Annotated in this window: 51 protein-coding genes (1 of these 51 running past the window's edge); 14 read left to right on the top strand and 37 right to left on the bottom strand. The window is 56.6% G+C overall.

All coding sequences use genetic code 11. The annotated features are described in order from the left end of the window. Nucleotides 1–3: 3 nt before the first annotated feature. From F3I15_RS15290 to fkpA, 9 genes are all read right to left on the bottom strand, one after another. On the bottom strand, nucleotides 4–1,272 hold the full coding sequence (locus F3I15_RS15290) for an elongation factor Tu (protein WP_150018495.1): 1,269 nt from the start codon (nucleotides 1,270–1,272) through the stop codon (nucleotides 4–6). Nucleotides 1,273–1,341: 69 nt separating this feature from the next. Then, nucleotides 1,342–3,456: an elongation factor G gene (gene fusA / locus F3I15_RS15285; protein WP_150018494.1), complete on the bottom strand. Its 2,115-nt coding sequence runs from the start codon at nucleotides 3,454–3,456 to the stop codon at nucleotides 1,342–1,344. 93 nt (nucleotides 3,457–3,549) lie between these two features. Then, on the bottom strand, nucleotides 3,550–4,020 hold the full coding sequence (gene rpsG / locus F3I15_RS15280) for a 30S ribosomal protein S7 (RefSeq protein ID WP_007886246.1): 471 nt from the start codon (nucleotides 4,018–4,020) through the stop codon (nucleotides 3,550–3,552). A gap of 96 nt (nucleotides 4,021–4,116) precedes the next feature. Beyond that, on the bottom strand, nucleotides 4,117–4,491 hold the full coding sequence (gene rpsL / locus F3I15_RS15275) for a 30S ribosomal protein S12 (RefSeq protein ID WP_010616440.1): 375 nt from the start codon (nucleotides 4,489–4,491) through the stop codon (nucleotides 4,117–4,119). A gap of 124 nt (nucleotides 4,492–4,615) precedes the next feature. After that, the gene (gene tusB, locus F3I15_RS15270; protein WP_150018493.1) at nucleotides 4,616–4,903 is read right to left on the bottom strand and encodes a sulfurtransferase complex subunit TusB; all 288 of its coding nucleotides are present in this window, start codon (nucleotides 4,901–4,903) and stop codon (nucleotides 4,616–4,618) included. 9 nt (nucleotides 4,904–4,912) lie between these two features. After that, nucleotides 4,913–5,272: a sulfurtransferase complex subunit TusC gene (gene tusC / locus F3I15_RS15265; protein ID WP_150018492.1), complete on the bottom strand. Its 360-nt coding sequence runs from the start codon at nucleotides 5,270–5,272 to the stop codon at nucleotides 4,913–4,915. After that, a complete protein-coding gene (gene tusD / locus F3I15_RS15260; RefSeq protein ID WP_150018491.1) occupies nucleotides 5,272–5,658 on the bottom strand; it encodes a sulfurtransferase complex subunit TusD in 387 nt (128 codons plus the stop codon). The genes tusC and tusD overlap by 1 nt, the downstream gene beginning before the upstream one ends. Continuing rightward, nucleotides 5,658–6,380 carry a transcriptional regulator gene (locus F3I15_RS15255; protein ID WP_065648594.1) on the bottom strand — a complete coding sequence of 241 codons (723 nt, stop codon included), beginning with the start codon at nucleotides 6,378–6,380 and terminating at the stop codon, nucleotides 5,658–5,660. The genes tusD and F3I15_RS15255 overlap by 1 nt, the downstream gene beginning before the upstream one ends. Nucleotides 6,381–6,572: 192 nt before the next feature. Then, nucleotides 6,573–7,403, bottom strand: coding sequence for an FKBP-type peptidyl-prolyl cis-trans isomerase (gene fkpA, locus F3I15_RS15250; RefSeq protein WP_039380847.1), 831 nt, complete (start codon nucleotides 7,401–7,403; stop codon nucleotides 6,573–6,575). A 279-nt stretch (nucleotides 7,404–7,682) separates the two neighbouring features. Here fkpA and F3I15_RS15245 point away from each other — a divergent pair, with 279 nt between their 5' ends. Further along, a complete protein-coding gene (locus F3I15_RS15245; protein WP_039380849.1) occupies nucleotides 7,683–7,901 on the top strand; it encodes a protein SlyX in 219 nt (72 codons plus the stop codon). A 61-nt stretch (nucleotides 7,902–7,962) separates the two neighbouring features. Here the strand turns inward: F3I15_RS15245 and slyD are convergent, their stop codons facing one another. The 4 genes from slyD to kefG form a co-directional block, all read right to left on the bottom strand. Continuing rightward, nucleotides 7,963–8,505 (bottom strand): peptidylprolyl isomerase, encoded by a 543-nt coding sequence (slyD, locus tag F3I15_RS15240; protein WP_150018490.1) that lies wholly within the window; start codon nucleotides 8,503–8,505, stop codon nucleotides 7,963–7,965. 195 nt (nucleotides 8,506–8,700) lie between these two features. Continuing rightward, nucleotides 8,701–8,895 carry a YheV family putative zinc ribbon protein gene (locus tag F3I15_RS15235; RefSeq protein WP_039380854.1) on the bottom strand — a complete coding sequence of 65 codons (195 nt, stop codon included), beginning with the start codon at nucleotides 8,893–8,895 and terminating at the stop codon, nucleotides 8,701–8,703. A 95-nt stretch (nucleotides 8,896–8,990) separates the two neighbouring features. Further along, entirely contained in the window at nucleotides 8,991–10,793 is a 1,803-nt protein-coding gene (gene kefB, locus F3I15_RS15230; RefSeq protein WP_150018489.1) for a glutathione-regulated potassium-efflux system protein KefB, read from the bottom strand. Further along, nucleotides 10,793–11,344, bottom strand: coding sequence for a glutathione-regulated potassium-efflux system ancillary protein KefG (kefG, locus tag F3I15_RS15225; protein ID WP_150018488.1), 552 nt, complete (start codon nucleotides 11,342–11,344; stop codon nucleotides 10,793–10,795). Before kefG ends, kefB begins: the two co-directional genes overlap by 1 nt. A 115-nt stretch (nucleotides 11,345–11,459) precedes the next feature. Between kefG and F3I15_RS15220 the strand changes: the two genes are divergently transcribed. Further along, nucleotides 11,460–13,364 carry an ABC transporter ATP-binding protein gene (locus F3I15_RS15220; RefSeq protein WP_150018487.1) on the top strand — a complete coding sequence of 635 codons (1,905 nt, stop codon included), beginning with the start codon at nucleotides 11,460–11,462 and terminating at the stop codon, nucleotides 13,362–13,364. Nucleotides 13,365–13,533: 169 nt separating this feature from the next. On the opposite strand, the gene tauD is transcribed toward F3I15_RS15220, so the two are convergent. From tauD to tauA, 4 genes are read right to left on the bottom strand one after another with little or no spacing between them, the layout of a single operon-like run. Beyond that, entirely contained in the window at nucleotides 13,534–14,373 is an 840-nt protein-coding gene (tauD, locus tag F3I15_RS15215) for a taurine dioxygenase (RefSeq protein WP_150018486.1), read from the bottom strand. Beyond that, nucleotides 14,370–15,200, bottom strand: coding sequence for a taurine ABC transporter permease TauC (tauC, locus tag F3I15_RS15210; RefSeq protein ID WP_150018485.1), 831 nt, complete (start codon nucleotides 15,198–15,200; stop codon nucleotides 14,370–14,372). Before tauC ends, tauD begins: the two co-directional genes overlap by 4 nt. Continuing rightward, a complete protein-coding gene (gene tauB / locus F3I15_RS15205) occupies nucleotides 15,197–15,964 on the bottom strand; it encodes a taurine ABC transporter ATP-binding subunit (protein WP_150018484.1) in 768 nt (255 codons plus the stop codon). Before tauB ends, tauC begins: the two co-directional genes overlap by 4 nt. Before the next feature lie 10 nt (nucleotides 15,965–15,974). After that, nucleotides 15,975–16,955, bottom strand: a complete 981-nt coding sequence (tauA, locus tag F3I15_RS15200; protein ID WP_150018483.1) for a taurine ABC transporter substrate-binding protein — start codon at nucleotides 16,953–16,955, stop codon at nucleotides 15,975–15,977. A 233-nt stretch (nucleotides 16,956–17,188) separates the two neighbouring features. Between tauA and F3I15_RS15195 the strand changes: the two genes are divergently transcribed. Next, complete coding sequence (locus tag F3I15_RS15195) at nucleotides 17,189–18,169, top strand: LacI family DNA-binding transcriptional regulator (protein ID WP_094111207.1); 981 nt, start codon at nucleotides 17,189–17,191, stop codon at nucleotides 18,167–18,169. 1 nt (nucleotide 18,170) lies between these two features. Here the strand turns inward: F3I15_RS15195 and F3I15_RS15190 are convergent, their stop codons facing one another. Further along, on the bottom strand, nucleotides 18,171–18,773 hold the full coding sequence (locus F3I15_RS15190; protein WP_039380881.1) for a LysE family translocator: 603 nt from the start codon (nucleotides 18,771–18,773) through the stop codon (nucleotides 18,171–18,173). 60 nt (nucleotides 18,774–18,833) lie between these two features. On the opposite strand from F3I15_RS15190, the gene F3I15_RS15185 reads away from it, so the two are divergent. The 3 genes from F3I15_RS15185 (at nucleotide 18,834) to F3I15_RS15175 (ending at nucleotide 21,002) form a co-directional block, all read left to right on the top strand. Then, entirely contained in the window at nucleotides 18,834–19,856 is a 1,023-nt protein-coding gene (locus tag F3I15_RS15185; protein WP_150018482.1) for a hydrolase, read from the top strand. Beyond that, entirely contained in the window at nucleotides 19,853–20,071 is a 219-nt protein-coding gene (locus tag F3I15_RS15180) for a YheU family protein (RefSeq protein WP_065648582.1), read from the top strand. Before F3I15_RS15185 ends, F3I15_RS15180 begins: the two co-directional genes overlap by 4 nt. Nucleotides 20,072–20,132: 61 nt before the next feature. Then, nucleotides 20,133–21,002 carry a phosphoribulokinase gene (locus tag F3I15_RS15175; protein ID WP_039380889.1) on the top strand — a complete coding sequence of 290 codons (870 nt, stop codon included), beginning with the start codon at nucleotides 20,133–20,135 and terminating at the stop codon, nucleotides 21,000–21,002. Nucleotides 21,003–21,129: 127 nt separating this feature from the next. Here the strand turns inward: F3I15_RS15175 and F3I15_RS15170 are convergent, their stop codons facing one another. Beyond that, nucleotides 21,130–21,534: an OsmC family protein gene (locus F3I15_RS15170; protein WP_108570290.1), complete on the bottom strand. Its 405-nt coding sequence runs from the start codon at nucleotides 21,532–21,534 to the stop codon at nucleotides 21,130–21,132. A gap of 290 nt (nucleotides 21,535–21,824) precedes the next feature. On the opposite strand from F3I15_RS15170, the gene crp reads away from it, so the two are divergent. After that, nucleotides 21,825–22,457, top strand: a complete 633-nt coding sequence (gene crp, locus F3I15_RS15165) for a cAMP-activated global transcriptional regulator CRP (protein WP_000242755.1) — start codon at nucleotides 21,825–21,827, stop codon at nucleotides 22,455–22,457. A gap of 60 nt (nucleotides 22,458–22,517) precedes the next feature. Further along, nucleotides 22,518–24,593 carry a YccS/YhfK family putative transporter gene (locus F3I15_RS15160; RefSeq protein WP_150018481.1) on the top strand — a complete coding sequence of 692 codons (2,076 nt, stop codon included), beginning with the start codon at nucleotides 22,518–22,520 and terminating at the stop codon, nucleotides 24,591–24,593. Here the strand turns inward: F3I15_RS15160 and F3I15_RS15155 are convergent, their stop codons facing one another. The 5 genes from F3I15_RS15155 to ppiA all read right to left on the bottom strand — a co-directional run bounded on the left by F3I15_RS15155 (nucleotide 24,594) and on the right by ppiA (nucleotide 27,946). Further along, nucleotides 24,594–25,814, bottom strand: a complete 1,221-nt coding sequence (locus tag F3I15_RS15155) for an aspartate aminotransferase family protein (protein ID WP_150018480.1) — start codon at nucleotides 25,812–25,814, stop codon at nucleotides 24,594–24,596. Between the two features lie 87 nt (nucleotides 25,815–25,901). Further along, nucleotides 25,902–26,477 carry an aminodeoxychorismate/anthranilate synthase component II gene (locus F3I15_RS15150; protein ID WP_150018499.1) on the bottom strand — a complete coding sequence of 192 codons (576 nt, stop codon included), beginning with the start codon at nucleotides 26,475–26,477 and terminating at the stop codon, nucleotides 25,902–25,904. Between the two features lie 41 nt (nucleotides 26,478–26,518). Continuing rightward, nucleotides 26,519–27,112, bottom strand: coding sequence for a putative adenosine monophosphate-protein transferase Fic (locus F3I15_RS15145; protein ID WP_150018479.1), 594 nt, complete (start codon nucleotides 27,110–27,112; stop codon nucleotides 26,519–26,521). After that, nucleotides 27,102–27,272, bottom strand: coding sequence for a YhfG family protein (locus F3I15_RS15140; protein ID WP_150018478.1), 171 nt, complete (start codon nucleotides 27,270–27,272; stop codon nucleotides 27,102–27,104). The genes F3I15_RS15145 and F3I15_RS15140 overlap by 11 nt, the downstream gene beginning before the upstream one ends. A 101-nt stretch (nucleotides 27,273–27,373) precedes the next feature. Next, on the bottom strand, nucleotides 27,374–27,946 hold the full coding sequence (ppiA, locus tag F3I15_RS15135; RefSeq protein ID WP_039380907.1) for a peptidylprolyl isomerase A: 573 nt from the start codon (nucleotides 27,944–27,946) through the stop codon (nucleotides 27,374–27,376). Between the two features lie 259 nt (nucleotides 27,947–28,205). On the opposite strand from ppiA, the gene tsgA reads away from it, so the two are divergent. After that, nucleotides 28,206–29,384 carry an MFS transporter TsgA gene (tsgA, locus tag F3I15_RS15130; RefSeq protein WP_104086023.1) on the top strand — a complete coding sequence of 393 codons (1,179 nt, stop codon included), beginning with the start codon at nucleotides 28,206–28,208 and terminating at the stop codon, nucleotides 29,382–29,384. Between the two features lie 90 nt (nucleotides 29,385–29,474). On the opposite strand, the gene trpS is transcribed toward tsgA, so the two are convergent. The 12 genes from trpS to pilM all read right to left on the bottom strand — a co-directional run bounded on the left by trpS (nucleotide 29,475) and on the right by pilM (nucleotide 39,497). Further along, nucleotides 29,475–30,479 (bottom strand): tryptophan--tRNA ligase, encoded by a 1,005-nt coding sequence (trpS, locus tag F3I15_RS15125; protein ID WP_094111202.1) that lies wholly within the window; start codon nucleotides 30,477–30,479, stop codon nucleotides 29,475–29,477. A 15-nt stretch (nucleotides 30,480–30,494) separates the two neighbouring features. Beyond that, nucleotides 30,495–31,172, bottom strand: coding sequence for a phosphoglycolate phosphatase (locus F3I15_RS15120; RefSeq protein WP_094111201.1), 678 nt, complete (start codon nucleotides 31,170–31,172; stop codon nucleotides 30,495–30,497). Beyond that, the gene (gene rpe / locus F3I15_RS15115; protein ID WP_039380919.1) at nucleotides 31,156–31,839 is read right to left on the bottom strand and encodes a ribulose-phosphate 3-epimerase; all 684 of its coding nucleotides are present in this window, start codon (nucleotides 31,837–31,839) and stop codon (nucleotides 31,156–31,158) included. Before rpe ends, F3I15_RS15120 begins: the two co-directional genes overlap by 17 nt. A 65-nt stretch (nucleotides 31,840–31,904) precedes the next feature. Next, a complete protein-coding gene (gene dam / locus F3I15_RS15110) occupies nucleotides 31,905–32,714 on the bottom strand; it encodes an adenine-specific DNA-methyltransferase (RefSeq protein WP_150018477.1) in 810 nt (269 codons plus the stop codon). A gap of 94 nt (nucleotides 32,715–32,808) precedes the next feature. Further along, complete coding sequence (locus F3I15_RS15105) at nucleotides 32,809–33,837, bottom strand: SPOR domain-containing protein (RefSeq protein WP_150018476.1); 1,029 nt, start codon at nucleotides 33,835–33,837, stop codon at nucleotides 32,809–32,811. Nucleotides 33,838–33,957: 120 nt separating this feature from the next. Further along, nucleotides 33,958–35,046 carry a 3-dehydroquinate synthase gene (gene aroB / locus F3I15_RS15100; protein ID WP_150018475.1) on the bottom strand — a complete coding sequence of 363 codons (1,089 nt, stop codon included), beginning with the start codon at nucleotides 35,044–35,046 and terminating at the stop codon, nucleotides 33,958–33,960. Nucleotides 35,047–35,085: 39 nt separating this feature from the next. Then, entirely contained in the window at nucleotides 35,086–35,607 is a 522-nt protein-coding gene (gene aroK / locus F3I15_RS15095) for a shikimate kinase AroK (protein ID WP_039380929.1), read from the bottom strand. A 483-nt stretch (nucleotides 35,608–36,090) separates the two neighbouring features. Continuing rightward, nucleotides 36,091–37,350 (bottom strand): DNA uptake porin HofQ, encoded by a 1,260-nt coding sequence (gene hofQ / locus F3I15_RS15090; protein ID WP_150018474.1) that lies wholly within the window; start codon nucleotides 37,348–37,350, stop codon nucleotides 36,091–36,093. Then, nucleotides 37,268–37,675 (bottom strand): HofP DNA utilization family protein, encoded by a 408-nt coding sequence (locus F3I15_RS15085; RefSeq protein ID WP_150018473.1) that lies wholly within the window; start codon nucleotides 37,673–37,675, stop codon nucleotides 37,268–37,270. Before F3I15_RS15085 ends, hofQ begins: the two co-directional genes overlap by 83 nt. Further along, nucleotides 37,665–38,153, bottom strand: a complete 489-nt coding sequence (locus F3I15_RS15080) for a hypothetical protein (RefSeq protein ID WP_223810721.1) — start codon at nucleotides 38,151–38,153, stop codon at nucleotides 37,665–37,667. Before F3I15_RS15080 ends, F3I15_RS15085 begins: the two co-directional genes overlap by 11 nt. Continuing rightward, nucleotides 38,146–38,688: a PilN domain-containing protein gene (locus F3I15_RS15075; RefSeq protein WP_150018472.1), complete on the bottom strand. Its 543-nt coding sequence runs from the start codon at nucleotides 38,686–38,688 to the stop codon at nucleotides 38,146–38,148. The genes F3I15_RS15080 and F3I15_RS15075 overlap by 8 nt, the downstream gene beginning before the upstream one ends. Continuing rightward, nucleotides 38,682–39,497 carry a pilus assembly protein PilM gene (gene pilM / locus F3I15_RS15070; RefSeq protein WP_150018471.1) on the bottom strand — a complete coding sequence of 272 codons (816 nt, stop codon included), beginning with the start codon at nucleotides 39,495–39,497 and terminating at the stop codon, nucleotides 38,682–38,684. The genes F3I15_RS15075 and pilM overlap by 7 nt, the downstream gene beginning before the upstream one ends. Nucleotides 39,498–39,650: 153 nt before the next feature. Here pilM and mrcA point away from each other — a divergent pair, with 153 nt between their 5' ends. Next, nucleotides 39,651–42,200: a peptidoglycan glycosyltransferase/peptidoglycan DD-transpeptidase MrcA gene (mrcA, locus tag F3I15_RS15065; protein WP_150018470.1), complete on the top strand. Its 2,550-nt coding sequence runs from the start codon at nucleotides 39,651–39,653 to the stop codon at nucleotides 42,198–42,200. Between the two features lie 30 nt (nucleotides 42,201–42,230). On the opposite strand, the gene nudE is transcribed toward mrcA, so the two are convergent. Next, nucleotides 42,231–42,797, bottom strand: a complete 567-nt coding sequence (nudE, locus tag F3I15_RS15060) for an ADP compounds hydrolase NudE (protein ID WP_039380943.1) — start codon at nucleotides 42,795–42,797, stop codon at nucleotides 42,231–42,233. A 387-nt stretch (nucleotides 42,798–43,184) separates the two neighbouring features. On the opposite strand from nudE, the gene F3I15_RS15055 reads away from it, so the two are divergent. The 4 genes from F3I15_RS15055 to pckA all read left to right on the top strand — a co-directional run. Then, nucleotides 43,185–45,320, top strand: a complete 2,136-nt coding sequence (locus F3I15_RS15055) for an intracellular growth attenuator family protein (protein ID WP_150018469.1) — start codon at nucleotides 43,185–43,187, stop codon at nucleotides 45,318–45,320. Nucleotides 45,321–45,656: 336 nt separating this feature from the next. After that, on the top strand, nucleotides 45,657–46,058 hold the full coding sequence (gene hslR / locus F3I15_RS15050; protein ID WP_150018468.1) for a ribosome-associated heat shock protein Hsp15: 402 nt from the start codon (nucleotides 45,657–45,659) through the stop codon (nucleotides 46,056–46,058). Nucleotides 46,059–46,083: 25 nt separating this feature from the next. Next, the gene (hslO, locus tag F3I15_RS15045; RefSeq protein WP_150018467.1) at nucleotides 46,084–46,956 is read left to right on the top strand and encodes an Hsp33 family molecular chaperone HslO; all 873 of its coding nucleotides are present in this window, start codon (nucleotides 46,084–46,086) and stop codon (nucleotides 46,954–46,956) included. A 268-nt stretch (nucleotides 46,957–47,224) separates the two neighbouring features. Next, nucleotides 47,225–47,680 carry the 5' portion of a phosphoenolpyruvate carboxykinase (ATP) gene (gene pckA / locus F3I15_RS15040; RefSeq protein WP_150018466.1) on the top strand. It continues 1,164 nt past the right edge of the window, so 456 of the gene's 1,620 nt are visible here — the first part of the coding sequence; its start codon is at nucleotides 47,225–47,227; the stop codon falls past the right edge of the window.

Below are 47,680 nucleotides of genomic sequence, written 5' to 3'. Positions count from 1 at the left end.
CAATTAAGCGATAACAGAAGCAACAACGCCCGCGCCAACGGTACGGCCGCCTTCGCGGATTGCGAAGCGCAGACCCTGGTCCATCGCGATTGGGTGGATCAGGGTAACAACCATCTTGATGTTGTCGCCCGGCATGACCATCTCAACGCCTTCTGGCAGCTCAACTGAACCGGTCACGTCAGTGGTACGGAAGTAGAACTGTGGACGGTAGCCTTTGAAGAACGGAGTATGACGGCCGCCTTCGTCTTTAGACAGAACGTAAACTTCTGACTCGAACTTGGTGTGTGGCTTGATTGAGCCCGGCTTCGCCAGAACCTGTCCACGCTGGATGTCTTCACGCTTGATACCGCGCAGCAGAACACCACAGTTCTCGCCCGCCTGACCCTGGTCCAGCAGCTTGCGGAACATCTCAACACCGGTACAGGTTGATTTCGCGGTATCTTTGATGCCCACGATTTCAACTTCGTCACCGACTTTAACGACGCCGCGCTCAACACGACCGGTNGCACGAACCGGATCCGGGATGTAGCTGTCCAGGTGGCCAGCCAGCTCGATGATTTTGCTTTCCCACTCAGCGTCGCCTTCCAGCGCTTTCAGCGCTGAACCGCGTACGATTGGGGTATCGTCGCCCGGGAAGTCGTACTGTGACAGCAGGTCACGTACTTCCATCTCAACCAGCTCCAGCAGCTCTTCATCATCAACCATGTCGCACTTGTTCAGGAACACGATGATGTAAGGAACGCCAACCTGACGACCCAGCAGGATGTGCTCACGGGTCTGTGGCATCGGGCCATCAGTCGCAGCAACAACCAGGATCGCGCCGTCCATCTGCGCAGCACCGGTGATCATGTTTTTCACGTAGTCGGCGTGTCCCGGGCAGTCAACGTGTGCATAGTGACGGCCTGCGGTTTCGTACTCTACGTGTGCGGTGTTGATGGTGATACCACGTGCTTTTTCTTCAGGGGTGCTGTCGATCTGGTCGAATGCACGTGCCTGGCCGCCGTTGGTTTTAGCCAGAACGGTGGTGATTGCTGCAGTCAGGGTGGTTTTACCGTGGTCAACGTGACCGATGGTGCCCACGTTTACGTGCAGTTTGTTACGCTGAAATTGCTCTTTNCTGTCGATCTGGTCGAATGCACGTGCCTGGCCGCCGTTGGTTTTAGCCAGAACGGTGGTGATTGCTGCAGTCAGGGTGGTTTTACCGTGGTCAACGTGACCGATGGTGCCCACGTTTACGTGCAGTTTGTTACGCTGAAATTGCTCTTTCGCCATGGCGATAATCCTTACGTTATGCCTTCATCATTGATGAAGGCATCAGTTAACAATTTTTAAACCGTAGCCTTATTTGCCACGAGCTTCAATAACGGCCTGAGCGACGTTGTTCGGCGCATCATCGTACTTCAGGAACTCCATGGAGTAAGAAGCACGGCCTTTTGTCAGTGAACGCAGCTGAGTTGCATAACCGAACATTTCGGAAAGCGGGACTTCAGCGTGAATCTGAACGCCGGTAGCGTTAGATTCCTGACCTTTAAGCATACCACGACGGCGGCTCAGGTCACCGATAACGTCACCGGTATTCTCTTCTGGCGTTTCTACTTCAACCTTCATGATTGGCTCAAGCAGAACCGGGGTTGCTTTCTTAAAGCCGTCTTTAAACGCAAGAGAAGCAGCCAGTTTAAACGCCAGCTCTGAGGAGTCAACGTCATGGTAAGAACCGAAGTGCAGACGCACGCCCAGATCAACTACCGGGTAACCCGCCAGTGGACCAGACTTCAGCTGCTCCTGGATACCTTTATCAACGGCAGGGATGTATTCGCCAGGAATCACACCACCTTTAATGTCGTTAATAAATTCGTAGCCTTTCGGGTTTGAACCCGGCTCCAGTGGGTACATGTCGATAACAACATGACCATACTGACCACGACCACCAGACTGCTTGGCGTGTTTACCTTCAATACCGGTAACTTTAGAGCGGATCGCTTCGCGATACGCAACCTGAGGTTTACCGATGTTCGCTTCAACGTTGAATTCACGCTTCATGCGGTCAACGATGATGTCGAGGTGCAGCTCACCCATACCAGCGATGATGGTCTGGTTAGACTCTTCATCAGTCCATACGCGGAATGATGGGTCTTCTTTCGCCAGACGACCCAGAGCAAGACCCATTTTTTCCTGGTCAGCTTTGGTTTTCGGCTCAACGGCGATAGAGATTACCGGCTCCGGGAACTCCATGCGCTCAAGGATGATGACGTTATCCGGGTCACACAGGGTGTCACCGGTGGTCACATCTTTCAGGCCGATCGCAGCAGCGATGTCGCCCGCACGAACTTCTTTGATCTCTTCACGCTTGTTAGCGTGCATCTGAACGATACGGCCCAGACGCTCACGGTTTGACTTGACCGGGTTGAACACGGTATCACCGGTGTTAACCACGCCAGAGTAAACGCGGAAGAAGGTCAGGTTACCAACAAACGGGTCGGTTGCGATTTTGAACGCCAGCGCAGCAAACGGCTCGTTGTCGTCAGAGTGACGCTCAGCCGGTGTGTCTTTACCGTCGTCCAGCATACCGTTGATCGCGGTAACGTCAGTCGGTGCTGGCAGGTATTCAACTACCGCATCCAGCATCGCCTGAACACCTTTGTTCTTAAATGCAGAACCACAGGTTACCAGGATGATTTCGTTGTTCAGAACGCGCTTACGCAGAGACGTTTTGATCTCTTCTTCAGTCAGCTCTTCGCCGCCGAAGAATTTCTCCATCAGCTCGTCAGAACCTTCAGCTGCAGATTCAACCAGCTTCGCACGCCATTCGTCAGCCAGATCCTGCATATCAGCCGGGATATCTTCGTAAACGAAGGTAACGCCCTGATCTTCATCGTTCCAGTTGATGGCTTTCATTTTCACCAGGTCAACAACACCGGTGAATTTCTCTTCTGCGCCGATTGCCAGCTGAAGTGGAACCGGGTTTGCACCCAGACGCACTTTCATCTGATCAACAACTTTCAGGAAGTTAGCACCCATGCGGTCCATTTTGTTAACGAACGCGATGCGTGGAACTTTATATTTGTTAGCCTGACGCCATACGGTTTCAGACTGTGGCTGAACACCACCAACCGCACAGTAAACCATAACTGCGCCATCAAGCACACGCATAGAGCGCTCTACTTCGATGGTGAAGTCAACGTGTCCCGGGGTGTCGATGATGTTGACGTGGTGTGGCTCAAACTGCTTAGCCATACCAGACCAGTAACAGGTGGTCGCAGCGGAAGTGATGGTAATACCACGTTCCTGTTCCTGCTCCATCCAGTCCATGGTTGCGGCGCCGTCATGTACTTCACCGATTTTATGGTTTACACCGGTGTAGAACAGAACACGTTCGGTAGTGGTAGTTTTACCGGCGTCGATGTGAGCACTGATACCGATATTACGATAGCGCTCAATGGGTGTTTTACGAGCCATTTGATTCCTCTGATTCTGAGACGTTCATAGTTAAAAAAGCCCAGCAGGTAAGCCACTGGGACGCCCGCTGGGTTAATAACGACTACCTTGCTGTTACCAGCGGTAGTGTGCGAACGCCTTGTTGGCTTCAGCCATACGGTGAACGTCTTCACGTTTCTTAACTGCAGTACCTTTGTTCTCTGCAGCGTCAGAAAGTTCGTTCGCCAGGCGAAGAGCCATTGATTTATCACCGCGTTTACGAGCAGCTTCAACGATCCAACGCATTGCCAGAGCATTACGACGAACCGGACGGACTTCAACTGGAACCTGGTAGGTTGAACCACCAACGCGACGTGACTTCACTTCGACAGTCGGACGTACGTTTTCGAGTGCAACTTCGAAAGCTTCCAGACCATCTTTACCAGCACGTTGAGCCAGGGTATCAAGTGCGGTATAGACGATTGATTCAGCAGTAGACTTTTTACCATCTACCATCAGGATATTTACAAATTTAGCCAGCAGCTCTGATCCGAACTTAGGATCCGGCAGAATTTTACGCTGACCAATGACGCGACGACGTGGCATGGAAATACTCCGTTGTTAATTCAGGATTGTCCAAAACTCTACGAGTTTATTTTGACATTAAAGTTAAAACGTTTGGCCTTACTTAACGGAGAACCATTAAGCCTTTGGCTTCTTCACGCCATACTTGGAGCGAGCCTGCTTACGGTCTTTAACACCTGAGCAGTCCAGCGCGCCACGAACGGTGTGGTAACGCACACCTGGCAGGTCTTTAACACGACCGCCACGGATCAGGATCACGGAGTGTTCCTGCAGGTTATGACCTTCACCACCGATGTAGGAGGTAACTTCAAAACCGTTAGTCAAACGCACACGGCAAACTTTACGCAGTGCTGAGTTTGGTTTTTTCGGGGTAGTGGTGTAGACACGAGTACAAACACCACGTTTTTGCGGGCAAGCTTCCAGCGCTGGCACGTTGCTTTTAGCAACCTGACGAACGCGTGGTTTGCGAACCAGCTGGTTAACTGTTGCCATTAAATAGCTCCTGGATTTAGCTTTTGCTTCGTAAACACGTAATAAATCACCTCGCATTTCTACGAGGAGGCAGAATTTTAGGGCTGTGCCTATAGGGTGTCAAGAAATAACCAGGTTTTCGCGTTTACCAGGCCACTTGCTGTTGATGCTTAATCGTCAGCGCAACGAATCCAGTATAGTCCAGACGGGCAATACTGGTTGAAATTTGAGCAGATAATCCGCGTGCGGCCACATCCTCTTCCAGCACCCATAGGGTGGCCGGTGCCGCGCTGAGCCGGGCCAGCATTGTGCTGCCCTGCAGCGCGCCGGTAACCCCATCCTGCAGCAGCAGCAGGTCATCTTCCGGGCGCAGCAGCAGCAGCAGCGTTTCGATATCACACTGCCAGGGGGAGTTCATCAGCGTATAAAGCATGGCAGTTTCTCAAAAACAGATAATGCGATCGAAAGAGGCAAGCGTCTGGCGTAGTGCGTCACTCTCCAGCACCTGGGCAGTTAACACGCGCTCTGCACTCAGGCTCACTCCGCGCGCCAGTAGCGAATGCTGACAGATATAGCACTGCTCAATATCATAGAGCGCCAGCACACCAAAGGTGGCGATATAGTTGCGCGCCAGTATGGTCTCCGGCTGCTGCTGCTCAGTCAACTGCAGCACACCGTCGCCGATAAAAAAGAGGCCAACATCTTCGCTCAGGGCGCCGGTAGCCAGAACGGCATCCAGCCCTTCCCTGCCGGCACTGCTGCCGTGTGGTGCGCGGGTAAAGAGGAACGCAACGCGGTTCATCAAAACTGCACCAGACGATCGCAGCTGAGCGCCGCTTCAGCCAGTGCGCCCAGACCGCTGAGTTCAAAACCCGGCTGCAGGTTGCTGCCCGCCAGCTGCAAACGCGCTGCCTCCTGCCGATTGGTAATGCCACGCCGTAGCGCGGCAGCCACGCAGACGTTAAGCGCGACACCACAGGCGTCGCGCAGCTGCTGCCAGCTGCGCACAATATCAGCTTCGTCACTGGCAGGCGCGCTCAGCTCGCTGGCGTTCAGCACACCTTCACGATAAAAAAATATGCTTTCCAGCTCGTGGCCTGCAGCAATCAGCGCGCGGGCAAACAGCAGCGCGCTGGTCGCATTCTGGGTGCCGTAAGCTGGCCCGGTCACCAGCAGGGTATAGCGCATCAGCGATCCTGCCCCTGAAAATCGCCGTTCTTAAACTGACGTATGTAGAGATAGACCGTATGCCTGGAGATATTCAGACGAGCAGCAACCTGATTGATGGCATCCTTGATATCAAAAATGCCTTTCTCATAGAGATTAAGCACGATCTGCCGGTTCTTGGCGTTGTTAGAGACGTTGCGATCCGCGCTGACCTCTTCAATGGTGAACTCCAGCGTCTGCATCACCAGATCTTCTACTGAACTGGCAAAGTTTACGCTTGAGTCGACCTGCTGCATCTCTGGCGGCATAAAGGTCGACATGATTTGCGAGAACGGTACATCCAGATTCATATTGATGCAGAGCAAACCAATGACGCGCTGCTGGCGATTACGAATAGCAATGGTGACCGATTTCATCAGAACACCGCTTTTGGCACGCGTAAAGTAGGCGCGGGAGACATTGCTGTCAGCGCCATGCATATCATGCAGCATGCGCAGCGCCAGATCGGTAATCGGCGATCCGACTTTACGCCCCGTATGTTCACCGTTAGCGATACGTACAGCTGAACATTTCAGATCTTCCAGCGAGTGCAGCACGATTTCGCAGTGCGAGCCAATCAGCATCGCCAGACCATCAACCACTGCCTCGTAAGATTTGAGAATATCGTAATCTGCTTGCTCAAAAGGGCGCTGCTCCAGTAAATCGAAGTCAGTCAGTTCACCGGGATTAAATGGATTAGACATCGAAGACATTACCCTACGTGGCTGGAGCCTGTCGCGACAGCATTGGGGCAGACTCATCTTATGATCATTATGCAGGCGATAGTCTGGCAAATGTCGCCCGCTTTAGCCAGAGCTTTGCACATATGCAGCAGGAATTGAACGTGCGGGGGAATGCAGAGGGAACTGCCGCCCGAAGGCGGCAGAACAGAGCAATTACTGCGCTTTTTTCTCAGCAGCGGCCGGAGCCTGTGCTTTTTCATCCGCTTTTGGTGCTGCTTTGATATCCAGCAGTTCTACATCAAACACCAGCGTGGAGTTGGCCGGAATACCCGGTACGCCGTTTTTGCCGTAAGCGAGGTTCGGCGGGATCACCAGTTTGATCTTGCCACCTTTTTTCACGTGCTTCAGGCCTTCAGTCCAGCCCGGGATGACGCCATCCAGACGGAAAGAGAGCGGTTCGCCACGGGTGTAAGAGTTATCAAATTCGGTGCCGTCGATCAGCGTACCTTTGTAGTTGACTACAACAGTGTCACTATCTTTAGGTGCGGCGCCGCTGCCCTCTTTCTCCACCTGATAGAGCAGGCCAGATTCGGTCTTCTTCACGCCCTTCTCTTTCGCGAATTTTTCAGCAAAAGCGTTGCCTTTGTCAGCATTCTCTTTTGCATCTTTTTCCAGCTTCGCCTGAGCAGCACCCTTCACGCGACCTTCAAAGGCCTGCAGGGTCTGTTCGATCTCCTGGTCAGAGAGTTTGCTTTTACCGCCAAACGCGTCCTGAACACCAGCAATCAGCTGATCTTTGTCCAGTTTGATGCCCAGTTTCTCCTGTTCCTTCAGAGAGTTGTCCATGTAGCGACCCAGCGAAGCACCCAGTGCATAGGCAGATTGCTGATCTTCGTTTTTGAAAGCAGCATTTTTTGGTGCCTGTGGCGCAGCCTGCGCCGCGTCAGCCGGAGCTGCAGCGGTTTCTGCTGCCATCGCCAGCGGTGCATTGAGTGCGACAGCCATAGTGGTAGCTAACAATGTGACTTTAAACAGTGATTTCATCCTTTCTCCAAAACCGAAGCTTCAAACCTCGGGAATCATTGCGGACAGTGGTCCACACTATAACTTTACGCGGCAGCAACGAACACTCCCGCAGTGTAATTACCCGGTTAACCTCCGACCTTTTTTGCTTCAGGAAGTTTCATCTGAGATGTAGGCGCTACGGGTAAATTCAATGGCAGGAGATAAACGCCGGGTAAATATCAGGTGATTCTGACCGCAAAGGCCGTAGAATCACGCCGGTTCATATCAATGCGCAGTACGATGACAGGAGGAGTAACGATGCAACAGACAGACTGGGATCGGCGCCTTGAAGCGCTGGAGAGCAAGCTGGCTTTTCAGGAAGACACCATTGAGCAGCTTAATCAGACGGTGGTCGAACATGAACTGGAGATGAGCAGACTGCGGGAACACGTCCGCTTGCTGGTCGACAAAGTTAAAGCGGCAGCGCCCTCAATGGTCGCTTCGCCGTCGGAAGAGACACCTCCGCCGCATTATTAATGCCTGCCGGCAGCGGAAACAGAAAGGCCACCCGCAGGTGGCCTTTTTATACCGGCAACGCTTAGTGGTTGCAGCCGCAACCGCCGCCGTGACCATGGTCGTGGTCATGACCGTGATCGTGGTCGTGATGATGACCATCTGCGCCATGCACGTGACCGTGCGCCAGCTCTTCTTCCGTGGCTTCGCGGATAGCAACCACTTCCACGTTGAAGTTCAGGTTCTGACCAGCCAGCATATGGTTACCATCAACCACAACGTGCTCATCTTCTACTTCAGTGATTTCAACCGGCACCGGGCCCTGGTCGGTTTCTGCCAGGAAGCGCATGCCAACCTGCAGCTCATCCACACCCATGAAGACATCTTTAGGTACGCGCTGTACCAGATTGTCATCATACTGGCCATAAGCATCGTTTGCCGGGATATGCACGTCAAACTTGTCGCCGACCGCGTGATTTTCCAGCGCTTTTTCCAGACCAGAAATCAGGGAACCATGACCGTGCAGATAGTCTAACGGTGCACTTACCGGTGACTCGTCAACCAACACGCCATCTTCGGTACGAACCTGATACGCCAGGCTCACCACCAGGTCTTTTGCTACTTTCATGATATCTCCTAACCGTTGAGAACTAAGGATCCCGTCTCATTGGTCTATTTTTGCGTGCAATAACCAACCAGAAAGGTTTAAAGCTGAACAGATTTACTCTGCAGAATATGCAGACCATTCAGCGTTAGTGGCGCCGATTGTAACGGAATTCAACACCACTGTAAGTCTAAGCGTAAAAAAAGCTGTGCCGGCACGCTACTCGGGATGAAAAATGCCGATCACCTGCTCATTACTGCGGATCTGATCGCGCGCCTGCTTATCGGCCTCGCGCATCTGATGCCCGCATTTTACGCATTCCACCACATCGACACTGTTTTCGCGCCACATGGCCAGGGTGTCTTTTTCCTGACAGTGCGGACAGACCGCACCGGCGATAAAACGTTTACGCATTTTTTCCTGCCCGCCTGTTGTTCACGGAAACTTTAAGTGTATACCCTGCACACCGCAAATTGCAGCGATGGCTCTGAATGGCTTACGCTGCCGGCTTACTCATCATCCCAGCCATTTATCTGCCGCTTTTCATGCTGCATCTCGCGCTGGAAGATATCCTCCAGTTCGCGTCGCGCTTCACGCACGCGGGAGACCTGCACGCTGTCATCATGGCCAGGCATCAGCTCACGCAGCATGCGCATATCCAGCCGGCGGAAATGCTGCTGCGCACGCTGCGCCTGATGAGGATGCATGCCGAGAGAAATGAGCGCCTTGCGGCCAAGCTCCAGCGCACTGGAGAACGTTTCACGGGAGAATAGCGTGACGCCCGCCTGCAGCAGTTCGTGCGCCTCAACGCGCCCGCGCGCCCGCGCCAGAATCTCCAGCTGCGGAAAATGGTGCTGGCAGAGGTGCACAATGGTCATGGCATCTTCGGGATCGCTGCAGGTAATAACAATAGACTGCGCATTCTCTGCGCCTGCGGCCCGCAACAGCTCCAGCTCGGTGGCGTCACCGTAGTAAACTTTATAGCCATACTTGCGCATCAGGCTGACCGCAGAGATATCCCGCTCCAGCACCGTGATGCGCTTGTTGTTAGCCATCAGCAGACGCCCTACCACCTGCCCGAAGCGGCCAAAACCCACTACAATAACCTGCGGCTGATCGTCCTCCACAAAGGGCTTCTCATCACTGTCATCTTTGTCATTAAAGCGACGGGCCAGAATCTTATCCACGCCCTGCATCAGCAGCGGGGTTGTCATCATCGAGAGGGTCACCGTGACCAGCAGCAGCGGCAGCTGATCGCCGCTGAACAGATGGGCGGATGACGCGGCGGAGAACAGGACAAACGCAAATTCACCGCCCTGGCTGAGCACACCCGCAAACTGCAGACGCTCTGAACTGCGCAGGCCGTAAATGCGCGCCAGCACGTAAAGCACCAGCGCTTTTATCGCCACCAGCACCAGTACGCCGATCAGAATAGCCACGATATGCGTATAGAGCACGCCAAGGTTCAGCGCCATACCAACAGAGATAAAGAACAGGCCCAGCAGCAGCCCTTTGAACGGCTCGATAGCCACTTCAAGTTCGTGCCGATACTCACTCTCCGCCAGCAGGATCCCGGCGATAAAGGTGCCCAGCGCCATCGACAGGCCCAGCGCATCCATAAACAGCGCCGAGCCCAGTACCAGCAGCAACGAGGCGGCGGTAAACACTTCTCTGACGCCGGAAGCGGCAATAAAGCGCAAAATGGGGCGCAGTAAATAACGGCCGCCCACCAGCATGCCGGCGAAGGCCAGCACTTTCATCGCAACTTTAAGCCAGTCAACGTGCCCGCTGTCGCCGCCGGACAGTAACGGCACCAGCGCCAGCGCCGGGATCACCGCCAGATCCTGAAACAGCAGCACCGAAAAGCCCAGCTGTCCTGATTCGCTGCGGTTCATTCCTTTATCGCGCATCAGCTGCAGCGCCATAGCCGTAGAGGACATAGCCAGACCGATGCCACCTATCACAGCCGCCTGCCAGCTGAAATCGCTCAGCCAGAGCAGCACGCCGAGGATCGCCGCAGAAAATATCACCTGCGCCGCGCCGACGCCGAAAATTGAGCGGCGCAGTGACCAGAGTTTGGCTGGATTCAGCTCCAGGCCAATGATAAACATCAGAAACACGACGCCCAGCTCGGAGAAGTGCAGGATCTCATCCACATCGCTGATAAAACCCAGCCCCCACGGGCCGATCGCAATACCGGCGAGCAGATAACCCAGCACGGCACCAATTCCCAGCCGGGCAGCAACAGGCACGACCAGCACCGCCGCCACCAGATAGATGACGCCCGCTGTCAGTAACGTTTCACCTTGCATTACACTCCTCCCTGCGGCAGTGGTGACGCGAGCCAGTCGCCGTAGGCGCGGGCAAAATGACGCAGCGTTTCAGGCGTCTGCCGCCGCGCCCAGTGGATCACCATCGGCGTCATCCAGTGCATACGGCACATCTGCGCCGTCAGCTCAAATGGCCGCATAATATCGCTCATCGGATAGCGGTTCAGGCCGTCGTGATGATAGGCCGTTTCAGGCTCACCGGTGGTCACTACGCTGCGCCAGTATTTCCCCTCCAGCGCATTCCCATCCACGCCGCTGGCAAAACCACGTGACAGTACGCGATCCAGCCACTCTTTCAGCAGGGCAGGACAGCTGTAGGTATAGAGCGGATGCTGAAACACGACGATCTCATGGTCGCGCAGCAGCTGCTGTTCATAATGAATATCTATAAAAAAATCCGGATAGTGCGCATATAAATCGTGCACGGTGACGTGTTCAAGTTCCCTGGCCGACTGCAGCAAAACCCGATTGGCGATCGAATCCTGTGACTCCGGATGGGCGTAAAGCAGCAAAACTTTTGGTGGCTGCGACATCCTTCCCCTCCAAAGCGTCGTCACCGCAGCGGAATTCCGCTACCATGCTCAACGCAACTAAACATTATCGAATTATGTTGCCGATAAATTACCATATTCTGACGACACGGCGCCTATGATTGTCTTTTCCGCACTACAGATACGACGCGGCACCACTGTGCTGCTGGACAACGCAACCGCAACCATTAACCCCGGCCAGAAAGTGGGCCTGGTGGGTAAAAACGGCTGCGGCAAATCCACCCTGCTGTCGCTGCTTAAAGGTGAAATCAGCAGCGATGCCGGCAGCGTCACCTTCCCCGGCAGCTGGGCGCTGGCGTGGGTCAACCAGGAGACGCCAGCGCTGAGTAAAGCCGCGCTGGAATATGTTATCGACGGCGACCGCGAATATCGTCAGCTTGAATCTGAATTAGCGGATGCCAACGCGCGCGATGACGGCAACGCGATTGCGCTGCTGCACGGCAAGCTGGATGCGATTCAGGCGTGGAGTATACATGCGCGCGCGGCCAGTCTGCTGCACGGTCTGGGCTTTAGCCAGGAGCAGCTGATGCGGCCGGTCAGCGACTTCTCCGGCGGCTGGCGCATGCGTCTCAACCTGGCGCAGGCGCTGGTGTGCCGCTCCGATTTACTGCTGCTGGATGAGCCGACTAACCACCTCGATCTTGACGCCGTGATCTGGCTGGAGCGCTGGCTGAAAAGCTATGAAGGCACGCTGATTCTGATCTCACACGACCGCGACTTTCTCGATCCGGTGGTGGATAAAATTATTCATATTGAGCAGCAGACGCTGATTGAATATACCGGCAACTACAGCTCTTTTGAGCGGCAGCGCGTCGCTAAACTGGCGCAGCAGCAGGCGCTCTATCAAAGCCAGCAGGAAAAAGTGGCGCACCTGCAGAAGTATATTGATCGCTTCCGCGCCCAGGCGACCAAAGCCAAACAGGCGCAGAGCCGCATTAAGATGCTGGAGCGCATGGAGCTGATTGCGCCAGCGCACGTGGATAACCCGTTCAGCTTCAGCTTCCGCGCGCCGGAAAGCCTGCCCAACCCGCTGCTGAAAATGGAAAAGGTCACGGCAGGTTATGGCGATCGTATTATTCTTGACGCGATCAAGCTCAATCTGGTGCCGGGATCGCGTATTGGTCTGCTGGGCCGAAACGGTGCGGGTAAATCTACGCTGATCAAGCTGCTGGCGGGAGAAATCGATCCGCTGGAGGGCAAAGTGGGTCTGGCGAAAGGCATTAAGCTCGGCTATTTCGCGCAGCACCAGCTTGAGTATCTGCGCGCTGAGGAGTCACCGCTGCAGCATCTGGCGCGTATCGCGCCAGCCGTACTGGAGCAGCAGCTGCGCGATTACCTGGGCGGTTTTGGCTTTCAGGGCGATAAAGTCAGCGAAGCCACCGCGCGTTTTTCCGGCGGCGAAAAAGCGCGCCTGGTGCTGGCGCTCATCGTCTGGCAGCGCCCCAACCTGCTGCTGCTGGATGAGCCAACTAACCATCTCGACCTCGACATGCGTCAGGCGCTGACCGAAGCGCTTATCGATTTTGAAGGCGCGCTGGTGGTGGTGTCGCATGACCGGCATCTGATGCGCTCCACCACTGACGATCTCTATCTGGTTCACGACCGCAAAGTGGACGTGTTTGCCGGCGATCTGGATGACTATCAGCAGTGGCTGAGCGACCTGCAAAAGCAGCAGGCGCAGCAGGATGCCGCACCAAAGCAGGATAATGCCAATAGCGCTCAGTCCCGCAAAGATCAGAAGCGTCGCGATGCTGAGCTGCGCGCGCAGACGCAGCCGCTGCGCAAAGAGATTGAGAAGCTGGAGAAGCAGATGACGAAATGGCAGAGTCAGCTGAGCGAGGCTGAAGCCCTGCTGGCCGACAGCGCGATTTACGATCAAAGCCGCAAAGCCGATTTAACCGCCGCCCTGCAGCGCCAGGCGGAGAGCAAATCGGCGCTGGAAGACGCCGAAATGGCGTGGCTGGATGCGCAGGAGCAGCTGGAGCAGATGCTGGCGAATTAACGGTCAGCATCTGTGCCAACCCTGCAGCTTTCATCTCTTCTGCAGGGGCGGCATTTATGCCCACCAGCCCACCACCGCAATAAACGCCTCCATGACGGATCCGTCTCTTACAGATTTATCTCTTTGTAGGGTCGGCATTTATGCCGACCTGGCTTACCACCGCAACGCGTTAAAACGGCACATCCCCTAACACCGTCGCTCGATGCATAATCCTGCGCGCCGGATAGTAATCGGCATTGGCGTAATGCTGCGTGACACGGTTATCCCAGATAGCGATGTCGTTCTCCTGCCAGCGCCAGCGCACCTGAAACTCCGGCTTCGTGGCGTGCGCAAACAGATAATTCAGCAGCGCGTCGCTCTCTTTTTCACTGACGCCCAGCAGACGCGTGGTAAACCCCTCGTTCACAAACAGCGCCTTACGCCCGCTGACCGGATGGGTGCGGATCGCCGGATGTCGGACCGGGGGATGCTTAGCCACCGCCTGCTGCCAGCGCTGATGCTCCTCCGGCGTGCGGCGATATTTATACTCCTGAAACGACTTTTTAAAATTGTGCTCCGCCTGCAACCCGCTCAGCAGCTGCTTAACCGGCTCAGAAAGGGTTTCATAAGCGGCAATCCCGCTGCTCCAGAGCGTATCGCCCCCGCTTTCCGGCAGCAGTTTCGCGGCCAGCAGGGCAATGGCCGGCGGTGTTTCAATAAAGGTGACATCGGTATGCCAGTTGTCGTTATCCGGCGGATTATCCTGATGGGTATCCAGCTCGATGATCTCTTCCACGCCAGCCGCATGCGGATAGACCGGATGAATATGCAGATCGCCAAAACGCACCGCCAGCGCCCGCTGCTGCTGCGGCGTAATCACCTGGTTGCGTAAAAACAGCACCTGATGACGCAGCAGGCCGTGATAGAGCTGTTCAAACTGCGCATCGCTCAGCGGACGGCTGAGATCAACATCGCTGACCTGCGCGCCGATCCAGGGGCCCAGCGCGGTAAAAGTAAGACGTTCGTTCATTGCTGCTCTCCATACCAGGGCGTCAGGCGGCGTTGCAGCGCGCGCAGACCCACTTCTAAACTAAATGCGATAACGGCAATGACGCCGATACCCGCCAGCACCACATCCGTAGCAAGAAACTCTCCTGCCGACTGCACCATAAACCCCAGGCCCCGCGTGGCGGCGATAAGCTCTGCAGCCACCAGCGTCGACCAGCCGACGCCCAGCCCGATACGCAGACCGGTCAGGATCTCCGGCAGCGCGCCCGGCAGGATCACAAAGCGCAGCAACTGCCAGCGGGATGCGCCAAGCGCCTGTGCCGCGCGCACGCGGACCTGCCGGCAGTTCTTTACGCCGGCCAGCGTGGCCAGCGTTACCGGCGCAAAAATCGCCAGATAGATAAGTAAAATCTTTGAGGTTTCACCAATACCAAACCAGATCACCATCAGCGGCAGGTAGGCCAGCGGCGGTACCGGCCGGTAAAGCTCAATCAGCGGATCGAGCAGCCCGCGCAGCGCCGGGCTCAGTCCCATCGCAATGCCGGTCGGGATACCAATCAGCGCGGCAAAAAACAGCGCCACCAGCATGCGCGTCAGGCTTGCGGCCAGATGCTGCCACAGCGTGGCGTCCATAAAACCCTGCGCACTGGCAATCAGCTGCAGTTTCTGCAGCACCTGCTGCGGCGCGGGCAGAAACAGCGGCGCAATCAGCCCCAGCGCCGTCACGCCCCACCACACCAGCAGCAGCAGCGCGATGCTCAGCAGGCTAAGCGACAGCTGGCGTGACAGCGGCCAGCGCAGGCCGCGGGTGCGCGCTGCACCACGTTTCTCATCAATAACTGCACTCATACAAACGCCTCCCGCCGGGCAAACACCTGATTCAGCACATATTCACGGCGTTCGATAAACGCCGGATCGGATTTGATGCTGCGGCACGGTTCGCCATCTGCGAAGCGCTGACCAAAATTGAGCCTGAGCCGTTCCACTATGCGCCCCGGTCCGGGCGACAGCAGCACCAGTTCGCTGGCCAGAAACACCGCTTCTTCTATGTCATGGGTAATCAGCAGGATCTGCTTGCCGGTGTCGCGCCACAGCGTCAGCAACAGGGTTTGCATCTGCTCGCGGGTAAACGCATCCAGCGCGCCAAAGGGCTCATCTAACAGCAGCAGCTGCGGATCGGCCGCCAGCGCACGCGCAATCCCCACGCGCTGACGCTGCCCCCCGGAGAGCTGCCAGATAAAACGCTTTTCTGCCCCCTCCAGTCCGACGTTGCGAATCAGTCGGCGGGCAACGCCATGGCGCTCCGCTTTTGCCATACCGGCCAGCTGCAGGCCAAATGCCACGTTATCGATCACGTTGCGCCAGGGCAGCAGCCCTTCATGCTGAAACACCACGCCGCGCCTGGCGTCTGGCCCGGTCACCGCTTTGCCATCCAGCGTAATGCTGCCGGACTCCAGCGGCAGAAAGCCGGCAATCAGGTTCAGCAGCGTGGTTTTGCCACAGCCGGATGGACCCAGCACCACCAGCAATTCACGGCTATCTAGCCGCAGGTTGATATCCTGCAGCGCGGGCTGACCGGCGTAACGTGCGTTGAGATGCGTGATGCTGAGCATACGGCCTCCGTTATTTCGCTAAAGGTGCAACAAAGCGGGTGGTCACAAAGCTGCTGTAGTCGCTGGCCGCTTCAGGCACCCGCCCCTGCTCTTTCAGAAAGTGCGCGGTATCAACAATGGCTTTATTCACCGGCTTGCCGAGTTGCTCAACCTGCTGCTGCGCCGTCAGATAGGTATTGCCTTTAACCAGGCCCGGCACATCGCCTTCCGGTACACCGCTCAGGCGCGACAGCTTGTTCAGGTTATCTGGCTGCTTCAGCCACTGTTCGGGCTGGGCGAGATAGGCCTGCTGCGCCTCAATGGCGCTGCGGGCAAACGCAGTAACCACCTCCGGATGCTGCTGCGCAAAATCTTTACGCACCACCCAGACATCGAGCGTTGGTGAGCCCCACTGCCCCACCTGCGAGGAGTCGGTCAGCACGTGGCCCTCTTTCTCCAGCTCATTAACGGCTGGTGCCCAGACGTACGCGCCGTCAATATCGCCACGCTGCCAGGCGGCAACGATCGCTGGCGGCTGCAGATTTACTAACTGCACCTGTGAGGGCTTAATGCCCCAGTGCTTCAGCGCCGCCAGCAGGCTGTAATGCGTGGTAGAGATGAAAGGCACGGCAATACGTTTGCCGATGAGCTGTTTCGGATCGCTGATGCCTTTTTTCACCACCAGCGCCTCGGAGTTACCCAGCTGTGATGCAAGCAGAAACGCTTCAATCGGCAGCTGCTGTGTAGCAGCGACTGCCAGCGGACTTGAGCCAATATTGCCAATCTGCACATCGCCGGACGCCAGCGCACGCAGCACGCTGGCACCGCTGTCAAATTTGCGCCAGTCCACGGTTGCTCCGCTCTCACGGGCAAAGGTGTTATCCGCCTGAGCGACTTTGGCAGGCTCTGCGGAGGTCTGATACGCCACGGTGACGTTGACTGCCTGCGCCTGAAACGCTATTAGTCCCAGTGCCGCTGCCAGCGAGATTATTGTTTTTTGCATTACCATCATTCTGTTCCCCGAAGTGAAGTTATGACGGCAGTGTCGCCAGCAGCGAAAATTTCATAAAGGAATTAAAAATTATCCCTCATGCCAATCAGTTCTTAGATCAACATCAGGCAACGCTATGCAAAAAAAGCAAATAGACCGGACAGAAACGGTGACAAATTTGTCAGGCGCTCACATCGCGACTGTGTTATTGATCTCTTCCTGATTTCATCACCTGAATAGCGGTTGTTATCTTCATGTCCATCGAAAAAGTCGCGCACCTGGCAGGCGTATCAAAAGCTACCGTTTCCCGGGTTCTGAACCAGCACCCCGGCGTCCGTCCCGATACGCGCAGTAAAGTGCTGGCGGCGATCAGCGCGTGCGATTACCAGCCCAATTTGCTGGCGCGCCAGCTGCGTACGGCGCAAAGCAATATGCTGCTGGTGCTGATTTCAGATATTACCAACCCCTTCTGTTCGCGCGTGGTGCAGGGGATTGAAGCGGAGGCGGAAGCGCAGGGCTATCACATTTTACTCTGCAACAGCGCCTCTCAGCTGCGGCGGGAAACCGCCTATCTGGCGCTGCTGGCTGGTAAGGTCGTCGATGGTGTGATCACAATGGATGCCGCTGCCTGTCTGCAGGGGCTGAAAGATTTGATTGGCGATGCGCCGTGGGTGCAGTGCGCTGAATACGATCCCTCTATTAATGCATCCAGCGTGACTATTGATAACCGGCAGGCGGCTTTTGAGACGGTCCGCTACCTGGCCGGAAAAGGCCGAAAACAGATTGCGCTGGTCAACTGCGACATGCGCTATCTCTATTCGCATCAGCGTGAGAGCGGCTACCGCGAGGCGCTGAAGGCACTGAATATGACGTGGGATCGCGTGGCGTATGCGGAGAACATCTCCTGCGAAGCGGGCAGCGCCGCGCTGCATGCACTGCTGGCACAACCCTCTCCGCCCGATGCCATTTTTACCGTGTCAGATGTGCTGGCCGTTGGCGTTATTCACGCCGCGCTCGAAGCGGGACTGCGCGTTCCGGAGGATCTGGCCGTGGTGGGTTTTGACGGTATTCCGTTTACCAGCAGCCTGAATCCGCCGCTGACCACCATTGCGCAGCCGATGAATCAGATGGGTGCCCGCAGCGTACAGCTGCTGCTGAACCGCATTCGCCAGCCGCATGCTGCCATTGTGCACGAAGTCCTGCCCTGGCAGCGTCTGGAGCGCGCATCCAGCTAATCTAGCGCCAGATCAGCAGCACACAGGCAGCGGTCAGTGCACCCATCGCAAGGTTGAACAGCTTCCAGGCACGCGGGCTATGCAGCAGGCGGCCAATCAGTGAACCAAATCCCATCCAGATCAGACCGGATACCAGATTCACCAGCGCCATGCCCATGCTGATCGCAACCACAGAGTGCTGATAGGCAGCGCCTGCCAGGCTGAAACTCGCTATCGCCCCCAGCGCCATCAGCCAGGCTTTGGGATTGATCAGCTGCAGCAGTCCGCCCTGCCAGAACGGCATCTGCTTTACCGAACGGTCTTCGGTTTCCAGCGTCTCATAGGCGGCCGTCGCGATTTTCCACGCCAGCCAGAGCAGATAGAGACTGCCGGCAATCTTCAGCACCAGGTGCAGCGACGGATAGAGCAGGATCAGTCCGCCAATGCCAAATGCCACCATCAGCAACATCACCTGCATACCCAGCATGATACCAATAAGCAGCGGCAGCGTGCGCAGAAAGCCAAAATTAGCACCTGAGGCCGTAAGTAACATATTATTGGGCCCCGGCGTGATGGCCGCGACCCAGAGAAAACCTAACATCGACAAAAAAAGACTGAGTTCCATGAGTATCCGGATGCTCCTCATCCTTAAAAGCAGACAACCCATCGAAGCTATCAGCGAGTTATGCATCAGACAAGCACTATCCCTGGTTATTTAGATTGCCCCGCCAGCAATCCCTTTATTCCGCTGCGCGGCTTCGGCAATGCGCATTTGCAGACCCTGCTGCCGCGCCTGCTGCGGCGCCGCGTCACGCTTAAACCACACTGGCAGCGGCTGGAGCTGCCGGACGGCGACTTTGTCGATCTCGCCTGGAGCGAAGATCCGGCTGGCGCGCGCCACAAACCGCGCATGGTGATGTTTCACGGGCTCGAAGGCCATTTTCGCAGCCCCTACGCGCACGGCCTGATGCAGGCGTGCAAAGCGCGCGGCTGGCTTGGCGTGGTGATGCACTTTCGCGGCTGCAGCGGCGAACCTAACCGGCTGCAGCGCATCTATCACTCCGGTGAAACGGAAGACGCGACCTATTTCCTGCACTGGCTGCGGCGTGAATGGGGCAGCGTGCCGACGGCTGCGGTAGGGGTGTCGCTGGGCGGTAACATGCTCGCCTGTTTACTGGGGCTGCAGGGTAATGAGGCGCCGCTGGATGCGGCCGTGGCGATATCAGCACCGCTGGCGCTCGCCCCCTGCAGTGAAAAGCTCGATATCGGCTTCTCCCGCTTCTACCAGCACTATCTGCTGACGCAGCTGAAAAAGAATGCGCTGCGCAAACTGCGCGCCTGGCCCGGCACGCTGCCGGTTGATGTACTGCAGCTGCGCGCGTTTCGCCGCCTGCGCGAATTTGACGACGCGATCACCGCCCGGGCGCACGGCTTTCTTGACGCCAGCGATTACTATCAGCGCGCCAGCGCCCTGCCGCTGTTAACCGGCGTGCGCAAGCCGATGCTGATCATCCACGCCAAAGACGATCCCTTTATGACAGATGCGGTGATCCCGCAGCCGCAGCAATTGTCTGCCACAATTGAGTATCAGCTGACGCAGCAGGGTGGACACGTTGGCTTTGTCGGCGGCAGCCTGCTTAAACCGCATATGTGGCTGGAGCAGCGCGTGCCGGAGTGGCTCTCAACTTATCTGGATGGGCAATTGTGATTATTCCGTGGCAGGAACTGGAAGTAACAACGCTGGAAAACCTGATTGAAAGTTTTGTTCTGCGCGAAGGCACTGACTACGGTGAGCAGGAGCGCAGCCTGGCGCAGAAGGTAGCCGACGTGCGCCGCCAGCTGCAGCAGGGCGAGGTGGTGCTGGTCTGGTCTGAGCTGCATGAAACGGTCAATATTATGCCGCGGCGCGAGTTTCGCGGCTGATGCACTGCCGGATAATTCATGGTAACAATGCTCATCGCCCGACCTCACAGGGAGCACCCGTATGTCAGCCAGACACCCCGTTATCGCCGTTACCGGCTCCAGCGGCGCCGGTACCACGACAACCAGCCTTGCGTTCCGTAAAATTTTTCAGCAGCTGGGGCTGCATGCAGCCGAAGTAGAAGGCGACAGTTTTCATCGCTATACCCGGCCGGAAATGGATATGGCGATCCGCAAAGCACGCGATCTGGGCCGTCACATCAGCTATTTTGGTCCGGACGCCAATGACTTTGGCCTGCTGGAGCAGACGTTCCGGCGCTATGGCGAAAGCGGCATCGGAGAGTCGCGCAAATATCTGCACACCTATGACGAGGCCGTGCCGTGGAATCAGGTGCCGGGCACCTTTACGCCCTGGCAGCCGCTGCCGGAGAATACCGATGTGCTGTTTTACGAGGGCCTGCACGGCGGAGTAGTTACGCAGCAGCATAACGTGGCGGAGCATGTTGATCTGCTGGTGGGCGTGGTGCCGATCGTCAATCTTGAGTGGATACAGAAACTGGTACGCGATACCAGCGAACGGGGCCATTCGCGCGAAGCGGTGATGGACTCTGTGGTTCGGTCGATGGAAGATTATATCAACTACATCACGCCGCAGTTTTCGCGCACGCATCTTAACTTTCAGCGTGTACCGACTGTTGATACCTCTAACCCGTTTGCGGCGCGCGAGATCCCCTCACTCGATGAGAGTTTTGTTGTGATCCATTTTCGCGGCCTGGAAGGTATCGCTTTCCCCTATCTGCTGGCGATGATTCAGGGATCGTTTATTTCGCATATGAATACGCTGGTGGTACCGGGCGGCAAAATGGGACTGGCGATGGAGCTGATCATGATGCCACTGGTGCAGCGGCTGATTGAAGGAAAACGGATAGAGTAGAGGCCATATCTGCCAGACTATGTGGCATCGGTCGCCATAAATGGCGACCCTGCAGGGTATAGTGCCATGTTTCACAAATGACAGCACCAGCCATCGTAGGGTGCGCATTTATGCGCACCGGCACCGATTACTGCGCGACCACTTCATAACTGTGGGTGATCTCCACCCCTTTGCCAAGCATGATTGCCACTGAGCAATATTTTTCTGCCGACAGATCAACCGCCCGTGCCACCGCTTTCTCGCTCAGCGCTTTGCCGCTGACGATAAAATGCAGGTTAATCTGTGTAAAAATACGTGGTGCTTCTTCGCGCCGCTCTGAAGTCAGTTTGACCTCACAGTCAGCCACATCATTACGCCCTTTTTGCAGAATCGAAACCACATCGATCGCGCTGCAGCCGCCGGCGGCCATCAGTACCATCTCCATCGGGCTTGGCGCTTTATCGCCTGAATTCCCGTCCATTAATAACTGATGTCCTGATGAGGATTCTCCGAGAAAGGTCAGCCCTTCCACCCATTTCACACGTGCCTGCATTATTCTTTCTCCTGAAGCGGCGTTTTGCGCCAGAGTACGCGTTCATCCGGCAAACAGCAATCGCCCGCCTGCTGAAGCGAGACAACACAAGACAGCCTGCAAAAGCTGTGCTACAAACAGAGCTGAAAATTTCTTCGTCGTGGCTGATGAGGACGGGCAGAATCAAAAGCAGAGCTTACACATCCGCCCGGATAATTTTTATTAACAGGACGCGCTGGACGATTTCATCGCCTGACAGGGAATGAATGCCCCTGTGTTTTGGGCACGATTACAATAGAGGATAATAGCGAATGGTTCTCGGCAAACCGCAAACAGACCCTACACTCGAATGGTTCCTGTCCCATTGCCATATTCACAAATATCCATCCAAAAGCACGCTGATCCATCAGGGTGAAAAAGCAGAAACGCTCTACTACATCGTTAAAGGTTCCGTTGCGGTACTGATTAAAGATGAAGAAGGCAAAGAGATGATCCTCTCCTATCTGAATCAGGGAGATTTCATCGGCGAACTCGGCCTGTTTGAAGAGGGCCAGGAGCGCAGTGCCTGGGTGCGTGCGAAAACAGCCTGTGAAGTTGCTGAAATTTCTTACAAAAAATTTCGTCAGCTGATTCAGGTTAACCCGGATATTTTGATGCGCCTGTCGGCGCAGATGGCACGTCGCCTGCAGGTGACATCAGAAAAGGTGGGTAACCTGGCTTTCCTGGATGTTACCGGCCGTATTGCGCAGACGCTGCTTAATCTGGCTAAACAGCCGGATGCCATGACCCACCCCGACGGTATGCAGATTAAAATTACCCGTCAGGAGATTGGTCAGATCGTGGGTTGCTCACGGGAAACCGTTGGTCGCATCCTGAAAATGCTGGAGGATCAGAACCTGATCTCCGCACACGGTAAAACCATCGTCGTTTACGGCACCCGCTAAGCTGTTTCACCCCCCACGGCGTGATGGCACCATCACGCCGTTTCTGTTTGCGATAAGCTGATGTGGCGCCGAATCATCTATCATCCCGAAGTCAATTACGCTCTGCGTCAGACGCTGGTATTGTGCCTGCCTGTCGCGCTGGGATGGCTGTGTGGCGATCTGCAAAAAGGCCTGCTGTTCTCGCTGGTCCCCGCCTGCTGCAATATTGCCGGCCTTGATACGCCGCATAAACGCTTTTTCAAACGCCTGATCGTGGGCGGTACGCTTTTCGCCACCGGCAGTTTTCTGATCCAGTACCTCACCAACGCCGCGGTTCCGCTGCCGCTTATTATGCTGGCGCTGCCGCTGCTGATTGGCGTGACGGGCGAAATCAGTCCGCTGCACGGGCGTCTGCTGCCCGGCACGCTGATTGCAGCGATCTTTACGCTGAGTCTGGTAGGGCGCATGCCGATCTGGGTGCCGCCGCTGCTCTATATCGGCGGCACGTTCTGGTATGGCCTGTTTAACTGGTTCTGGTACTGGCTGTGGAAAGAGCAGCCCATGCGTGAAACGCTGAGCCTGCTCTATCGTGAGCTGGCTGACTACTGCGATGCCAAATATACCCTGCTGACGCAGCTGACCGATCCGGAAAAAGCGCTGCCGCCGCTGCTGGCGCGCCAGCAGAAAGCGGTTGACCTGATCACCACCTGCTATCAGCAGATGCATATGCTTTCTGCCAGCCGCGATAACAGCCATAAGCGGCTGACGCGCGCTTTTCAGGTGGCGCTGGATCTGCAGGAGCATATCGCTGTCAGCCTGCACCAGCCGGAGAAAGTGCAAAAGCTGGTAGAACAGAGTCATGCGGAAGCGGTTATCCGCTGGAATGCAAAAACCATTTCGGCACAGCTCAGGCTGCTGGCCGATGCCATTCTCTATCACCAGCTGCCCGCCCGCTTTCAGATGGAAAAGCCGCTCGGCGCACTGGAAAAAATTGCGCGGCAGCATCCGGATAATCCGGTTGGCCACTTCTGCCTTTATCATTTCAGCCGCATCGCCCGCGTGCTGCGCACCCAGAAACCGCTCTATACGCGCGACCTGATGGCCGATCGCCAGCGGCGCCTGCCGCTGCTGCCCGCCCTGCGCAGCTATCTGTCGTTCAGGTCCGGCGCGCTGCGCAGCGCGGCCCGCTTTGCCGTTATGCTGATGTTTGGCAGCTCGGTTGCGCTGTTTTTTAATATTCCCAAGCCCTACTGGATCCTGATGACCATTATGTTTGTCAGCCAGAACGGCTACAGCGCCACGCGCGTGCGCATTCAGCACCGGGCGCTCGGCACCTTTGCCGGGCTGCTGATTGCCGCCGCATCGCTGCGCTTCGCCGTACCGGAATCGATCGCGCTGCTGTTTATGCTGGCAATCACGCTGGCCAGTTATCTGGTGACGCGCAAATATTATGGCTGGTCGATGATTGGCTTTACCGTGACGGCGGTCTACTCGCTGCAGCTGCTGTCGCTGAATGGCGCTCAGTTCCTGCTGCCGCGGATGATGGATACGCTGATGGGCTGCCTGATCGCCTTCGCCGGTATGATCTGGCTATGGCCGCAGTGGCAAAGTGGCCTGCTGCGCCAGAATGCGCACGATGCGCTGGAGGCGTATCAGGAGGCGCTGCGCATGCTGCTGGGGCCGGAACACGCGCCGGAAAAACTGGCTTACCAGCGGGTAAAGGTTAACCAGGCGCATAACGCGCTGTTTAATGCGCTGAATCAGGCGACCAGCGAGCCCGGTTTTAACGCGCAGTATCTGAAGGATATGCGGCTGTGGGTCACGCACAGTCAGTTCATCGTAGAGCATATTAACGCCATGACTATTCTGGCGCGTGAGCACACTATGCTGACCCCGGCTCTGGCAGAGCGCTATCTGCAGTCGTGCGAAATTGCCCTGCAGCGCTGTCAGCAGCGGCTGATCTACGACGGGCCGGGCAGTGAGAGCAACGTTATGGAGGCGCCGGAAAACCTGCATGAGGGGCCGGTGACGATTGTCGAGCAGCATGTTAAACGCATTCTGCAGCATCTCAGCGTCATGCACACCATCTCCTCTCTGGCGTGGAGCCAGCGACCGCATCATGGCCGCTGGCTGCGGGCTATTCGTCCGAAAGGATAATCAGGCTGCAATAACCCTGCGCAGCGCGGCGGCAAAGCGTGTCATTCCGGCGTCGATCTCCTCCGGAGTGATAACCAGCGACGGCACAAAGCGGATTACGTCGCTGCCGGCGCTCAGGATCATCACGCCTTCTGCCGCTGCCGCATTGAGAATATCGCGGGCTTTACTGGCATGTTCCGGTTTCAGTACCGCGCCCATCAGCAGACCCTTTCCGCGAATTTCGCTAAAGATGTCCAGCTCACTATCCAGCGCCATCAGCGCGTCGGTAAACTGCTGCCGCCGCGCTTCCACCCCGGCCAGCACCGCCGGCGTGTTAATGATATCCAGCGCGGTTTCTGCAATCGCGCAGGCGAGCGGATTGCCGCCGTAGGTGGTGCCATGTACGCCGGGCGCCATCACGGAAGCGATCTCATGCGTGGTCAGCATCGCGCTCACCGGGAAGCCGCCGCCCAGCGCTTTCGCTGTCGTAAGAATGTCAGGCTGAATCCCGTAGTGCTCATAGCTAAACAGCTTGCCGCTGCGTCCCATGCCGCTCTGCACTTCATCCAGCACCAGCAGCGCGTTATGCTCATCGCACAGCGCGCGCAGCCCCTGCATAAATTCCGGCGTTGCCGGCATCACGCCGCCCTCACCCTGAATCGGCTCAACAACAATCGCGCAGGTATGATCGTCAATCACGGCTTTTACCGCCGCCAGATCGTTGAACGGGACGTGGACGATATCGGCCGGTTTTGGACCGAAGCCGTCAGAATATTTAGGCTGTCCGCCAACGGAGACGGTAAACAGCGTGCGGCCGTGGAAAGCGTTGTGAAACGCGATGATCTTACTTTTGAACGGCGAGTGCTTTTTGCAGGCGTAGTAGCGCGCCAGCTTGAACGCCGCTTCGTTGGCTTCCGCACCGGAATTGCCAAAAAATACGCGGTCGGCGAAGGTGGCGGCAATCAGCTTAGTGGCCAGACGCAGCGCCGGCTCGTTGGTAAAGACATTACTGGTGTGCCACAGCGTTTCGCCCTGGCGCTTCAGCGTCTCAACCAGTGCCGGATGGCAGTGACCCAGCGCGGTGACCGCTATACCGCCGGAGAAGTCGATATACTCTTTACCCTGCTGATCCCAGACGCGGCTGCCTTTGCCCTTTACGGGCACAAACTGCGCAGGTGCATAAACAGGCAAAATGACGTTATCAAACGTCTCCCGGGTTACCGCTATGTTTTCCGCTGCCATTGCTGACCTCATCCGGCTGTTGAGTGATATTAAATGAAATTATAATCACAAAATATGCATAAAAAATCACAGAATGGCAAACGGAAGTTAGCGTTCGAGAAAATTTTTCAGCAGCTGATGGCCCTGCTCGCTGAGCACGCTTTCGGGATGAAACTGTACGCCTTCCAGCGGCAGCGTGCGGTGACGCAAGCCCATGATTTCATCGGGCTGATTATCACGCAGGCTCCAGGCAGTGATCTCAAACGCGTCAGGCAGCGATCCATCCGCCACAATCAGTGAGTGATAGCGCGTCACGGTAAGTGGATTAGCGAGGTTGCGAAACACGCCCTCGCCGGTATGGCGTACCGGCGAGGTTTTCCCGTGCATAACCTGACGCGCACGAACAACCTTTCCGCCAAAGGCCTGAGCGATGGCCTGGTGTCCGAGGCACACCCCCAGCACCGGCAGCCGCCCGGCAAAATAGCGAATGGCATCCAGAGAAATACCCGCCTGGCCGGGCGTACAGGGGCCAGGAGAGATAACCAGATGGCTTAGCGGCAATGCCGCCATCTCAGCCAGCGAGATAGCGTCATTACGCACCACGCGCACCTGCGCGCCCAGCTCGCAGAAATACTGATAGAGGTTCCAGGTAAAAGAGTCGTAGTTATCAAGCAGCAGCAGCATCATGACCTCGGGTCGATCAAACCGCCGCTATTCTACGCACTTTATCGCGCCGGGCTTACCACTTTTGTCAGCTGCGCAGTCAGCGCGGCGAGATCGCCCGCGACGGCTTCGCGAATTGCCTCCTGCCACGGCTCCGGTTCCAGCCGATCCCACTCCAGCAGATAGCCGGCGTGCAGCGCCAGCTGCTCAAAAAAGATGCGCTGAGCGCGTCCGTTGCCCGCCCGGAACGGATGCAGTACATAGAGTTCACAGTAGTAGTGCGCCAGACGGGCCACAAAGGCGTCTGTATCGAGTTCAGCCAGCCCCTGCTCCTCCTCCAGCGCGCTCATCAGCGCATTGCCCTCTTTCTCAATGTATTCGCAGTGGCAGTAAGGGGTCTCGTCGCGCCAGATATCGATAGTGCGGAGTTCGCCCGCCCAGCTGTAGAGATCCTGAAACAGCGTGCGATGAATATGACGTAAACGCGGCAGGCCCGGTGTACGCGGCCCTGGATCCAGCGTCGCCAGCCGCGCGGCACTGAACGCCAGCTCCGCTTTGCGCAGCTGTGCGGCATCATGAATTTCCAGCCGGTTTTTCAGCACATCGTCGTTGTGCCACAGGTAGGGATCGCGTACCGCCAGTGAATTATCCGCCATACTGCCTCCTCAGCGAAGTGAGCCGATCTTCTGCCTGCTCAGCGGTGACTGCAGGCTCGGTCAGGGTATAACCAGACAGCCTGCAGCTGGCCTGATAGCTGGCAGCACGACGCTGCAGCCACAAAGTGGCTTTCTGTTTTTCAGTGAGTTTTTGCGGCATAGCGCCTCCGGCTGACAAGATTTGCCCTAAGTATAAGAGCAAATTCTGGCTTTGCCGGAGCGCGGTCAGCGACGTCACGCTACAGGTGACGCGGAAACAGATTAAGGCAGGATTTTCGCGGAGGTAATAACAACCGGTTTTGCCGGGACATTCTGGTACGGGCCCACATCTTTAGTCGGAACCTGGGCAATCTTGTCGATCACATCCATCCCTTTCACAACTTTACCAAATACCGCATAACCGAAGTCGCGCTGTCCGTGATCGAGGAAAGCGTTATCTGCCACATTCAGGAAGAACTGGCTGGTTGCGCTGTCTTTCTCAGCGGTACGTGCCATAGAGATGGTACCGCGCAGATTACGCAGCCCGTTATCAGCTTCGTTTTTGACCGGCGCGCTGGTCTGCTTCTGCTGCATATCCGTGGTAAAACCGCCGCCCTGGATCATAAAACCCGGGATCACGCGATGAAAAATGGTGTTGTTGTAGAAGCCGTTATTAACGTAATCCACAAAGTTTTTTACTGAAACCGGCGCTTTCTGATTATCCAGTTCAAGTTCAATGTTGCCCGCCGACGTGGTGAGCAGGACATGCGTATCCCCTTTTGCAGCCAGTGCGGAAGCAGATACGGAAGAGAGTGCTAACAGGGCGATCGCCGCTGTCAAAGTACGTTTAAGCATGAAAGAGTCCTTACCCTGGAGATCGGCTTAAAAAACAGAATTGATTGTAAAGAGCATGTAATACAAGAGCCAGCGTTTTACCTATATTTACCGGAATGTTGCAAACGTCATACTTTTGCCGCCGCGCAATCATTTGCGTGATTGAAATCACACATATCATGAAATTTGCATAGCTTATTTCACTGCTTGTTTATTAAGATCACAGTTCCATTTACAATTCATGACACTTTTGCCTCATCGTCCCCCACAGGTTATGAACATGACAAACCGTAATCGCATCGGCCTTACCTGGATCAGCTTTTTCTCTTATGCGCTCACTGGCGCACTGGTGATTGTGACCGGTATGGTGCTGGATAATATCGCGCAATATTTCCAGCTGCCCATCTCAGAGATGAGTAACACTTTTACTTTCCTAAATGCCGGCATTCTGGTTGCCGTTTTCCTGAACGCCTGGCTGATGGTGATTGTGCCGCTGAAACGCCAGCTGATTTTCGGCTTTGTGCTGATGATTCTGGCGGTAGCGGGCCTGATGACCAGCCATAACCTGCAGGTCTTTTCACTCTGCATGTTTATTCTGGGCGTGGTCAGCGGCATCACCATGTCCATTGGAACCTTTCTGATCACCCATATCTATGACGGTCGCCAGCGCGGTTCACGCCTGCTGTTTACTGATTCATTTTTCAGCATGGCCGGCACGATTTTCCCGATTATTGCTGGCGTACTGCTGGCGCGGGCGCTGCCGTGGTACTGGGTATATGCCTGCATCGGCGTTATCTATCTGGCTATTTTTGTTCTGACGCTGATGGTGGAGTTTCCGGTTCTCAAAAGTGAAGCGGCCGTTCAGGGTGGGGAAAAAGAGAAATGGGGCGTGGGCGTGCTGTTCCTCTCTATCGCTGCGCTCTGTTACATCCTGGGTCAGCTGGGCTTTATCTCCTGGGTGCCGGAGTATGCAACCAAATCGATGGGCATGGATATCGCCTCTGCCGGGCAGCTGGTCGGCAACTTCTGGACCGCTTACATGGTCGGTATGTGGGCGTTTAGTTTCCTGCTGCGCTTCTTTGACCTGCAGCGCATCCTGATGGTGCTGGCTGCGCTGGCCACCGGCCTGATGTACTGGTTTGTCTCCTCTCAGGAGGCGGGCATGCTGCACTGGATCATTATGGCGCTGGGCTTCTTCTCCAGCGCAATTTATACCACCATCATTACGCTGGGATCGCTGCAGACCAAAGCGGCCTCGCCTAAGCTGGTTAACTTTATCCTGACCTGCGGCACCGTGGGCACCATGCTGACCTTTGTGGTTACCGGACCGATAGTGGCTAAAGGTGGCGCGCATGCGGCGCTCTCTACCGCTAACGGCCTTTATGCCGTGGTGTTTGTCATGTGCGTGCTGCTCGGCTTTGTCACGAAGCACCGTCAGCACGGTCATGTGACCCACTGATGATACCGCCACTGCCGCCTCGCGCGGCAGATGCGACCCAATAAAAAGGCGAGCCGGAAGGCTCGCCTTTTTTACGTCATCCGCGCCGGTTTACGGCTGTGCGACGAACCCGACGGCGTCATACACCTTCTTCAGCGTCTCCTGCGCGTGCGCACGCGCTTTAGCTGCGCCGTCACGCATTACCTGATTGAGCAGCGCTTCATCATTGCGGAAGTGGTGATAGCGCGCCTGCAGCTCGGTCAGCATACCGGATACCGCCTCGGCAACGTCGCCCTTAAGGTGTCCGTACATTTTGCCTTCAAACTGCTGTTCAAGCTCCGGAATCGATTTGCCGGTAACGCCTGAGAGAATATCCAGCAGGTTAGAGACGCCCGCCTTCTCTTTGACATCATAGCGCACTACCGGCGGCTCTTCGGAGTCAGTAACCGCACGCTTGATCTTCTTCACGACCGATTTGGTATCTTCCAGCAGGCCGATAACGTTGTTGCGGTTGTCATCCGACTTGGACATCTTTTTCGTCGGCTCCAGCAGCGACATCACGCGCGCGCCCGATTTCGGAATAAACGGCTCCGGAACCTTAAACACGTCACCATAAAGCGCGTTGAAACGGGCAGCAATATCGCGGCTCAGCTCCAGATGCTGCTTCTGATCTTCGCCTACCGGAACCTGATTGGTCTGATACAGCAGAATATCGGCCGCCATCAGCACCGGGTAGTCAAACAGACCGGCGTTGATATTCTCTTCGTAGCGGGCAGATTTATCCTTGAACTGTGTCATACGGCTCAGCTCGCCAAAGTAGGCATAGCAGTTCAGGATCCAGCTCAGCTGCGTATGCTCCGGCACGTGCGACTGAACAAAAATGGTGCTTTTTTCCGGGTCAATGCCGCAGGCCAGATAGAGCGCCAGCGTATCCAGCGTCGCTTTACGCAGAGTGGCCGGGTCCTGACGCACGGTGATCGCGTGCAGATCGACGATGCAGTAAATGCAGTGATAGTCATCCTGCATCTGCACCCACTGACGCAGCGCACCCATATAGTTGCCAATGGTCAGTTCACCTGAAGGCTGGGCGCCGCTGAAAACGATGGGTTTGCTCATGTTATATCCTGATAATCACAGCCCGAGTGCGGGCAGAAGTTCGCCAAAAGTGTCGAGAGTTAAATCGGGCCGGCTGGTGGTAATCGACTCACCGTAGTTGTAGCCAAACGTCATACCGACATTCGGTACACCGGCAGCCTGTGCCGCGAGGATATCATTGCGTGAATCCCCGACAAACAGCAATTGTTCCGGCAGTACGCCGAAATGGCCCAGCACCAGGAAGATGCCGGCCGGATGCGGTTTTTTCACCGCTACGTCATCACCACCGATGATCAGTGAAAAAGAGTCGCTGATGCCGAGAGAGGCCAGCAGCGGAGCGACAAACGGCGTCGGTTTATTGGTAACGATAGCGAGAGGTAATCCCTGGTCGCGCAGCGCGAGCAGCGTCTCTTTCACCTGCGGAAACAGCGTGCTGCCTGACTCAACAGTGTCAGCATAGTGCCGGTCAAAGCAGGCGCGTGCGTCACGCTGCTCTTCCGCATGCGGCTCGCGACCCAGCGCCCAGGTCAGGGCGCGCGCCATCATAATATCGGCACCGTTACCTATCCAGGTTGACGCCCGCTCAATGCCCGGCGCCGGCAGCTGCAGATCGCCCAGCGCCCGATCGATCGCCTGTGACAGGCCCGGTGCGCTATGCACCAGCGTTCCGTCAAGATCAAAGGCCAGCGCGCGGATATCAGTGAAATGAGCCATTAACTTTCTCCAGTTCCGTGCGCATTTCATCAATGACTTTTTTGTAATCGGGATGACCGAAGATGGCCGAACCAGCGACAAACATATCTGCGCCGGCGGCAGCGATCTGTCCGATATTGTCGATTTTCACGCCGCCATCCACTTCGAGCCGGATGTCATAGCCGCTCTGATCGATCAGCCGGCGCGCCTCGCGCAGTTTATCCAGCGTGCCCGGTATAAATGACTGGCCGCCAAAGCCAGGATTGACCGACATCAGCAGAATGATATCCAGCTTATCCATCACGTAATCAAGGTAGCTCAGCGGCGTCGCCGGATTAAACACCAGGCCCGCCTTACAGCCATGCTCTTTAATGAGCTGCAGCGTGCGATCCACATGATCGCTGGCTTCCGGATGGAATGTGATATAGCTGGCACCCGCTTTCGCAAACTCCGGGATAAGCGCATCCACTGGCTTGACCATCAGGTGCACATCAATCGGCGCCGTAATGCCGTAGTCACGCAGTGCTTTCAGCACCATAGGCCCCATCGTCAGATTGGGCACATAGTGATTATCCATCACATCGAAATGCACGACATCGCCGCCTGCCGCCAGTGCTTTGGCGGTATCTTCACCCAGACGGGCAAAGTCAGCGGCAAGAATTGAAGGGGCCAGTAAAAATTGTTTCATCCGATTCTCCCAATGTTGTGCGCCAGCCTCAACTGACGTAATGCGTTGGTCGCGGACGAAACAGGCTAGCGGAAAAGCGCCAGCAGTTCGTCCACCTGCGTACGACCACTTATGCTTCGGCTGATAGAACGCCGGGCTTTTACTACATGTAAATCCGCGTTCTGATACCACTCCCGGGTCAGCAGCGTATCGTGATTGGAAATCAGGACCGGTATCTGGCTCTGCGCCAGCTTCCCGGCCAGCTCAGCAAGATGCTGCTGCTCGCGCAGGCTGAAACTGTTGGTGTGATAGGCCGTGAAGTTGGCCGTTGCCGACAGCGGCGCATAGGGCGGATCGCAATAGACCACTGAGCCTGCAGCAGCGCTGTTCAGGGTAACATCGTACGATTCGCAGACAAAGGTCGCTTTCTGCGCGCGCTCTGCAAACCAGAGTAGTTCAGCTTCCGGAAAGTAGGGTTTGCGGTAGCGGCCAAAAGGCACATTAAATTCACCGCGCAGATTGTAGCGACACAGGCCGTTATAGCCGTGACGATTCAGATAGAGGAACAGCACGGCGCGCTGGTAAGGATCGCGGCTGGCGTTAAATGCCAGCCGCTGCGCATAATAGTGCTCAGCGCTGTTTCCTTCCGGCGTAAACAGCTGACGCGCATCCGCAATAAATGTCTGCGTACGCGTTTTGACAATGTTGTAGAGGTTAATGAGATCGCCGTTGATGTCCGCCAGATGGTAGCGGTCATAATCGGTATTGAGAAATACGGAACCGGCGCCCACAAAAGGCTCAACTAAGCAGTCGCCTTGTGGCAGGTGACGACGAATATCGTCAAGCAGTGGGTATTTCCCACCGGCCCATTTCAGGAAAGCGCGATTTTTTTTCATGCTGTCGTGGTTATTACATCTTCATTGTAGCTGTGGTGAAACCGACAGCAGATCTGCGCTTAAACGGGGCCGCAGCAGCGGGCCCCACATCAATTTACTGACTCTCTTTTTTAACCTGGCTCAGCGGTTTTACCCACGGATTAACCGCACGTACTTCTGCAGGCAGCGCAGCCGCAGCCCGTTTCGCTTCGGCAGGCGTCGCGTAAGCGCCACTGACCAGCACGTACCAGGGTTGACCGTTACGTGTGGTTTTATACACGTGATAGCCGCTCAGATTCTGTTTTTTTGCCCACGCCGTCAGGCTCTCCTGCTTCGACGCCCCGCTCAGCTGCAGCGTATAGTTGCCACCCGAAGGCAGGGACTTGCTGGCGCTGCTGGCAGGCGGGTTGTGCGCTGCCGTGGTGTGGGTCTGGCTCTCGCGGGTCGCAGACGGTTTTGCCGCAGCCGCTGGTTTATGGCTGGTACCGGATGCGGTGGAACGTGAACTGCTGCTGGCACGCGGCGTATTATCAGCCCGCACAGCAGGCGGCGTAACCGCTTTTCCCGCTGTGCTGCCGGCATTACCGCTTACGGTAGCGGGCGCGGTGGGCAGAGAAGAGCCGCCCTGCGCACCCTGGGCGGCAGCATCTACCGAGCCCTGCTGATTACTCAGCGCGCTGTTAAGATCGCCCGGCAGCGTGACGCGCTGCTGGTTCGCAGGCGCCTCTGTTACCTGCGCCTGCGTTGGCGTGGAGGAGACGGAAGGCATTGAGATCGCCTGCCCTTCACCGCCCGCTGCCGGCTGCGTCGTATCCTGCGGCGCGCTGCCTTCAGCCGTTGGCGCCGCTGCCTGCTGGCCGCTCATGGAGGTGGAGTCAGAGAGATCGATATGTTTTTCACTGCCGCCAGATGTCGCCGCACTGCCGCTACTGCGGTTAGCCGCGGGTTTATCATCCGGCCCGGTCAGCGCTGAACCGATGCCCAGCACCAGAACCAGCAGCACCAGAATGCCAATCCCCATCATCATATGCTGACGGGAGACCGGCGCTTTGGCCTTTGGCGCAGAAGACGCTTTACGGGATCGCGCGGGACGGCGATCGCTGGCATCAGGTTTTAACTCATCTTCCGGTTTGAACTCATCCATCTCGCCTCCTCCGTAAAACGGTGCGTCTGCGACACACCGTATCACAACGTTCTTCTTCAGCCTGAACTTGCCTGCCGCAGCGTTATATGACGGTCTGCTGTCAGAACGCTACATTCGCGCTCAGTTACTGCGGCAATCGTTAATTGCAGCCAGCACCATATCATGTGCAACACCGGCACGCACTTCAGAGCGACCAATAGCGAGAGGCAGCACCAGACGCAGTTCGCCCCCGATCACTTTTTTGTCGCGCATCATATGCGGCAGATACGCTTCAGCTGTCATCTCAGCGGGGCCGGTTACCGGCAAGCCAGCGCGCTGCAGCAGCGCAATCACGCGTTCGCTCTCTGCAGCGGTAAATTGCCCCAGTCGCTGCGCCGTACGCGCGGCCATGACCATACCTGCCGCCACGGCTTCGCCATGCAGCCAGTTGCCATAGCCCATATGCGCTTCAATCGCATGACCAAACGTATGGCCCAGATTGAGCAGCGCACGCTGGCCGTTTTCACGCTCGTCGGCAGCCACCACTTCCGCTTTCAGCTCGCAGCAGCGGCGAATACACCAGGCGATTGCGCGCGCATCCAGCGCCAGCAGCGCATCAAGATTTTGCTCCAGCCAGTAGAAGAATTCACCGTCCAGAATGATGCCGTATTTGATTACCTCTGCCAGGCCAGACGCCAGCTCGCGCGGCGGTAGCGTGGAGAGACAATCTGTGTCAATGACCACCGAGGCGGGCTGATAAAACGCGCCAATCATATTTTTGCCGAGCGGATGATTGACGGCGGTTTTTCCGCCTACTGACGAGTCAACCTGCGCCAGCAGCGTGGTGGGCACCTGAATAAATCGGACGCCGCGCTGATAGCTGGCAGCGGCAAATCCGGTGAGATCGCCAATCACGCCGCCACCCAGCGCAATCAGCGTGGTGTCGCGGCCGTGCGGCTTCTGCAGCAGCGCGGTAAAAACCTCATCCATGACGGTCAGCGTTTTATACTGCTCACCGTCAGGCAAAATTACCTGATCAACATGGATGCCTGCCTGGGTCAGCAGCGTTGCCACTTTCCCGAGGTAGAGCGGGGCCAGCGTCTGGTTGGTTACCAGCATGGCGCGATCGCCTGCCTTCAGCGGCCAAAAAGAAGCCGGATCCTTAAACAATCCGGCAGCAATGGTAATGGGGTAACTACGATCCCCCAGTGAGACAGTGATCTTCTCCATGATGACCGATACCTGTTGCTGAGCCCTCAGGATACTGGATTAATTTTTTTCCAGCATGTTGATGATCTGATTGGCGACCACTTTGGCACTTTGATCATCAGTGCGAATAGTGACGTCAGCGATCTCTTCATAAAGCGGATTACGTTCATCTGCCAGTGCTTCGAGCACTTCACGAGGCGGTTCATCAACCTGCAGCAGCGGGCGCTTTTTATCGCGCTGCGTGCGGGCAAGCTGCTTTTCGATGGTGGTTTCCAGATAGACAACCACGCCGCGGGCGGAGAGACGATTGCGCGTTTCACGGGATTTGACGGAACCGCCGCCGGTCGCCAGTACGATGCCTTGTTTCTCGGTCAGCTCGTTAATGATTTTTTCTTCGCGATCGCGGAAACCAGCTTCGCCTTCCACATCAAATACCCAGCCTACATCCGCTCCGGTACGTCGCTCAATTTCCTGATCGGAATCGAAAAATTCCATATTGAGTTGCTGAGCTAACTGACGACCAATAGTGCTTTTGCCGGCACCCATCGGCCCAACCAGAAAGATATTGCGTTTCTCTGCCATTTTGTCGGTATTACTAAGAATTCGTTGATGATACCCCGCGTTCAGCGCGTTGCTGGCGGGACAGGAACTGAGACCTCATAAGCATTAGCAAGAGTCAGATAGAAAATTATCTCAACACTCATGGCCGTTTGGCAACCGAATAAATCGCCTCCGGCAACCTGCACACAGGTATGGTCTTTGGTTCGCGAGACGGTAACGCTCTTCCTTACGTGCCTTCATTAAACGGGCTACAGCTGCGCAGGCCGGGGGTTGCCGGTGCTTATCATCGGCTGATATTAGCGCTGAAAACGGCCCTTTATCTGCTTGCTGCTGCCCACTTTATGCTGGCATATTTCTTTTTTGACGCCAGTATCGCTTGTGACTGACGCCCGTCGGAAGATTATCCTGCCGCGTACCGCTACACCGTTTTAAAATCGCTAAACCTTGTAAGCTAATTCCTCTCTGGCGTCAACGCGCACGGCACTACAGAACGAATTTTCCGCTTTATCCGGCAGAAAGCGCTGCTTCCCTGACCAGTCTGGGGGTAATAAAGATAACCAGCTCACGTTTTTTCTGCTCCTGCAGCTGCTGCCGGAACAGCGCGCCCAGCAGGGGCACCTCTCCCAGCCACGGCACGCGTTTTTCACTCTGCGTGCGCTGCTGCTGAAAAATGCCGCCCAGCGCCAGCGTTTCGCCATCACGCAGCGTCACCTGCGTCTCTATTTCCTGCTTTTCAATGCTCAGCACCTGGTTCTCTCCCAGCGTCAGGCTGCGGCCAGGCATGTTCTGGCTCAGCCGCAGCCGCAGCTGAATGCGACCGTTGCCCAAAACCGTGGGAGTGACCTCCATGCCCAGCACTGCCTCTTTAAACTCAATGGCCGTCGCACCGCTGTTGCCTGATTTCACTTCATACGGAACTTCGGTGCCCTGTTTGATGGTGGCCGTCTGCTGATGCGCAGTAAAGAGCCGCGGGCTGGCGATAATATCGATCTGATTCTCCTGTTCCAGCGCGCTCAGCTCAAGATTCAGCAATTCACCGCTCATTTTACCCAGCGTCACCCCGGCGCGCAGTGCCGGCGTACTGACGGCCAGCGGCAGGCTAAGCTGCGGATTGCGCAGCGTCGCCGCTACCGCATCTGCCGGAGAGAGCTGCCAGCTGACGCCCAGTTCACGCAGATGCTCTTCGTTAAGCGTCACGATATGTGCCTGCAGCTCGACCTGCTCCAGCGGCCGGTCAAGGGCTTTGAGCCAGCGCGTGGTGCTTTCCAGTGCCGGTGCCGTATCGCGCAGCAGCAGTGAGTTAGTACGGCTATCGACCGTGACGCTGCCGCGTGCTGACATCAGTGAAGGCTCTCCCTGCAGGCTGCGGTGAATATCGCTGGCGCTGGCATAATGAAGCGTAACGGTGCGCTGCTCCAGCGTCTGCTGCGCCTGTCGCTCTTCCTGCTCCTGCCGGACCCGCTGCGTCTGACGCTGCTGCCAGCTTTGCGGATAGACCAGCAGCACCCCCTCCTCTTCTATCAGAACAAGATCGGTCAGGCGTGAAATCAGCGACAGGGCATGCTCTGCGCTCACCTTCTCCAGGCGCAGCGACAGTCGTCCCTCAACCCCGGGCGCAATCAGCAGATTAGTCTGCTGATAATCCGCCAGCGCCTGCAGAATGCGCTCTACCGGCGCATCGTCAAATACCAGGCTCAGCGTGCTGGTCTGCGCCTGCAGTGGGGTGCTTAACATAAGCCCCAGCAGCATCGCGATCCGTTTCATAAAAGCCTCCTTTAATTACCCAAACGATCTGTTGCTTCACACAGCGGCGCGGCGCGGTTAACGTCAGCGTGCGCGCGGTTATCTCCGTGACCTGCCAGGGATAAACCGGAAAAGGGATGGATGGCTCCAGCCGGTAGCTTTTCCCCTCGGGCGATATTACCCAGGCGACAAAGTGGGGTGCGCGACCTGCCACGCCCTGCAGGCGCCAGTTCTGCGGCGTGGCGGCGGGCGGTTCGCAGGCGCGGGTGGTGAGAGGGACGAAAGGATTGCGTGCGTCGGCGGCACTGAACCAGAGCAGCAGGCACAGCAGCGCGCTACTCCGCATCAGATTGCTCCAGCCACAGCTCTGCCGTCAGCAGACGCGCGCCGGACCGCAGTGAAAAACGCTGCGGTACCGGCTGAGCGGTTCCGGCCAGTTCACTGAACAGCGGCATAAATTCACGCCACTCCAGCTGCAGCACCAGTTCTGATGGCTGAGCCTGCGGCTGCCAGTTTTGCAGCTGCGCGCCACGCATGTTCACCAGCTGCTCCAGCGATGCGCTGGCCGCGCTGCCGCGCTGCGGCACCTGTAACATAGCGATCTCCTGCGTAAGCGTGGCGACTGACGGCAGCAAAGCCTGCTGCAGCTGGCTTTGCTGCGCGGTAAGCGCTGTCAGCGCTGTCCGCTGTTGTGCCAGCGCCTGCTGCTGGGGACGCAGCAGCAGTAGCCAGAGCAGCAGCAGCACGGCTGCGGCAACCAGCGCGCTGCAACCGGCACGCCACGCAAAAGGCCACAGCGTATAGCGCCACATCAGCTCACTCATCGCGCGGCTCCCGCATCCGCGCCTGCAGCGTGAACCGGTATCGGCCATCGGACTGCCGGGTTATCGCCCTCTGCCTGACGGCGGCAAACAGCGGCTGTGCCAGCAACCGATGGCGCAGCTCGCTCACCGCAGCCACGCTGTCACTCCACCCTTCGACGCGCAGCAGCTGCTGCTGACGATCGATACGCTCCAGCCACAATGCATCCGGCAGCAGCCCCGGCAGCTGCTGCCAGAAACGTTGCCAGTGCTGATACTGCAGCGCCACCTGCTGACGCTGCTGCTGTAAGTCCAGCAGCCTGTCGCGCGCCTGCAGCAGTGATTGCTGTTGCGTGCGCAGATGCCGCAGCGCAAGCAGCCGCTGCCGGGCCTGTTCTGTTGCGCTTTCAGCCTGAGTCAGCTGCTGTCTGCTATATCCTCCCAGCAACAGCGCAACGAGCAGCGGCAGCGTTAACGCGGTAACCAGCAGATATTTCGTCTGCCGGCAGCACTTCTGCCACTGCCGCTCACGCCACGGCAGCAGATTAACCCTTAGCATGAGCTGTCTCCGGGGCGCAGCGCCAGTCCCAGCGCCAGCGTAAAGTCACCCTGCTGTGCGGGCAGAGGCGGCTGCTGGTAGCGTAATAATGAGAGCGGCAGGCACAGCTTCGCCTGTAGTGTGGTCAGGGCTGACGAAGAGGTACAAAACGAGTCCGATACCTGCGGAAAGAGCTGTGTAACAGTGTCTGAATTGAGCGCGCCTGTGATGATTCCACAGCGCAGCGCGCCATCATTAAACACCCAGAACCCGTGCTCGCCTGCCGGGTGGATCAGCAGCGTATGCAGGGCAAGCGGCAGCTGCTGTGCGACCTGCATCAGAGCCTGCGTGCTCAGTTCAAAGATGTCAGGCTCAAGACCCGCCTGCTGCAGCGGCTGCAGCCACTGCGTCATCACGTCCCGCCGTGCCGCCGTCACCTGCAGCGTGTTTTCAGTCGCGTCACACTGATAGTCAAACGCCAGCAGCGCGGTTTCCACCGGAAAGAGGGTGCGGGCGGCGGCAGTGACATAACGATTTAAAGCGGGTTCGCGCAGCGAGGTGTCGGGCAGCGGCAAGGTCCGCTGCAGAACCAGCTGTGGCGGCAGGCCAACGCGCAGTGAAAACTGCGCCGGCAGCTGCCGCCGCCACGACGCTAACATCTCCTGTAACAGCGGCGAGCTTTGCAACACGCCGTTGCGTAACGTATCGTGCGGCAGCGCTTGCTGCCACCAGTGTCGCAGCTGCCAGCCATGACGACGGCGTTCAATACCCAGCGCACACAGGTGCCTGTTCTGAATATCCAGTCCAATTTGCCAGCGCTGAAAAGCCATACGCGCGATCTCCTTATCATCAAAGGTAAACGCTAAACCCGGCTATGCTGAATGACAGGCAAATGACGGGTATATCAAAGCGTCAGGCTTGCCTTTATACTACCGCGCGATTGTTTATAAACTGCCCAAACGCCAACAGATGGGAATTCTCAGGTGAAGTTCGTAAAGTATTTATTGATTCTTGCAGTGTGTTGCATTTTGCTGGGAGCCGGTACGGTTTATGGCTTATACAAGTATATAGAGCCGCAGCTGCCCGATGTGAACACATTGAAAGATGTGCGTTTGCAGACGCCGATGCAGGTTTACAGCGCCGATGGCGAGCTGATTGCCCAGTATGGTGAAAAACGCCGCGTACCGCTGACGCTGAAGCAGATGCCGCCAGAGCTGATCAAAGCATTTATCGCGACCGAAGATAGCCGCTTTTATGAGCATCACGGCGTCGATCCGGTGGGGATTTTCCGTGCCGCCAGCATCGCGCTGATGTCAGGCCATGCGTCGCAGGGTGCCAGTACGATTACTCAGCAGCTGGCGCGTAACTTCTTTCTGAGCCCTGAACGTACGCTGATGCGTAAAATCAAGGAAGCGTTCCTGGCCATCCGCATTGAGCAGCTGCTGAGCAAAGATGAGATCCTTGAGCTCTACCTCAATAAAATCTATCTCGGCTATCGCGCGTATGGCGTTGGCGCGGCGGCTCAGGTCTATTTCGGTAAAACGGTCGATCAGCTGTCGCTGAGTGAAATGGCGATGATCGCTGGCCTGCCGAAAGCGCCCTCAACCTTTAACCCGCTCTATTCGCACAGCCGGGCGCTGGCGCGTCGTAACGTGGTGCTGGCGCGCATGCTGGATCAGAACGACATCACACAGCAGCAGTATGAAGAGGCCCGTAATACGCCGCTGACCGCCAGCTATCACGGTCCTGAGATCGCGTTTTCTGCCCCTTATCTCAGCGAAATGGTGCGTCAGGAGATGGTGAAACGTTATGGCGACCGCGCCTATGACGACGGCTACAAGGTGTATACCACCGTAACCCGTCGCCTGCAGGAAGCGGCGCAGCAGGCGGTGCGTAACAACGTCATGGCTTATGATATGCGCCACGGCTATCGCGGCCCGACCGCCGTGTTATGGAAAGTGGGTGAGACGAGCTGGGATCAGCCGCGTATTCTTAAAACGCTGAAAACGCTGCCCGCCTACGGACCGCTGAATGCCGCAGTGGTCACCAGCGCCAGCGCTCAGGAGGCCACGGCCTTACTGAAAGATGGCAGCACGGTCGCGCTGAAGCTCTCCGGCGTGCGCTGGGCGCGCCCTTATAAATCAGACACGCTGCAGGGCCCGACGCCGCGCAGTATCACGCAGGTGCTGCAGGCTGGTCAGCAGATCTGGGTACGTAAAGTGGGTGATGAGTGGTGGCTGGGTCAGGTCCCGCTGGTGAACTCTGCGCTGGTGTCGCTGAATCCGGAAGATGGCGCAGTGCGCGCGCTGGTGGGCGGATTCGATTTCAATCAGAGCATGTTTAACCGTGCCACCCAGGCGCTGCGCCAGGTGGGATCGAACATCAAGCCTTTCCTCTATACCGCCGCTATGGATCGTGGCCTGACACTGGCCTCTATCCTCAACGATGTGCCGATCTCCCGCTGGGACGCCGGCGCAGGTGCAGACTGGCGGCCTAAAAACTCGCCGCCAACCTATGCCGGTCCTATCCGTTTACGGCAGGGGCTGGGAGAGTCTAAAAACGTGGTGATGGTACGCGCCATGCGCGCGATGGGCGTCGATTATGCTGCGGAATATCTGCAGCGCTTTGGCTTCCCGGCGCAAAATATTATTCATACTGAGTCGCTGGCGCTGGGTGCGGCTTCATTCACCCCGCTGCAGGTGGCGCGTGGCTATGCGGTCATGGCAAACGGCGGTTTCCTGGTTGATCCCTATTTCATCACCCGCATTGAGGATGAGCAGGGAGGCGTGATTTTTGAAACAAAGCCTAAGATTGCCTGCCCGCAGTGTAATCTGCCGGTGATCTATGGTGATACGAAGAAGTCAGTTGCCCTGAATGAAGAGAGCGTGGAGAACGTCGCCACCTCTGATGAGTCGAAGAATCAGACGGTGCCACAGCCAGCGCTGGAGCAGGTTCCGGCACAGCCGCAGCCAGCAGGCGATCAGCAGTATGCGCCGCACGTGATCAATACACCGCTCTCTTTCCTGATCAAAAGCGCGCTTAACTCCAATATCTTTGGCGAGCCGGGCTGGATGGGTACCGGCTGGCGTGCCGGACGCGATCTGAAGCGAAATGATATCGGCGGAAAAACCGGTACGACAAACAGCTCTAAAGATGCCTGGTTCTCCGGCTATGGCCCGGGTGTGGTGACGTCAGTCTGGATTGGCTTTGATGATTCACGCGCGCTGGGACGTTCAACCGTATCAGGTGCGATTCCGGATCAGATTTCCGGTTACGAGGGCGGAGCCAAGAGCGCGCAGCCGGCGTGGGATGACTATATGAAATCTGCGCTGGAGGGCGTACCGGTGCAGCCGCTGACGCCGCCGGAAGGCGTGGTCACCGTGACTATCGACCGGGCAACCGGCAAACTGGCTAACGGTGGTGGCAATACGCGTCAGGAGTATTTCATCAACGGCACGCAGCCGGTGGAATATAGCGTGCACGACGTCGGCACAACCATTATGGACAATGGCGAAAGCCACGAGCTGTTCTGATAAACAGGCGCCTGCGGGCGCCTTTTTTATTCAGTAATCAAGCCGGCCCTGTTTTACCAGCCATTCGCGCACCAGAAACAGCGCACTGACGTTACGCGCTTCGCTGAAGTCAGGTTCTTCCAGCAGCGCCAGCAGGTTCTTCAGCGGCCAGCGCCGTACCACCAGCGGCTCCGGCTCATCCCCTTCCAGCTTCTCTTCATAGAGCCCTTCAGCCACCACGATATTCATTTTGCTGGAGAAGTAAGAGGGTGCCATGGTGAGCTTGCCGAGGGCTTCAAGACGGGTCGCGCCGTAGCCAGCCTCTTCTTTGAGTTCCCGGTCGGCCGCCTCAAAGGCGCTTTCGCCCGGATCGATTAGCCCTTTTGGAAAACCAAGCTCATAGCTTTCCAGCCCCACCCCATACTCCTGAATCAGGATAACGTCGTCGCCGAGAATCGGCACAATCATTACCGCTTCGCGTTCAGAAGGCTTCATGCGCTCATATACGCGGCGTGCACCATTGCTGAAAGCGAGATCGACGGCTTCAATGGTAAACAGGCGGGAGCGGGCCACCGCTTCTACCTTGAGGATGTCAGGTTTTTTCAATGGAGTGGTCATATCAGCCTCAGACGTTGCACAACCTTGTGAAATGCGATAGCGCCAGCATACCGAAGGCCGCGCAAATGTGCGACAGGCAACGCAGGCTAAGCGGCAGCCCGATTGGGCGACCCGCGTATGGCGCGCTACACGCACGCTCGTTTTAAGCGTAAGTCAACGCCTCAGCGCGAAATTCAGAAAATACCGATATTTAATTGAGTATTGCCTGGTTAACATCCTGTCACGGATTAATCTAATAATTTATAATCCGATGATTTAGCGCATTATTTTATCTGTGTTTCTTCTTGTCAGAACCTCTTCTGCTCGCCAGAATTGACACATCTTACGATTTTCGCCGGGAGTAGAACGTTAACGTGAAGGCATTTCGTTGGCTGGAATGAGCTGAGCATGAGCACTTTTATTGTCATCCTGACAGTGATGCTGATCGGCTCATCATTAGCAGGTATCGCTTACTGGTACGCTATGCGGCATCGTCCGCCGTTAGCGCGACCGCTGCCGTTTATCAGTCCGCCCTGCCGCAAACTCTCGGATGATGAGCGCACCGCAGTAGAAAAGTATCTGGCTGCGCTGGCGAAACGTCAGCCGCCGCGCACCCGCGCCCGCTTTGCCACGGAAGCGGAAGCGCTGACGCTGACGGCTCAGAGTAGTCATGTCTACCCGGTTACCCGTTCCATCACCCGCTACGGTCTCTCAACCGACGATCCGCACAAATGGCGCTACTATCTGGATGAAGTGGAAGTGCATCTGCCGCCGCTCTGGGAACAGTATATTGCCGATGAAAATTACGTTGAGCTGATCCGCACGCAGACGCTGCCGCTGGTCATCTCTCTGAATGGTCACTCGCTGGTTAACTACGCCATTGATCAACCTACCCTGCCGCCGCTGATCCAGCCTGCCAGTACCAACGCCTCTATCCGTAAAGCAGAGAGTGAAAACGTTGAGTTACTGCGGGTGCGCAAAGAGTCACACGAGGAGTACCAGCTTTCGCGACCTGACGGTACGCGTGAAGCGGTCGTTATCAGCTGCGCTTTTTTGCTGTTTTTTCTCGGTCTGGTGCTGCCGGGCAATCTTCTGCTCTGGCTGGTGGTGCCTGGCTGCGTAATGATCGCCGTCAGCCTCTGGTTCCTCTGTCGTTTTCCCGGTGAGAAAAGCCTGCGTGATATTCACTGCCTGCGCGGTGCGCCGAAACGCTGGGGCCTGTTTGGTGAATCGAACCAGGAGCAGAGCAACATTTCGCTGGGCATTATCGATCTCATCTACCCGCCGCACTGGCAGCCTTATATCGCTCACGATCTGGGACAGGTCACCGAAGTGGATATCTATCTGAACCGTCAGGTTGTGCGTCAGGGGCGTTTTTTATCGCTGCAGGATGAGGTCAGGAATTTCCCGGTTCAGCGGTGGCGCAAGAATCTGGTACTGACCTGCGGTTCACTGCTGGTACTGGCAATGCTGCTGACCTGGATCCCGCTCAGTATGCCGCTCAAGCTGAGCCTGGCCTGGGTCAAAGGCACGGAAAGTCTTGAGGTCGACAGCGTGGATAAGCTCTCTGCCCTGCCGCTGCACGTCGGCGATGTGCTCAGGGTGACGGGAACCGGTATGTGCTCGGTGCCAGGCAATTACCAGAGTAATCGTACCTACGCTTATATGCCTTTTGACTGCTCTGCTATCTACTGGAACAAAGCCGCTCCGCTGCCACAGCCGCAGTCTGACATTATTGATAAGGCCGCTGCGCTGCTGGATACCACCCTGCGCCAGCTGCATCCGGAAACCAGCACCGATCCCAAGCTTAATCCGCAGCTCGCCTCAGCGATTCAGAAGTCAGGCATGATTTTGCTGGATGATTTTTCCGAGCTGGTGCTAAGGACGCAGGATCTCTGCAGCCAGCAGCAGGATTGCGTCCGGCTGAAAAATGCGCTGGTTAACCTGGGCAATGCGAAAGACTGGGATTCGCTGATCCACCGCGCGGACACCGGCAAACTCAGCGGCATGAATGTGCTGTTAAGACCTGTCAGTGCTGAAGCGCTGGAGAATCTGGTGAATACCGCGACTTCAACCTTCTTTTCCCGTGAAACCCGTCGCGCGGCGGAAACGCTGAACAGCCCGCCGCCGGGCGGCTTTCTCATCATCAGCGATGAAGGCCGGCAGCTGGTGACGCAGCCGCAGCCTGCCGTCTCCCTGTTTGATCTGGACGCACCTTCGCAGTGGCGCGAGCTGCAGCGTATTGCGGGCATGCTGCTGCATACGCCGTTCAGCGCCAGCGGCATCATTACCAGTATGAGTACCGACGCTAACGGGACACGCCATATCATGCTGCATAACGAACCGGATGCTATGGCGCAATGGCGCTACATTGGCAGCGTTGTGCTGATGCTGATACTGCTGATTTCCGCAGTGGTGAACGGGTTGCTGACGCTGCGTCGCATCCATCGTAACCGGCTGCGCATGGCTGAAATTCAGCAATATTATGATAAATGCTTTAACCATAATCTCAGCACTATGCAGAGTGTGCGCTCGCTGTTCTGACCCTCCGCCCTTCTGTGCTACCCTGACGCGCATTTTTTGCGACGGCTGTCGGAGCCGGCATTTACGCTAAACTGATAGGGTGCGGCGTCGCGTCGCACCTTGATTTATCACTTTCTGCCCATATCTCCGGGTATCTGCAGCTCTTCCTCTGCGGAGTTCGCGTCAGAGCCGGTTGCATATTGCGCGACGCGATCATAAGAGCCCGGCCAGCATCTGGCGCAGAGATCCGGGCGTCAGCCGCTTCCGACGCCGACTGGCCGCCACCCTTTTTCAGCGCCGCCCTGCCGGACCCGTTTGCCGGTAAAGGTGAAACGCTGCGTTAAAGCAGGAGCCACTATGAAAGAGAAAATCAGCGACGGCGTACGCCTGGATAAATGGCTGTGGGCCGCGCGCTTCTATAAAACCCGCGCGCTGGCACGTGAAATGATCGAAGGTGGCAAGGTTCATTATAACGGTCAGCGCAGCAAACCCAGCAAGCTGGTTGAATCGGGCGCGGAGTTAACGCTGCGACAGGGAAACGATGAGCGGACGGTGATCATTAACGCCATCAGCGACCAGCGGCGCCCCGCCAGCGAAGCGCAACTGATGTATAGCGAAACCGCCGCCAGCGTGGAAAAACGGGAAAAAACGGCGCTGGCGCGCAAGCTGAACGCGCTGACTATGCCACATCCGGATCGCCGGCCTGATAAAAAAGAGCGTCGCGATCTGATGAAATTTAAACTGTCGGGTGATGAATAATTTTCACCCCTGCGAGAGAAAACTTATGTCTGTTCAAGATCAATTACACCGTTACCTGTTCGAAAACGTTGCCGTGCGCGGCGAGCTGGTCAATGTCTCCCATACCTGGCAGGAAATTGTCCGCAACCATGACTATGCAGAGCCGGTAAAAACGCTGCTGGGCGAGCTGCTGGTTGCGACCAGTCTGCTGACCGCCACGCTAAAATTTGATGGTGATATCACGGTGCAGCTGCAGGGTGACGGCCCGCTGACGCTGGCAGTGATCAACGGCAATAACCGCCAGGAGCTGCGTGGCGTGGCGCGCGTGAAAGAAGGTGCAGAGATTGCGCCCGGCAGCACGCTGAAAGAGATGACCGGTAACGGCTATCTGGTTATCACCATTACACCAGAAAAAGGCGAACGTTATCAGGGTGTGGTCGGTCTGGAGGCGGATACGCTGGCAGGCTGTCTGGAAGACTATTTCATGCGTTCTGAGCAGCTGCCTACCCGCCTGTTTATCCGTACTACCGAACAGGGCGCAGCCGGTATTTTACTGCAGGTGCTGCCCGCGCAGGAGACCAGTCAGGATGATTTCAATCATCTGGCCATGCTGACGGAGACGGTGAAAGCAGAAGAGCTGATCACGCTGCCGGCAAACGATGTGCTGTGGCGTCTCTATCACCAGGAAGAAGCCACCGTTTACGATCCGCTGCCCGTTATGTTTAAGTGCACCTGCTCGCGCCAGCGCTGCGGTGAAGTGCTTAAAACGCTGCCAGAGAGCGAAGTGGATGAGATCCTCAAGGAAGATGGCAAAATTGATATGCACTGCGACTATTGCGGCACGCACTACGTCTATGACGCGGTTGATATTGCTGCCATCCGGAATGAATCTGTCAGCGACAGCGACCAGCTGCATTGATTCCGCTGCGGGCGGCCACGCCGCCCGTTTCGCGTAAAACTATACCCCCATGTTTTTTCACGGAAATTAACTAATTTTCACTAACTTTACTTTTATAAGTAGCCGATTTCTCCGCTTGTCACGTTCCAGTTCGCATTTTTAACTATCTTCACTTTCCGCTTCTGCTCAGATGTGTACACTGCGCGCGATCTGTCCTGCGCAACCGAGTGCGCCACGCGGCAGACACCCCCTAAAAATGCAATGAAGTACCGATTTAAGGAGCAGTCACATGCGCGTTAACGGCCTGACATCGCAAGACCTCGCCGACCTGGGCATCAGCGGCACTACTGAAGTGGTGTATAACCCTGACTATGACACGCTGTTTCAGGAAGAAACCCGCCCGGAGCTGGAGGGTTATGCGCGAGGCACCCTGACGCAGAGCGGCGCCATCGCCGTGGATACCGGCATTTTTACCGGTCGCTCACCGAAAGATAAATATATTGTCCGCGATGACACGACGCGCGATACGCTGTGGTGGAATGGTACCGGCAATGGTAAAAACGATAATCAGCCGCTTTCGCAGGAGACCTGGCAGGCGCTGAAAGATCGCTGCACACAGCAGCTTTCAGGCAAACGCCTGTTTGTGGTGGATGCCTTTTGCGGTGCCAATCCTGACTCCCGTCTGAGCGTACGCTTTGTCATGGAAGTGGCCTGGCAGGCGCATTTTGTGAAAAACATGTTTATC

It is taken from the genome of Pantoea sp. M_9 (genome assembly GCF_008631385.1).
In the GTDB taxonomy this organism is placed as follows: Bacteria; Pseudomonadota; Gammaproteobacteria; order Enterobacterales; family Enterobacteriaceae; genus Pantoea; species Pantoea eucrina.
This window is presented reverse-complemented; position numbering and strand designations above follow the sequence as displayed.

Bases quoted from the DNA above. Each gene is read 5' to 3' on its own strand.
- fusA (WP_150018494.1), bottom strand. From the start codon at position 3,456: ATGGCTCGTAAAACACCCATTGAGCGCTATCGTAATATCGGTATCAGT.
- rpsG (WP_007886246.1), bottom strand. From the start codon at position 4,020: ATGCCACGTCGTCGCGTCATTGGTCAGCGTAAAATTCTGCCGGATCCT.
- rpsL (WP_010616440.1), bottom strand. From the start codon at position 4,491: ATGGCAACAGTTAACCAGCTGGTTCGCAAACCACGCGTTCGTCAGGTT.
- tusB (WP_150018493.1), bottom strand. From the start codon at position 4,903: ATGCTTTATACGCTGATGAACTCCCCCTGGCAGTGTGATATCGAAACG.
- tusC (WP_150018492.1), bottom strand. From the start codon at position 5,272: ATGAACCGCGTTGCGTTCCTCTTTACCCGCGCACCACACGGCAGCAGT.
- tusD (WP_150018491.1), bottom strand. From the start codon at position 5,658: ATGCGCTATACCCTGCTGGTGACCGGGCCAGCTTACGGCACCCAGAAT.
- F3I15_RS15255 (WP_065648594.1), bottom strand. From the start codon at position 6,380: ATGTCTAATCCATTTAATCCCGGTGAACTGACTGACTTCGATTTACTG.
- fkpA (WP_039380847.1), bottom strand. From the start codon at position 7,403: ATGAAATCACTGTTTAAAGTCACATTGTTAGCTACCACTATGGCTGTC.
- F3I15_RS15245 (WP_039380849.1), top strand. From the start codon at position 7,683: ATGCAACAGACAGACTGGGATCGGCGCCTTGAAGCGCTGGAGAGCAAG.
- slyD (WP_150018490.1), bottom strand. From the start codon at position 8,505: ATGAAAGTAGCAAAAGACCTGGTGGTGAGCCTGGCGTATCAGGTTCGT.
- F3I15_RS15235 (WP_039380854.1), bottom strand. From the start codon at position 8,895: ATGCGTAAACGTTTTATCGCCGGTGCGGTCTGTCCGCACTGTCAGGAA.
- kefB (WP_150018489.1), bottom strand. From the start codon at position 10,793: ATGCAAGGTGAAACGTTACTGACAGCGGGCGTCATCTATCTGGTGGCG.
- kefG (WP_150018488.1), bottom strand. From the start codon at position 11,344: ATGTCGCAGCCACCAAAAGTTTTGCTGCTTTACGCCCATCCGGAGTCA.
- F3I15_RS15220 (WP_150018487.1), top strand. From the start codon at position 11,460: ATGATTGTCTTTTCCGCACTACAGATACGACGCGGCACCACTGTGCTG.
- tauD (WP_150018486.1), bottom strand. From the start codon at position 14,373: ATGAACGAACGTCTTACTTTTACCGCGCTGGGCCCCTGGATCGGCGCG.
- tauC (WP_150018485.1), bottom strand. From the start codon at position 15,200: ATGAGTGCAGTTATTGATGAGAAACGTGGTGCAGCGCGCACCCGCGGC.
- tauB (WP_150018484.1), bottom strand. From the start codon at position 15,964: ATGCTCAGCATCACGCATCTCAACGCACGTTACGCCGGTCAGCCCGCG.
- tauA (WP_150018483.1), bottom strand. From the start codon at position 16,955: ATGATGGTAATGCAAAAAACAATAATCTCGCTGGCAGCGGCACTGGGA.
- F3I15_RS15195 (WP_094111207.1), top strand. From the start codon at position 17,189: ATGTCCATCGAAAAAGTCGCGCACCTGGCAGGCGTATCAAAAGCTACC.
- F3I15_RS15190 (WP_039380881.1), bottom strand. From the start codon at position 18,773: ATGGAACTCAGTCTTTTTTTGTCGATGTTAGGTTTTCTCTGGGTCGCG.
- F3I15_RS15185 (WP_150018482.1), top strand. From the start codon at position 18,834: ATGCATCAGACAAGCACTATCCCTGGTTATTTAGATTGCCCCGCCAGC.
- F3I15_RS15175 (WP_039380889.1), top strand. From the start codon at position 20,133: ATGTCAGCCAGACACCCCGTTATCGCCGTTACCGGCTCCAGCGGCGCC.
- F3I15_RS15170 (WP_108570290.1), bottom strand. From the start codon at position 21,534: ATGCAGGCACGTGTGAAATGGGTGGAAGGGCTGACCTTTCTCGGAGAA.
- crp (WP_000242755.1), top strand. From the start codon at position 21,825: ATGGTTCTCGGCAAACCGCAAACAGACCCTACACTCGAATGGTTCCTG.
- F3I15_RS15160 (WP_150018481.1), top strand. From the start codon at position 22,518: ATGTGGCGCCGAATCATCTATCATCCCGAAGTCAATTACGCTCTGCGT.
- F3I15_RS15155 (WP_150018480.1), bottom strand. From the start codon at position 25,814: ATGGCAGCGGAAAACATAGCGGTAACCCGGGAGACGTTTGATAACGTC.
- F3I15_RS15150 (WP_150018499.1), bottom strand. From the start codon at position 26,477: ATGCTGCTGCTGCTTGATAACTACGACTCTTTTACCTGGAACCTCTAT.
- F3I15_RS15145 (WP_150018479.1), bottom strand. From the start codon at position 27,112: ATGGCGGATAATTCACTGGCGGTACGCGATCCCTACCTGTGGCACAAC.
- F3I15_RS15140 (WP_150018478.1), bottom strand. From the start codon at position 27,272: ATGCCGCAAAAACTCACTGAAAAACAGAAAGCCACTTTGTGGCTGCAG.
- ppiA (WP_039380907.1), bottom strand. From the start codon at position 27,946: ATGCTTAAACGTACTTTGACAGCGGCGATCGCCCTGTTAGCACTCTCT.
- tsgA (WP_104086023.1), top strand. From the start codon at position 28,206: ATGACAAACCGTAATCGCATCGGCCTTACCTGGATCAGCTTTTTCTCT.
- trpS (WP_094111202.1), bottom strand. From the start codon at position 30,479: ATGAGCAAACCCATCGTTTTCAGCGGCGCCCAGCCTTCAGGTGAACTG.
- F3I15_RS15120 (WP_094111201.1), bottom strand. From the start codon at position 31,172: ATGGCTCATTTCACTGATATCCGCGCGCTGGCCTTTGATCTTGACGGA.
- rpe (WP_039380919.1), bottom strand. From the start codon at position 31,839: ATGAAACAATTTTTACTGGCCCCTTCAATTCTTGCCGCTGACTTTGCC.
- dam (WP_150018477.1), bottom strand. From the start codon at position 32,714: ATGAAAAAAAATCGCGCTTTCCTGAAATGGGCCGGTGGGAAATACCCA.
- F3I15_RS15105 (WP_150018476.1), bottom strand. From the start codon at position 33,837: ATGGATGAGTTCAAACCGGAAGATGAGTTAAAACCTGATGCCAGCGAT.
- aroB (WP_150018475.1), bottom strand. From the start codon at position 35,046: ATGGAGAAGATCACTGTCTCACTGGGGGATCGTAGTTACCCCATTACC.
- aroK (WP_039380929.1), bottom strand. From the start codon at position 35,607: ATGGCAGAGAAACGCAATATCTTTCTGGTTGGGCCGATGGGTGCCGGC.
- hofQ (WP_150018474.1), bottom strand. From the start codon at position 37,350: ATGAAACGGATCGCGATGCTGCTGGGGCTTATGTTAAGCACCCCACTG.
- F3I15_RS15085 (WP_150018473.1), bottom strand. From the start codon at position 37,675: ATGCGGAGTAGCGCGCTGCTGTGCCTGCTGCTCTGGTTCAGTGCCGCC.
- F3I15_RS15080 (WP_223810721.1), bottom strand. From the start codon at position 38,153: ATGAGTGAGCTGATGTGGCGCTATACGCTGTGGCCTTTTGCGTGGCGT.
- F3I15_RS15075 (WP_150018472.1), bottom strand. From the start codon at position 38,688: ATGCTAAGGGTTAATCTGCTGCCGTGGCGTGAGCGGCAGTGGCAGAAG.
- pilM (WP_150018471.1), bottom strand. From the start codon at position 39,497: ATGGCTTTTCAGCGCTGGCAAATTGGACTGGATATTCAGAACAGGCAC.
- nudE (WP_039380943.1), bottom strand. From the start codon at position 42,797: ATGACCACTCCATTGAAAAAACCTGACATCCTCAAGGTAGAAGCGGTG.
- F3I15_RS15055 (WP_150018469.1), top strand. From the start codon at position 43,185: ATGAGCACTTTTATTGTCATCCTGACAGTGATGCTGATCGGCTCATCA.
- hslR (WP_150018468.1), top strand. From the start codon at position 45,657: ATGAAAGAGAAAATCAGCGACGGCGTACGCCTGGATAAATGGCTGTGG.
- hslO (WP_150018467.1), top strand. From the start codon at position 46,084: ATGTCTGTTCAAGATCAATTACACCGTTACCTGTTCGAAAACGTTGCC.